Source organism: Streptomyces indicus, from assembly GCF_900100315.1.
In the GTDB taxonomy this organism is placed as follows: Bacteria; Actinomycetota; Actinomycetes; order Streptomycetales; family Streptomycetaceae; genus Streptomyces; species Streptomyces indicus.
In genome coordinates this window covers 1-55,318 of the sequence record NZ_FNFF01000001.1, presented here as the reverse complement: position 1 = coordinate 55,318, position 55,318 = coordinate 1, and the positions used below count along the sequence as shown (strand labels likewise).

At 71.3% G+C, this 55,318-nt stretch carries 56 protein-coding genes (1 of these 56 cut by a window edge); 30 read left to right on the top strand and 26 right to left on the bottom strand.

Going from position 1 to position 55,318, the window contains the following annotated elements; genetic code table 11:
• From BLT97_RS00270 to BLT97_RS00260, 3 genes are all read right to left on the bottom strand, one after another.
• Window positions 1-943, bottom strand: partial view of a metallophosphoesterase gene (locus BLT97_RS00270; protein WP_093606582.1) — the 5' portion only. Its footprint begins 275 nt before the window's first position; the window shows 943 of its 1,218 coding nt (coding positions 1-943); it begins with the start codon at window positions 941-943; the stop codon falls past the left edge of the window.
• Between the two features lie 136 nt (window positions 944-1,079).
• Complete coding sequence (locus BLT97_RS00265) at window positions 1,080-4,160, bottom strand: endo-alpha-N-acetylgalactosaminidase family protein (RefSeq protein WP_093606581.1); 3,081 nt, start codon at window positions 4,158-4,160, stop codon at window positions 1,080-1,082.
• 143 nt (window positions 4,161-4,303) lie between these two features.
• Entirely contained in the window at window positions 4,304-4,867 is a 564-nt protein-coding gene (locus tag BLT97_RS00260) for a GNAT family N-acetyltransferase (RefSeq protein WP_093606580.1), read from the bottom strand.
• 122 nt (window positions 4,868-4,989) lie between these two features.
• On the opposite strand from BLT97_RS00260, the gene BLT97_RS00255 reads away from it, so the two are divergent.
• Window positions 4,990-5,454, top strand: a complete 465-nt coding sequence (locus BLT97_RS00255) for a cupin domain-containing protein (protein WP_093606579.1) — start codon at window positions 4,990-4,992, stop codon at window positions 5,452-5,454.
• A 159-nt stretch (window positions 5,455-5,613) separates the two neighbouring features.
• Window positions 5,614-5,877 (top strand): GlsB/YeaQ/YmgE family stress response membrane protein, encoded by a 264-nt coding sequence (locus BLT97_RS00250; RefSeq protein WP_093606578.1) that lies wholly within the window; start codon window positions 5,614-5,616, stop codon window positions 5,875-5,877.
• 77 nt (window positions 5,878-5,954) lie between these two features.
• On the opposite strand, the gene BLT97_RS00245 is transcribed toward BLT97_RS00250, so the two are convergent.
• Window positions 5,955-7,280 carry an APC family permease gene (locus BLT97_RS00245; RefSeq protein ID WP_093606577.1) on the bottom strand — a complete coding sequence of 442 codons (1,326 nt, stop codon included), beginning with the start codon at window positions 7,278-7,280 and terminating at the stop codon, window positions 5,955-5,957.
• Between the two features lie 153 nt (window positions 7,281-7,433).
• Between BLT97_RS00245 and BLT97_RS00240 the strand changes: the two genes are divergently transcribed.
• Window positions 7,434-7,607 carry a CsbD family protein gene (locus BLT97_RS00240; protein ID WP_093606576.1) on the top strand — a complete coding sequence of 58 codons (174 nt, stop codon included), beginning with the start codon at window positions 7,434-7,436 and terminating at the stop codon, window positions 7,605-7,607.
• 332 nt (window positions 7,608-7,939) lie between these two features.
• On the opposite strand, the gene BLT97_RS00235 is transcribed toward BLT97_RS00240, so the two are convergent.
• Window positions 7,940-9,118: a PP2C family protein-serine/threonine phosphatase gene (locus BLT97_RS00235; RefSeq protein WP_093606575.1), complete on the bottom strand. Its 1,179-nt coding sequence runs from the start codon at window positions 9,116-9,118 to the stop codon at window positions 7,940-7,942.
• A 57-nt stretch (window positions 9,119-9,175) separates the two neighbouring features.
• Here BLT97_RS00235 and BLT97_RS00230 point away from each other — a divergent pair, with 57 nt between their 5' ends.
• Complete coding sequence (locus BLT97_RS00230; RefSeq protein ID WP_093606574.1) at window positions 9,176-9,712, top strand: MarR family winged helix-turn-helix transcriptional regulator; 537 nt, start codon at window positions 9,176-9,178, stop codon at window positions 9,710-9,712.
• A gap of 14 nt (window positions 9,713-9,726) precedes the next feature.
• On the opposite strand, the gene BLT97_RS00225 is transcribed toward BLT97_RS00230, so the two are convergent.
• The 3 genes from BLT97_RS00225 to BLT97_RS00215 all read right to left on the bottom strand — a co-directional run bounded on the left by BLT97_RS00225 (window position 9,727) and on the right by BLT97_RS00215 (window position 11,624).
• Window positions 9,727-10,116 carry an STAS domain-containing protein gene (locus tag BLT97_RS00225; protein ID WP_093606573.1) on the bottom strand — a complete coding sequence of 130 codons (390 nt, stop codon included), beginning with the start codon at window positions 10,114-10,116 and terminating at the stop codon, window positions 9,727-9,729.
• A 126-nt stretch (window positions 10,117-10,242) separates the two neighbouring features.
• Window positions 10,243-11,022 (bottom strand): GntR family transcriptional regulator, encoded by a 780-nt coding sequence (locus BLT97_RS00220; RefSeq protein ID WP_176953580.1) that lies wholly within the window; start codon window positions 11,020-11,022, stop codon window positions 10,243-10,245.
• 155 nt (window positions 11,023-11,177) lie between these two features.
• Window positions 11,178-11,624, bottom strand: a complete 447-nt coding sequence (locus BLT97_RS00215) for an Lrp/AsnC family transcriptional regulator (protein WP_093606571.1) — start codon at window positions 11,622-11,624, stop codon at window positions 11,178-11,180.
• 253 nt (window positions 11,625-11,877) lie between these two features.
• Between BLT97_RS00215 and BLT97_RS00210 the strand changes: the two genes are divergently transcribed.
• From BLT97_RS00210 to BLT97_RS00190, 5 genes are all read left to right on the top strand, one after another.
• Window positions 11,878-15,312 carry an indolepyruvate ferredoxin oxidoreductase family protein gene (locus BLT97_RS00210; protein ID WP_093606570.1) on the top strand — a complete coding sequence of 1,145 codons (3,435 nt, stop codon included), beginning with the start codon at window positions 11,878-11,880 and terminating at the stop codon, window positions 15,310-15,312.
• Between the two features lie 237 nt (window positions 15,313-15,549).
• On the top strand, window positions 15,550-16,701 hold the full coding sequence (locus tag BLT97_RS00205) for a hypothetical protein (RefSeq protein WP_093606569.1): 1,152 nt from the start codon (window positions 15,550-15,552) through the stop codon (window positions 16,699-16,701).
• Between the two features lie 139 nt (window positions 16,702-16,840).
• Complete coding sequence (locus BLT97_RS00200; RefSeq protein WP_093606568.1) at window positions 16,841-17,221, top strand: DoxX family protein; 381 nt, start codon at window positions 16,841-16,843, stop codon at window positions 17,219-17,221.
• Window positions 17,218-17,682, top strand: a complete 465-nt coding sequence (locus BLT97_RS00195; RefSeq protein WP_093606567.1) for a peroxiredoxin — start codon at window positions 17,218-17,220, stop codon at window positions 17,680-17,682. Before BLT97_RS00200 ends, BLT97_RS00195 begins: the two co-directional genes overlap by 4 nt.
• Window positions 17,683-17,828: 146 nt before the next feature.
• On the top strand, window positions 17,829-19,055 hold the full coding sequence (locus BLT97_RS00190) for a phospholipase D-like domain-containing protein (RefSeq protein WP_093606566.1): 1,227 nt from the start codon (window positions 17,829-17,831) through the stop codon (window positions 19,053-19,055).
• Window positions 19,056-19,119: 64 nt separating this feature from the next.
• On the opposite strand, the gene BLT97_RS00185 is transcribed toward BLT97_RS00190, so the two are convergent.
• Window positions 19,120-19,377 (bottom strand): DUF5133 domain-containing protein, encoded by a 258-nt coding sequence (locus BLT97_RS00185; protein ID WP_093606565.1) that lies wholly within the window; start codon window positions 19,375-19,377, stop codon window positions 19,120-19,122.
• Between the two features lie 218 nt (window positions 19,378-19,595).
• Between BLT97_RS00185 and ligD the strand changes: the two genes are divergently transcribed.
• On the top strand, window positions 19,596-20,519 hold the full coding sequence (ligD, locus tag BLT97_RS00180) for a non-homologous end-joining DNA ligase (protein ID WP_093606564.1): 924 nt from the start codon (window positions 19,596-19,598) through the stop codon (window positions 20,517-20,519).
• Between the two features lie 2 nt (window positions 20,520-20,521).
• On the opposite strand, the gene BLT97_RS00175 is transcribed toward ligD, so the two are convergent.
• Window positions 20,522-21,085 (bottom strand): type 1 glutamine amidotransferase domain-containing protein, encoded by a 564-nt coding sequence (locus tag BLT97_RS00175; protein WP_093606563.1) that lies wholly within the window; start codon window positions 21,083-21,085, stop codon window positions 20,522-20,524.
• Window positions 21,086-21,341: 256 nt separating this feature from the next.
• Here BLT97_RS00175 and BLT97_RS00170 point away from each other — a divergent pair, with 256 nt between their 5' ends.
• The 5 genes from BLT97_RS00170 (at window position 21,342) to BLT97_RS00150 (ending at window position 25,723) form a co-directional block, all read left to right on the top strand.
• Window positions 21,342-21,659 carry a hypothetical protein gene (locus BLT97_RS00170; protein WP_093606562.1) on the top strand — a complete coding sequence of 106 codons (318 nt, stop codon included), beginning with the start codon at window positions 21,342-21,344 and terminating at the stop codon, window positions 21,657-21,659.
• A gap of 128 nt (window positions 21,660-21,787) precedes the next feature.
• Window positions 21,788-22,924: a cupin domain-containing protein gene (locus tag BLT97_RS00165; protein WP_093607660.1), complete on the top strand. Its 1,137-nt coding sequence runs from the start codon at window positions 21,788-21,790 to the stop codon at window positions 22,922-22,924.
• Between the two features lie 10 nt (window positions 22,925-22,934).
• Window positions 22,935-23,864, top strand: a complete 930-nt coding sequence (locus BLT97_RS00160; protein WP_093607661.1) for a ferredoxin family protein — start codon at window positions 22,935-22,937, stop codon at window positions 23,862-23,864.
• 103 nt (window positions 23,865-23,967) lie between these two features.
• On the top strand, window positions 23,968-24,957 hold the full coding sequence (locus BLT97_RS00155) for a DUF3500 domain-containing protein (RefSeq protein ID WP_093606561.1): 990 nt from the start codon (window positions 23,968-23,970) through the stop codon (window positions 24,955-24,957).
• A gap of 109 nt (window positions 24,958-25,066) precedes the next feature.
• Entirely contained in the window at window positions 25,067-25,723 is a 657-nt protein-coding gene (locus BLT97_RS00150) for a DUF6629 family protein (protein WP_093606560.1), read from the top strand.
• 13 nt (window positions 25,724-25,736) lie between these two features.
• Here the strand turns inward: BLT97_RS00150 and BLT97_RS00145 are convergent, their stop codons facing one another.
• Window positions 25,737-26,756 carry an LCP family protein gene (locus BLT97_RS00145; RefSeq protein ID WP_425442623.1) on the bottom strand — a complete coding sequence of 340 codons (1,020 nt, stop codon included), beginning with the start codon at window positions 26,754-26,756 and terminating at the stop codon, window positions 25,737-25,739.
• Between the two features lie 583 nt (window positions 26,757-27,339).
• Between BLT97_RS00145 and BLT97_RS00140 the strand changes: the two genes are divergently transcribed.
• Entirely contained in the window at window positions 27,340-28,806 is a 1,467-nt protein-coding gene (locus tag BLT97_RS00140) for a glycoside hydrolase family 16 protein (protein WP_093606558.1), read from the top strand.
• 121 nt (window positions 28,807-28,927) lie between these two features.
• Here the strand turns inward: BLT97_RS00140 and BLT97_RS37690 are convergent, their stop codons facing one another.
• Entirely contained in the window at window positions 28,928-29,071 is a 144-nt protein-coding gene (locus BLT97_RS37690; protein WP_176953578.1) for a hypothetical protein, read from the bottom strand.
• Between the two features lie 226 nt (window positions 29,072-29,297).
• Here BLT97_RS37690 and BLT97_RS00135 point away from each other — a divergent pair, with 226 nt between their 5' ends.
• Window positions 29,298-29,606 (top strand): hypothetical protein, encoded by a 309-nt coding sequence (locus BLT97_RS00135; RefSeq protein ID WP_093606557.1) that lies wholly within the window; start codon window positions 29,298-29,300, stop codon window positions 29,604-29,606.
• A gap of 95 nt (window positions 29,607-29,701) precedes the next feature.
• On the opposite strand, the gene BLT97_RS00130 is transcribed toward BLT97_RS00135, so the two are convergent.
• Window positions 29,702-29,857: a DUF6131 family protein gene (locus tag BLT97_RS00130; RefSeq protein WP_093606556.1), complete on the bottom strand. Its 156-nt coding sequence runs from the start codon at window positions 29,855-29,857 to the stop codon at window positions 29,702-29,704.
• 155 nt (window positions 29,858-30,012) lie between these two features.
• On the opposite strand from BLT97_RS00130, the gene BLT97_RS00125 reads away from it, so the two are divergent.
• Window positions 30,013-30,360, top strand: a complete 348-nt coding sequence (locus BLT97_RS00125) for a hypothetical protein (protein WP_093606555.1) — start codon at window positions 30,013-30,015, stop codon at window positions 30,358-30,360.
• Between the two features lie 54 nt (window positions 30,361-30,414).
• Here BLT97_RS00125 and BLT97_RS00120 read toward each other — a convergent pair whose 3' ends face one another.
• Together BLT97_RS00120 and BLT97_RS00115 are read right to left on the bottom strand one after the other, a co-directional pair.
• Window positions 30,415-31,632, bottom strand: a complete 1,218-nt coding sequence (locus tag BLT97_RS00120) for a PP2C family protein-serine/threonine phosphatase (RefSeq protein ID WP_093606554.1) — start codon at window positions 31,630-31,632, stop codon at window positions 30,415-30,417.
• On the bottom strand, window positions 31,629-33,212 hold the full coding sequence (locus tag BLT97_RS00115) for a sensor histidine kinase (RefSeq protein ID WP_093606553.1): 1,584 nt from the start codon (window positions 33,210-33,212) through the stop codon (window positions 31,629-31,631). The genes BLT97_RS00120 and BLT97_RS00115 overlap by 4 nt, the downstream gene beginning before the upstream one ends.
• 111 nt (window positions 33,213-33,323) lie before the next feature.
• Here BLT97_RS00115 and BLT97_RS37470 point away from each other — a divergent pair, with 111 nt between their 5' ends.
• The 3 genes from BLT97_RS37470 to BLT97_RS00100 all read left to right on the top strand — a co-directional run bounded on the left by BLT97_RS37470 (window position 33,324) and on the right by BLT97_RS00100 (window position 34,656).
• Window positions 33,324-33,689, top strand: coding sequence for a hypothetical protein (locus BLT97_RS37470; protein ID WP_143041295.1), 366 nt, complete (start codon window positions 33,324-33,326; stop codon window positions 33,687-33,689).
• The gene (locus tag BLT97_RS00105) at window positions 33,686-34,114 is read left to right on the top strand and encodes a response regulator (protein ID WP_093606551.1); all 429 of its coding nucleotides are present in this window, start codon (window positions 33,686-33,688) and stop codon (window positions 34,112-34,114) included. The genes BLT97_RS37470 and BLT97_RS00105 overlap by 4 nt, the downstream gene beginning before the upstream one ends.
• A 77-nt stretch (window positions 34,115-34,191) precedes the next feature.
• Window positions 34,192-34,656, top strand: coding sequence for an ATP-binding protein (locus BLT97_RS00100; protein ID WP_093606550.1), 465 nt, complete (start codon window positions 34,192-34,194; stop codon window positions 34,654-34,656).
• A gap of 170 nt (window positions 34,657-34,826) precedes the next feature.
• Here the strand turns inward: BLT97_RS00100 and BLT97_RS00095 are convergent, their stop codons facing one another.
• The 4 genes from BLT97_RS00095 to BLT97_RS00085 form a co-directional block, all read right to left on the bottom strand.
• Window positions 34,827-35,225: a putative quinol monooxygenase gene (locus BLT97_RS00095; RefSeq protein ID WP_093606549.1), complete on the bottom strand. Its 399-nt coding sequence runs from the start codon at window positions 35,223-35,225 to the stop codon at window positions 34,827-34,829.
• A gap of 147 nt (window positions 35,226-35,372) precedes the next feature.
• Window positions 35,373-35,546 carry a hypothetical protein gene (locus BLT97_RS37685; protein ID WP_176953577.1) on the bottom strand — a complete coding sequence of 58 codons (174 nt, stop codon included), beginning with the start codon at window positions 35,544-35,546 and terminating at the stop codon, window positions 35,373-35,375.
• Window positions 35,547-35,679: 133 nt separating this feature from the next.
• Window positions 35,680-36,087: a hypothetical protein gene (locus BLT97_RS00090; protein ID WP_093606548.1), complete on the bottom strand. Its 408-nt coding sequence runs from the start codon at window positions 36,085-36,087 to the stop codon at window positions 35,680-35,682.
• A gap of 241 nt (window positions 36,088-36,328) precedes the next feature.
• Complete coding sequence (locus BLT97_RS00085) at window positions 36,329-36,661, bottom strand: helix-turn-helix transcriptional regulator (protein WP_093606547.1); 333 nt, start codon at window positions 36,659-36,661, stop codon at window positions 36,329-36,331.
• 171 nt (window positions 36,662-36,832) lie between these two features.
• On the opposite strand from BLT97_RS00085, the gene BLT97_RS00080 reads away from it, so the two are divergent.
• Window positions 36,833-37,702 (top strand): SigB/SigF/SigG family RNA polymerase sigma factor, encoded by an 870-nt coding sequence (locus BLT97_RS00080; protein WP_093606546.1) that lies wholly within the window; start codon window positions 36,833-36,835, stop codon window positions 37,700-37,702.
• Window positions 37,703-37,759: 57 nt separating this feature from the next.
• Here the strand turns inward: BLT97_RS00080 and BLT97_RS00075 are convergent, their stop codons facing one another.
• The 3 genes from BLT97_RS00075 to BLT97_RS00065 form a co-directional block, all read right to left on the bottom strand.
• A complete protein-coding gene (locus BLT97_RS00075) occupies window positions 37,760-38,857 on the bottom strand; it encodes a hypothetical protein (protein ID WP_093606545.1) in 1,098 nt (365 codons plus the stop codon).
• A gap of 113 nt (window positions 38,858-38,970) precedes the next feature.
• Window positions 38,971-39,477 (bottom strand): hemerythrin domain-containing protein, encoded by a 507-nt coding sequence (locus BLT97_RS00070; protein ID WP_281251107.1) that lies wholly within the window; start codon window positions 39,475-39,477, stop codon window positions 38,971-38,973.
• 143 nt (window positions 39,478-39,620) lie between these two features.
• Window positions 39,621-39,848: a DUF5133 domain-containing protein gene (locus tag BLT97_RS00065; protein ID WP_245769071.1), complete on the bottom strand. Its 228-nt coding sequence runs from the start codon at window positions 39,846-39,848 to the stop codon at window positions 39,621-39,623.
• Window positions 39,849-40,231: 383 nt separating this feature from the next.
• On the opposite strand from BLT97_RS00065, the gene BLT97_RS00060 reads away from it, so the two are divergent.
• From BLT97_RS00060 to BLT97_RS00050, 3 genes are all read left to right on the top strand, one after another.
• Entirely contained in the window at window positions 40,232-41,422 is a 1,191-nt protein-coding gene (locus BLT97_RS00060) for a GAF domain-containing protein (protein WP_176953576.1), read from the top strand.
• 540 nt (window positions 41,423-41,962) lie between these two features.
• The gene (locus BLT97_RS00055) at window positions 41,963-44,764 is read left to right on the top strand and encodes a PQQ-dependent sugar dehydrogenase (RefSeq protein ID WP_425442622.1); all 2,802 of its coding nucleotides are present in this window, start codon (window positions 41,963-41,965) and stop codon (window positions 44,762-44,764) included.
• 21 nt (window positions 44,765-44,785) lie between these two features.
• Window positions 44,786-46,558 (top strand): ThuA domain-containing protein, encoded by a 1,773-nt coding sequence (locus BLT97_RS00050; RefSeq protein ID WP_093606541.1) that lies wholly within the window; start codon window positions 44,786-44,788, stop codon window positions 46,556-46,558.
• A 116-nt stretch (window positions 46,559-46,674) separates the two neighbouring features.
• Here the strand turns inward: BLT97_RS00050 and BLT97_RS00045 are convergent, their stop codons facing one another.
• Entirely contained in the window at window positions 46,675-48,063 is a 1,389-nt protein-coding gene (locus BLT97_RS00045; protein WP_093606540.1) for a helix-turn-helix domain-containing protein, read from the bottom strand.
• Between the two features lie 240 nt (window positions 48,064-48,303).
• Between BLT97_RS00045 and BLT97_RS00040 the strand changes: the two genes are divergently transcribed.
• From BLT97_RS00040 to BLT97_RS00025, 4 genes are all read left to right on the top strand, one after another.
• A complete protein-coding gene (locus BLT97_RS00040) occupies window positions 48,304-48,987 on the top strand; it encodes a hypothetical protein (RefSeq protein ID WP_093606539.1) in 684 nt (227 codons plus the stop codon).
• A gap of 412 nt (window positions 48,988-49,399) precedes the next feature.
• Window positions 49,400-49,822, top strand: coding sequence for a CBS domain-containing protein (locus tag BLT97_RS00035; RefSeq protein WP_245769070.1), 423 nt, complete (start codon window positions 49,400-49,402; stop codon window positions 49,820-49,822).
• Between the two features lie 127 nt (window positions 49,823-49,949).
• Entirely contained in the window at window positions 49,950-50,216 is a 267-nt protein-coding gene (locus BLT97_RS00030) for a DUF6479 family protein (protein ID WP_143041294.1), read from the top strand.
• Between the two features lie 186 nt (window positions 50,217-50,402).
• Complete coding sequence (locus BLT97_RS00025) at window positions 50,403-50,636, top strand: hypothetical protein (RefSeq protein ID WP_093606537.1); 234 nt, start codon at window positions 50,403-50,405, stop codon at window positions 50,634-50,636.
• 54 nt (window positions 50,637-50,690) lie between these two features.
• Here BLT97_RS00025 and BLT97_RS00020 read toward each other — a convergent pair whose 3' ends face one another.
• Entirely contained in the window at window positions 50,691-51,719 is a 1,029-nt protein-coding gene (locus tag BLT97_RS00020) for a PHP domain-containing protein (RefSeq protein WP_093606536.1), read from the bottom strand.
• Window positions 51,720-52,074: 355 nt separating this feature from the next.
• Between BLT97_RS00020 and BLT97_RS00015 the strand changes: the two genes are divergently transcribed.
• The gene (locus tag BLT97_RS00015) at window positions 52,075-53,646 is read left to right on the top strand and encodes a serine/threonine protein kinase (protein ID WP_176953575.1); all 1,572 of its coding nucleotides are present in this window, start codon (window positions 52,075-52,077) and stop codon (window positions 53,644-53,646) included.
• Between the two features lie 73 nt (window positions 53,647-53,719).
• On the opposite strand, the gene BLT97_RS00010 is transcribed toward BLT97_RS00015, so the two are convergent.
• Both BLT97_RS00010 and BLT97_RS00005 read right to left on the bottom strand, forming a co-directional pair.
• Entirely contained in the window at window positions 53,720-54,862 is a 1,143-nt protein-coding gene (locus BLT97_RS00010) for a hypothetical protein (protein ID WP_176953574.1), read from the bottom strand.
• A gap of 158 nt (window positions 54,863-55,020) precedes the next feature.
• Window positions 55,021-55,318, bottom strand: a 298-nt coding sequence (locus tag BLT97_RS00005; protein WP_176953573.1) for a CGNR zinc finger domain-containing protein, incomplete at its 5' end; no start/stop codon positions are given.

Genomic DNA, 55,318 nt, shown 5'->3' with positions numbered 1-55,318 from the left:
GCACCGGGTGGGCGGGGTCGGCCCCGTCGAGCGCCCGCTGGAGCGATGCCCGATGGCCGGGCAGGCCGGAGGATTCGGCGGTGACATCGTCCACGCCGGCCACCACGAGGGTGTCGCCGCCCCGTTCGACGAGCACATGGCGGTTGCGCAGCGGCTCCCAGCCCAGCTCGTCCATGAGGTCGACCCAGCCCTGGGCCTCGCTGTAGTACTCGTGGTTGCCGGTGACGTAGACCCGTCCGTGCGTGGCGCGCACCGTGCCGAGGGGCGCGGCCTGGGCGCGGCGGCGCTCGGCCGTGCCGTCCGCGATGTCGCCGGTGTGGCAGACCAGATCCGCCTCCAGCGTGTTCACCGTGTCGCAGACGCGCGCCGACCAGCGGGCGCGGTCGAGCGGTCCGTAGTGCGTGTCGGTGATCAGGGCGACCCGGGTGCCGTCCAACCCGGCGCCGAGACGGGGGAGTTGCACCTCGACGCGGCGCACCCGCGGCACCCGGCGCGCCTCGGCGTACCCCCAGGCCAGCAGTGCGGCGGTGACCCCGAGGACCGCCCAGGTGACGATCCGGGCCCGGCCTTCGCCGTCGGCGACGCCGGCCACGGTCAAGGCGAGCCGCAGCAGCACCCCGAGCAGCACCGACCAGGTGAACAGAACCCAGATCCCGCCCAGCAGCGAGTCACCCACGATCGCCGCCGCGTCCTGCTGCCGGCGGCCGTGCCCGCGCACCATCGCGAACGGCATGCCGACCAGGCCGAGCGCGAACAGGAAGGTGCCGGTCAGCGTGACGGGGAGCGGCCAGTGCTGTCCCGCGTGCAGGAGCAGCCAGCACGGCACGGCCCACAGGAGCACCGGCGCGATCAGGGGGAGGTAGCGCATCAGCCGGTGCAGGCCGCCGGGCCGGGGCGGGTCCGCCGCGCTGCCGGCGGCGCGGGTGTCGCTGGTCTCGGTCACGCTTCCCCATTCCACAGGCCGGGCTCGATGCCGTCGCGGGCACTGTAACCGGTCGCCTCCGGCGGGAGCGGGCCGCTCGGAGGAGAGGGGCGGGCGAGCAGGCCCGTACGCCCGGCACCCCTCCTCCGGATCGGAGCTACACCTCCCGCACCTCGAACGAGTCCAGCACGAACTCCGCCACCCCGTCCTCCCCGACCTTCCGCAGCCCCACCCACGCCTCACCGGCGTCCGGTGCCGTGAACTCGTAGGCCAGAACGGTGGGTTCGACGGCGACCGGCAGCGGCTGACGGGACAGCTCGCGGGACTCGGGGGAGTCGACGCCCGTGATCCAGGCGTACTGCCCGGCCTTCTCGTTCTCGTACCGGAACGACACCCGGTAGCTCCGGCCGGGCGTGAATCGCACGGTGTGCTGGACCGTGCGGTACACCAACCCGCCGTTCTCGCCACGGGACTTCAGGGACTCCGAACCGTCGATGACGTCGTCGATCGCCTTCCCGTTCCAGCCGCGCTGCGTGTACGGGGCGTGCCGCTGCGCGATATGGGTGCGCGGGTCGTTCGCGCCCCCCGCGTCGCCCTTGACGAACGGGCCCCAGCCCTGCGGCACCGACTCGAAGTCCTCGTACACGAGCGTCCCGGACTTCGCGGAGCGCCGGGCGGAGACGATCCGGACGTTGTCGAAACGGACCCGCGCCCGTCCCGCCGCGGCCCGCAGCGTCAGGTCGACCGGACCACCGCCCTCGGGCACGGTGAAGTAGGTGAACATGCGCTGGAAGCGGGTGCCGTGCTTGCGGTCGGCCGCCACGTAGTTGCCTGCGGTGGAGGTGGCCGTCCAGTTCGCCGCGACCACCCCGTCGCCGGTCCGCACCTCCAGCGATGCCTTGCGCGTCTCGCCGGCCTTCGCGCCGACCTCGACCTGCACGGACGCCGCGTACGTGCCGGGTGCCAGCCGGGAGACGCGCTGGCCGACTGCGGCGGCGCCTCCCGGGCCGATCACCAGCTCGTAGTCGCCCAGCTCGCTCAGCTCCACCGAAGCGGGCCCGGACACCGTCCAGCCCTTCAGGGAACCGGAGTTGAAGCCCGGATCGTGCAGCGGCGTGTGCTGCCCCCAGTCGGGGTCGCCCGCTGCCGGTACTCGGCTGCGGTAGACCACGTAGGGGCGGCCGGCGGTGGCCTTGAGCGTCACCTTCCCGCCGCGCACGGCGACGTCGGAGACATGCACCCGGCCCTGGTCGGTGAGTTCGTAGACGGCCACCGACCTGGCGCCCGCCCAGCCGCGCGGCAGCTGCCAGGTGCTGGTGCCGCCCTTGGGCGCGTAGTGGTACAGCTTCCGCGGGTCCGTGGCCTCACGGGGCTCCCACGGCAGCAGATAGTTCCCGTCGTCGTAGACGATCCGTCCGTCCGTGGTGATCACCCGCCGGCCCGTCGCGTCCGAGACGGTGGTGCCGGTCGGGCCGAAGAAGCCGATCTCGTGCGCGGACCAGGACTTGATCGGATATGCCTGGAGGTACTTCGCCGGCAGGGATTCAGTCCAGATGAGCTCGTAGAAGGTGTTCCAGTCCGTCTTGCCGACCCACCCCTCGAAGTTCCCGGTGCGCGGAATGCCCAGCAGGGTGGGCCACTTGTCGGCGAAAACGTCCTTGTGGTGGTTGTGGATGAACCGGATGAGCTGCGAGTTGATGCCGCGTGAGGTGTCGGGGCCGTAGTCGGTCTCGGTGGCCCAGTGCGCCCAGACGGCGGACCGCTCCAGGCCGTGGCCCCACTCGGTCGTCACGATCCAGCCCTGCTCGCGCAGGGCGCGCTGGAGCCGGTCGGAGTTCCAGCCGGACTCGCGGAACACGTCGATGTAGAGGGTGTTGAGGGCCGGATCCGTCTCGGCGCGCAGGTCCGCGAAGCGCTTGATGATGTCCCCGGACACGAGGTCGCGGCGGGAGTCGATGCGGTAGCTCTGGTCGAGCCAGTCCCACTGCTCGTTCGTCTTGTCGACGAGGGTCTCCGAGAAGGCGTTGGCGACCGGGTAGGACTCGGTGGCGTTCACATGCACACCGAAGTCGCTGCCCCACTTCCTGCCCTCGCGTACCAGGGTGTTGAGGTCGCGGAGGCCGCCCGCGCGCATGTTGTGGTTGCCCGCGTAGTCGGGGTGGGCCGAGTCGTGGCCCTCCGACTGGTAGCCCTTGAGCAGCGTGTACTGGCGCAGCCCGTCCGTGGCGAGCGAGATCCGCTTGACGTGGTCGAGGGTGAGCAGGAAGGGATTGGTGGCCTGCGAGGCGAAGTTGAACGGGATGTGCGGGACGACTCTCAGGTGCTGCTCGCGGGCGCCGATCGGCACGTCCATGAGGTCGCGGTAGGCGATGGCGGCGTCCTGCCAGTCCACCTTGCCGTCGCCGTTGCGGTCGCCGGTGATGATGACCGTGGCCCGGGGGAGCGGCTCGGTGGCGTCGACGGGCGAGGTCGCGGCCCGGTGGGTCCACTGCCCGGCCGCCAGGCGCGCCTCCACGCCCGCCGGGGTCTTCACCGTCGTACGCCACAGCCGGCCGTTCTCCCACGTCGTGCCCGCGGCCGAATCGGGCTTGTCGTACACGGTGTTGGTCTCGATCGCGCCGGCGAGCCCGTCGTGGGCGACGACGGCATAGGCGCAGCCGGTCGCGGCCTCGGCGGGGGTCTGCGGGGTGACCGCGACCAGGGTGTCCCCGCTCTTGGCCTTGTCCAGCTGGATCCGGGCGGCGAGCAGTGCGGCGCCCGGCTGGTCGCTGCGTACGGACAGGAACGCGAGGGAGGGGATCTGGAGCGTCCCCACGCGCAGCGCGGCGGTGTCGGCGATCTCGGTGATGCGCCAGTGCACCCGGCGCCCCTCGACGGCGATCTCGGCGCGGATCCGCGTGCCTCCGTCGAGGACGAGGGTGTACGTGATGCGGTCGTCCGCGTGCTGTGAACTCACCTCGGGAGTATGGGTGTTGCCGTCGACGAGCAGGGTGGTGACCGGGTCGGTCTGGCCGTGCAGGACGGCTCCGGAGGTGCGGTCGGTGTAGCGGATGATGCGCGGGAATCCGGTGTCGACCTGCACCTCGAGCTCGGCGGACCGGAGCGTCGCCTCCGCCGCGGCGTGCGGTTCCGCTCCGGCGGATCCCGGCAGGCCCAGCGTGAGAGCGGCCCCGGCGGCGGCCCCCGTGACGACGACCGCTCGGCGGCTCGGGCCCTGGATGTTCTGCGACGGCTGCACTGCGCACCCCTTCTCGGGACGGAACCAGTGGCCGTCACGATGGTGCGTACGCGGCGGGCGGGCCCATGGACAAAGGCGGGGCCGATGTTGGACTTACCGCCCGGCGGCCCCGACTCCGGTCACCCAGGCAGCCCCGCCACCGGTCACCCCGCCCGCCACTGCTCCGCGGTGATCTCGTACCGCACACCGCCCTGGTCGGCGCCCTCGACCATCAGCATGTCCTCGGGCGTGGGCAGTGCGCGCGCGAACGTCATGCCGAGCTTCTCCATGATGCTGCGGGAGCGGTGGTTCAACGCCATCGTCTCGGCCCACACCCGGCGCAGGCCCAGCTCGCCGAACGCCTTGTCGAGCAGGCCGCGCGAGCCCTCGGTCCCGTAGCCCCTGCCCCAGGCCGACTGCCGCAGCCGGTAGCCGAGTTCGGCTTCGTCGAGCGGCCCGTCGGGCTCCGGGCGCAGCAGGAACCAGCCGATGAACGCACCGCCCTCCTTCTCGTACGCGGCGAACACGCCGAACCGGCCGGCCCACTTCTCGTAACCGGCACGGATCCGGGGCAGGTGCTGCTCGCGCACGGTCTCCGGCGCGGTCGGCCGGCCACCGGACAGGAACCGCATCACCGCGGGGTCGCTGTCCAGCTCGATCAGCAGGCCGGCGTCGTCGGCGGTGAACGGGCGCAGGGCCAGGCGTTCGGTCTCGAGATACGTGTCCACGAGCCGATCATGGCCGAAGGAGTGGGGCGGCACGAACGATTTATCCGCGACCGCGGGCCGGTGGACCCGCGCAGCTCCGTACCCTGGTCGGCCCAGGACGCCCACCGCACCCGGAGGTCACCGTGAAGGACTGGACGGCCGCACTCGGCCTGGAACCGCACGGCGAGGGCGGCTACTTCCGGCGCATCTACACCTCGCCGCACAGCATGCAGACCGAGCACGGTCCCCGCCCCTCGGCCACCTCGATCCACTACCTGCTCGACGAGAAACAACCGAGCGGCCACCTGCACCGCAACCGCAGCGACATCCTCCACTTCCTCATCGACGGCGGGCCTCTGGAGTACGTCACGGTCGACCCGGACGGCGAACTCCACCGCACGGTGCTGGGCGCGGAGGCGGAACGCTTCCTCCTGGTGCCCGGAATGTGGTGGAAGGCGTCACGGCTGACCGGCGGGGCGACGCACGGGCTCGTGGCCGAGGTGGTCACGCCGGGATTCGACTACGCGGACCACGAGTTCGCGACGCGGGACCTGCTCGATGAACTGCCGCATATCGCGCAGGAGTTGGCCGGGTTCGTACGCGCCTGACGCCGGTGCGGACGAAGCCCGTCGGTGCGGGGTGATCCACACGGGGCGGAAGTCCCTGATCCTCGGGACTTTCGGCAGGTGAGCGGTGCGCCGGCGGCGGGCAGCGGATGTTCGGGCACCCGACCGGGCTGCCGTACGGACAACGGACAAGGACATCTCGTGGGCATCATCGCCTGGGTTCTGATCGGCCTGATCGCCGGAGCCATCGCCAAGGCTCTCACCCCCGGCAAGGATCCCGGTGGCTGCCTCGTGACGATGCTCATCGGCATCGTCGGCGGTCTGCTGGGCGGCTGGCTGGGCAAGGCGGTCTTCGGCGTCGAGTCGATCAACGGCTTCTTCCACCTCTCGACCTGGATCGCCGCGGTCGTCGGATCGGTGATCGTGCTGCTCCTGTACCGCGTGGTCACCGGACGCTCGCGCTGACGCAGTGCTGCGTCGCCAGGCAGGGCCCGTTCCTTCGGCCGGAAGGAACGGGCCCTGCGCGTCACTCGAGCGGGCCGTCAACGGCTGCGCCGCGCACGTACGGCGGCGACCGCGCCCAGCACCGCGCCGACGGCCACGATGAGGAGCCCGCGGATCCAGACGTCCTTCTCGATCTGCGTGGCGAGCAGGACGCAGGAGGCGGCGCCCAGGACCGGGACGGCGGTCGGCGCCCGGAAGTGGGGCTGCGCGACGGGGTCGCGGCGCAGGACGAGGAGCGAGACGTTGACGAGGAAGAAGACCACCAGCAGGAGCAGCACCAGCGTGGCCGCGAGCGTGTCCACCTCGCCGGTCAGGGCCAGGAGCAGCGAGAGGGTGGTCGTGGAGGCGATGGCCGCCCAGGGCGTGCGTCTGCCGGGCAGGACCTTGGTGAGGAAGCCCGGCAGAAGTCCGTCCCGTGCCATGCCGTAGGCCAGACGGGACGACATGATGCCCGTGAGCAGCGCGCCGTTGGCCACGGCCACCAGCGCGATGGCGCTGAAGAGTTCCGTGGGCACCCCGCCCGCTTCCTTCACGACCTCCAGGAGCGGGCCGGAGGACTCGGCCAGCTTCGCTGTCGGCACCGCCGCCGCTGCCGCCGCCCCGACCAGCGCGTACACCGCCCCCGCCGTGAGCAGGGCGCCGAAGAGCGCCCTGGGGTACGAGCGATGCGGGTCGAGCGTCTCCTCGGCGACGTTGACGGAGGTCTCGAAGCCGACGAAGGAGTAGTAGGCGAGCACCGCCCCGGCGAACAGGGCGGACGCGGGTCCCGCCTGCTCGGTCCCGAGGTCGGTGAGCCGGCCGAGGTCGCCGTCGCCGCGCAGCACGATCCAGGCGCCCAGGCCGATGACAAGCAGCAGCCCGCCGACTTCGACGAGTGTGGCGACCACATTGGCCCGGGTGGACTCGCTGATGCCGCGGGCGTTGAGGGCCGCCAGAGCCACCAGGAAGACGACGAGGACCAGCACGATCGGCAAGCTGACGAACTCGGTCAGGTAGTCCCCGCCGAATCCCCGCGCCAGCGCGGCCACCGAGACGATGCCGGCGGCGAGCATGCAGAAGCCTGTGAGGAATCCGGTGAACGGGCCGAAGGCCACCGTCGCGTAGTGGGAGGAGCCGCCGGCGCGCGGATACTTGGTGGCCAGCTCGGCGTAGGCCGCGGCGGTCAGCAGGGCCAGACACAGGGCGGCCACCAGCGGCGCCCACACGGCACCGCCGGAGTCGGCCGCCACCTGCCCGACCAGCACGTAGACCCCGGCGCCGAGTACGTCGCCGAGGATGAAGAAATAGAGCAGCGGCGTGGTCAGCGCCTTCTTGAGCGGTGGTGCGGGCCGATCCGTGCCGGCCCGGTCAGCGGAAGTCGTCACCCGGCACCGTGTACCCCGGGAACCGTCGAGCAGGCAGTGCGTCCTGAGGCTTCTGTGGCAGTTGTGGTGTGAGGGGCGGGTTTACGCACTCCTTGAGCGGTCAGTCGGACGGTGTGCACATGATCCTCGAACCTGACGGAGCCGTGAGCGGGAATGTCTGGTGACCAGAAGGCCAAGGCCAAGACGGAGCAGGCCAAGGGCGCGGTGAAGGAAGCGGCCGGCCGCGCGACGGGCAACGAGCGGCTGGAGGCCGAGGGCGCCGCCGAGAAGAAGACGGGGCACGCCCGCGAGGCCAAGGAGAAGATCAAGGACGTGGGCAAGCGCTGAGCGGCGCGGACCGCACCAGGCCGGTGGGCGGCCCCGGACAGGGGCCGCCCACCGGCCTTTTCCGCGCCTGGTCCCTGCCTGGGGCCAGGGTGCGGTGGGGTGAGCCGGGAACGGTTCGACTCGACGCAGGAGGGACCGGACAAGGATCGTCCCCGAGGCGTTGAACGCCCCGGGGACGGTGTCACCCCAACTCCGGGCGTTCCGCATCGCCGGCCGTGACCAGGGGTCGGGCAGGCGAGGCGGGAGGACGCCCACGGGCCTCGGGTGCCCCGGATATGTCCCGCTATGCGCGGCATGGCGCTCCCCGGCAGTGATGGCCTCGACCGGTGGCCTCAGGTCGCGTCCGGGCGGCCGTGCCAGTCCATGCAGACCACCATGGCGTCGTCGTCGGGCTCGACGGAGTCCCGGTAGCTGACGACCTGCTCCAGTACGGATCGAGGTACCTGGGTGGGCGGCAGCAGGCGGGTGTTGAGCAGGGCGCGCTGCAGGGCACGGCGGCTGTAGCGCTCGCCCAGCGGCGAGAGGGCGTCGTACACGCCGTCGCTGACGAAGAGCAGCCGGTCCCCGGGCAGCACCGGGGGCAGCGACTGCGGGGTGTAGACGGTCTCCTCGAACATGCCCAGGGGCAACTGGGCCTCCAGGAGGAGGGGTTCCACCTCGCCCTGCCGCAGCCGCCAGATCTTCGGCGAACCGGCGTCGAGCGCTTCGATGTGGCCGGTCGCCAGGTCGAAGCGGAGCATCAAGGCGGCGATATGCGCGCGGCCCTGGTACGCGCCGAAGACGGCCTGGTCCGCCAGGGCCGCTTGACCCGCGAGGTCGAGGCCGGCCCGGCGGGCGTTGCGCAGGGCGTTGACCGTGAGGTTGGTGAGCAGGGCGGCCTCGATGCCCTCACCCATGCCGTTGGCCAGGGTCAGCGTCAGATGATCGGCCGAGGTCGACCAGTCGAAGTTGTCGCCGTGGATGGCGTACGCGGGCTCCAGCTGGGCCCCGAGCTCGTACTCGGGCCGCGCGCAGGAGCGGCCGGGCAGCAGTTGCCACTGGATCTCGGCGGCGAGGGTCAGCCGACTGGCTCTTCGCGCCTGGAGATACAGATCGGTGTCGCGGTCGGCCACCACGATTTCCCGGCCGAGGACCTCGGCCAGTTCCCGCAGTTCGGTCACGACGGACGCATCGGCGGCGGCGCGCGCGAGCACGACGGACAGCACGCCGATACGGTCGCCGCGTACCGTCACCGGCAAGTGGGCCGTCACCTGGCCGGCGTCCGGGCCGTCCACGGGGATCACCTCCTGGGCGCCGAACGCGCGCCCCGCAGGCGAGTTGAACACCGAAAGAGGCTCATCCGTGTAGGGGAGCCGGGTGACCGGTTGAAGTATGGTCATGGCGTAATCGGCCATCAGCAGGTCGACCGACTGTGCCGCGTAGCACTCCTGCAGAGCGCTGCGGAGCGCATCGAGCAGAGCGTGGGGCGCGGCCGCGCGCAGGGCGCGCTCCACGACGGTGAACCGGTCCATTGATCGAATCCGCCTTGCTGGTGAAGTGACGATGACGAAGCGAGGGAGGTGGGTTTCATGCAACAGCGTCAAGGAAGGCTGCTGCACGGTGTCACGGACGACGGCACCGCAGCCGGAACACCCGCCGCGGGCCCGCACGTCGCCCGTGCGGCACGAGAAGTCATCGAACTCCTTGAGGTGTTGTGGGAGGCGGGCCGTGACGCCGCCCCCACGGCGCCGGTGTCCAGCTCCCAACTGCGGGTGATGTACATCTTGGACCGTGACGAGGGCATCAACCTGCGCACCCTGAGCGATGAGCTGGGCGCCGCGCCCTCGTCGGTCAGTCGGCTGTGCGACCGGCTGCATGCGCTCGGCTATCTCGAGCGGGTGCCGAGTCGGTCGAGCCGTCGCGAGGTGTGTCTGAGCCTGTCCAAGCGCGGCAGCGGCTACCTGCGGGATCTGCGGGCGCGACGCGAGGAGAACCTGCAGCGGACGCTGGCCGCCATGCATCCCGCCGCGTTGGAGGCCATGGGGCTCGGCCTTGCGGCCTTCCGCGACGCCGCGCACCCGCCCGCGGACGGGGCTTCGGACGCGGACGCGGAGCATTCGGCCTGAGCGCCGGGTCTGTCTCAGCCGTCCGGCAGGGGCTGTGCGTCAGGGACCTGCGAACGGCCTGCCGCGAGGGCGGCCGTCACGTCGGGGAAGGACGAGCGGACGACATCGGTGCCGGCGATGTCGAACAGGCGGGCCAGTTGCGCGGGCAGCGGTCCGGCAAGACGCGGGCCGAGCGTGATACGCGCCCATAACACCAGGTTGAGGACGCTGGAGTCGGCGAATCCCACCTGCGACAGATCGAGGACGAGATCGGGTGCGGCCGCCGCGGCCGTTCTGAGCGTGTCCCGTACCGCCGGTACGGCGTCGATGTCGAGTTCGCCGTGGAGCGTGACCACCGCGGTGCCTGCCTCGATGCGCCAAGTGGCGGCAGCACGCCTGCCTTTCCACCCGGCAAAAGTTGTCATGGGGTGATAGTTGCACGGAAACGCCTGTGCAGGAAGCGGAGCACCACTCTTCCGGTCAGGTGTACCCGCCGCAGGTGCGTGGATGACCTCGGAAGACGTCCTCAATCGAAGCGTTGGTTTCCGGCTTCATCGCGTCGGGGTCGCGTAGCGATGCGCGCTGTGGGCGGGAGCGGTGTACTCGAGTGTGATCTCGCTCCAGGCCACGGGGACGGTGAAGTCCGTGAGCGCCAGCAGGAGTTGGTGCTGGGTGTGGCACCAGCGGCGGACGCTGAGGCCGGTGGGTGCGGTTCTGTTCCCCGGTGCGGGCCGCCTGACGGTCACGGACTCGCGCAGGACCGGCTGGATGCCCTGGCGCCTGAACCACAGGGGCAGGGCGCTCAGATCCGGATTGCCGACGGGCACGCGACGCAGGTACCGGTGGAGCTCCGGGATCTTCCGCACCGCCGCGGGTGTGAAGTAGGTGATGGCACTCCGGGTCTGGCTCGCGTCGGCGCCCAGGGGTGAGGTGGTGCTGTGCCGGTACTGCAGAACGGAGGTGCCCGGCGCGGTTCCGAGCGCGGCGGCCAGCGAGGGATCCACGGTGGCGGTGAACAAGGTGCCGCGTACGAGGGTGTGTTCCTGCGCGGGCAGGAAGGGCGACAGGGCGGTGTCGTCCGCTTCGCGCGGCGCGGCCGGGGCCTGCGGCCGGTCCGCGCTGACGTAGGTGCCCCGGCGGCCGGTGGTCACGAAGCCCTGGCTGCGCAGGAGTTCGAGGGCCGCGCGGATGGTCTGGCGTGCCACGCCGAAGTGCTCGGAGAGTTCACGCTCCGGCGGCAGCCGGCTGCTGTCCGGGAGGCGGCCGGAGGTGATCTCCGCTGCCAGGTCATCGGCGATACGGCGGTAGGTCGGTGCGGGATCGGGCGTCAACGGGCACCTCCACGACTGCGGAAAGCGGACGGCACGAACATAGAATGGTCTACACCAATGATGCAACGGTGTGGAGCCGTCGGAGCACAGTCCGTCGCGATCCGGTCCAAGTGCGCGGCAGTGGCGGGGGATTGGGAGCGGGTGGCATCGTGTGTTCAGTCGTCCCGGGTCCACGAGCCGAGCACCATCAGCGTCCTCGTGCCGATGACCTTGCCGGAACCGCGCAACCGGTCGATGACCTCCTGCAGATGCGCGATGTCCCGCACCCGCATGTGCACGAGGGCGTCCAGGTCGCCCGCGATGGTGAACACCGCCTGGACCTCGGGGGCCCGCGAGGCGCTCGCCAGGATGTCCCCGACGCTGGTCGTCCCGGCGAAGCGCAGTTCGGTGAACGCCTCGATGCCCCGGCCGAGTTTCGCGTGGTCGACCTGCACCGTGAAGCCCTTGATGACCCCCGACTCGCGCATGCGGTCGACGCGGCGCTTGACCGCGGCCACGGAGAGGCCGACCTCGGGGGCCATCTCCGAGAAGGTGCGTCGGCCGTCGGCCTGGAGGAGGCGCAGCAACTGGTGGTCGGTGTCGTCCAGTTCGTGACTCGCCATCAGCGGCCTCCGTCTCGCGTCCCGGCTTCTCGTTCTCGCGCGTCCCGATCAGGGCAGGGAGGTGGTCGCGCGGGGCTGCCGCAACCCTGCGGGCCTTCCTCTTCCGCGCAATGAAATCAAGCAACAGCCGTGATTTCCACGGGTTGTTTGCGTCTTGCCCGCGACAGTACGGCCAGGTCTTGCGTGCCACGCGGGCGAGTTGTGTGCTGGGAGTGTCCGCGCTCCCCGCCCTTCCCTCGCCGTGGAGGAATCCGTGAGTGTTCTCGGCCGCACCCCGTCGCTCGACGACAAGTACACGGCCTCCGAAGGCCGCGCCTTGATGTCCGGGGTGCAGGCCCTGGTGCGCCTCACGCTCGAACAGCGCCGCTTGGACCGCCGACGGGGCCTGGACACCCGGGTGTTCGTCTCCGGCTACCAGGGCTCGCCGCTGGGCGGCGTGGACCTGGAGATGGGCCGGGCCTCCCGGTATCTCGACGAGGAGGGAGTGGTCTTCCGGGCCGGACTGAACGAGGAGCTTGCGGCCACCGCGGTGGGCGGCACACAGCATCTCGGGCGGCTGCCGGGCGGACGGCACGAGGGGGTCACCGGGTTCTGGTACGGCAAGAACCCGGGTCTGGACCGTGCCGCCGACGCCATCCGGCACGCCACCACCGCGGGCACCGAGCCGCTGGGCGGCGCCGTCGCCTGGATCGGCGACGACCCGGACTGCAAGTCCTCCACGCTGCCCAGCAGTTGCGAGGCCATGTGCCAGAGCCTCGCCCTGCCGCTGTTCGCGCCCGGCACGGTGCGCGAGGTGGTCGAGTACGGGCTGCACGCCGTCGCCCTGTCCAGGGCCGGGGGACTGTGGACCGGCCTCAGGATCATCGCCGACGTCGCGGACTCCTCGGCCACCGTCGATCTCGCCGAGCTGCACCGCGACATCCCCGTACCGCAGCGCAGGCCCCTGGGGGCGGCACCTGTGCTCGTCGGCCCCGCCGCACTGGACGCCGAGGAGGACCTGCTGACCCGTCGGCTGGCCATCGCCCGTGCCTACGCCCGCGAGCACGGCATCAACCGGATCGTCTCCTCCGCCCGGCACGCACGGCTCGGCGTCATCGCCGCGGGCACCTCCTTTCCCGTCGTACGGCGCGCCCTGAGCGATCTCGGCCTCGACGAGGCGGAGACGGAACGGCTCGGCCTGCGGCTCATCGCGCTCGGCATGCCCTACCCGCTCGACGCCGCGCACATCGCCGAACTCACCGAAGGACTCGACCGCGTCCTGGTCGTGGAGGACAAGACCGACTTCCTCGAAGGACACGTCAAACAAGCCCTGTACGGACGGGCCGGAGCCCCGCAGGTTCTCGGGCGCCGCGACGCGCAGGGGCGCACCCTGCTGCCGGTGCGCGGCACGCTCAAGGCGCAGGACGTCGCCCGAGCGCTCACCGCACTCGTCGGAGCCGAGCACCTGCCGCGTCCCGCGGCCACCGCGGCGACGAAGCCGCGGCCGTCCGCGCCCCGTCTGCTGCCGGTGGTCGCCGACCGCACCCCGTTCTTCTGTTCCGGCTGTCCGCACAACCGCTCCACCCGCACGGCCCAGGACACCCTCGTCGGCGTGGGCATCGGCTGCCACGCCATGGTCGCCCTGGACGACAGCGGCGCGCGCGGTAACCTCGTCGGCCTGACGCAGATGGGCGGCGAGGGGGCGCAGTGGTTCGGCCTCGCCCCGTTCACCGACGACCGGCACTTCGTGCAGAACCTCGGTGACGGCACCTTCCACCACTCCGGCTCCCTCGCGGTGCGCGCCGCCGTCGCGGCCGGCGTGACGATGACGTACAAGCTCCTGTACAACCAGGCCGTCGCGATGACCGGCGGACAGGACGTCGAAGGCGCCCTCTCCCTGCCCGCGCTCACCCGGCTCCTCGCGCTCGAAGGCGTACGGCGCATCGTGATCACCACGGACGAGCCGAAGAGCTACCGCGGGGTGCGGCTCGATCCGTGCGCGAGCGTGCGCCACCGCGACGAACTCGCCGCGGTGGAGGCCGACTTGGCTGCGGTCGATGGCGTGACGGTGCTGATCCATGACGACCGCTGCGCCGCCGAGGAACGCCGGATGCGCAAGCGCGGACTGCTGCCCGCACCGGCCGCCAAAGTGGTCGTCAACGAACGGGTCTGCGAAGGGTGCGGCGACTGCGCCGAGCAGTCGACGTGCCTGTCCGTGCAGCCCGTCACGACCGAGTTCGGCAGCAAGACCCGGATCCACCAGCCCTCCTGCAACTCCGACCTGAGCTGCCTCAAGGGCGACTGCCCCTCCTTCCTGCTCGTGGAGCCCGGCCCCGCGGCCGCGCCGTCCTCCGCCCGGGACATCCCCGAGCCCCCCGGCGGCCTGCCGGAACCCCCCGACCGCTTCGGCGGACGCGAGACGGTGGTGCGCATGCCCGGCATCGGCGGCACCGGCGTCGTCACCGTCTCCCAGATCCTTCAGATGGCCGCGCATCTGGACGGACTGCACGCGGCCGGACTCGACCAGACCGGCCTGGCGCAGAAGGGCGGGCCCGTCGTCAGTGACGTCCGCATCGGCAAGGACCCGGTCACGGGATCCGTACGGGCCTCCGGCGGCGGCATCGACGTCCTGCTCGGCTTCGACCTGCTCGGCGCGGCCGCCGAGGCAACCCTGGCGGTGTGCCGGCCCGAGCGGACCCTCGCCGTCGTCAACACGGCGGTCGTCCCCACCGCCGCCATGATCACCCGGCAGGTGGCCGTCCCCGGCAGCCCGCAGGACGCGCTCGTACGGATCGCCTCCGCGACCGGCGGGGAAACACCGTGGGCGCTGGACGCCCAAGGCCTGGCCGAGCAGCTCCTCGGCGACCACATGCCGGCCAACATGCTGCTGCTCGGCGCCGCCTACCAGCACGGCTGCCTGCCGGTCAGCGCACAGGCCGTGGAACGCGCGGTCGAACTCAACGGCGCCTCCGTGGCCAAGAACCTGGCCGCCTTCCGCTGGGGCCGCGCGGCCGTGCACGACCCCGAGGCGGTACGCCGGGCCACCGCCCCCGCGCAGCCCACCGCACCTTCCGTGAGCAGCACGCTGGAGGAGACCGTCGCCGTACGGACCGAGGACCTCACCGCGTATCAGAACAGCGCCTACGCCCGCCGCTACCGCCACGCGGTCGAGGCCGTCACCGCCCTCGCGACCGCACGCGCGGGGGAGCGGTCCGGACGGCGCATCGCCCGGGCGTTCGCGGTGTCCCTGCACCAGCTGATGGCGTACAAGGACGAGTACGAAGTGGCCCGCCTGCACCTCGACCCCTCCGAACAGGACCGTATCCGCGCCGAGTTCGGACCTGAAGCCCGGGTGTCGGTGCTGCTGCACCCGCCGGTGCTCCGCGCCCTCGGCATCGACCGCAAGCTCCGGCTGAAGCGCACCGCCGACCCGGCCTTCCGGCTGCTGCGAGCGGGCCGCCGCCTGCGCGGCACCCCGCTCGACCCCTTCGCGCACACCGAGGTGCGGCGCACCGAAAGGGCGCTCGTCACGGAGTACCAGCGGCTGATCCGCGAGGCCCTGGACCGGCTGACGGCGGACAACGCCGAGGAGGTCCTGCGGCTGGCCGAGCTGCCGCAGACCATCCGCGGATACGAGCACATCAAGATGGCGCGGGTGGCGGAGTACCGCGAGGGGGCCCGCGCGGCACTGGATGCTCTGGCGCGGTGAACCGGTGGTGGGGGTTCTCCTTCGGTGCCGGTGCCGGTGCCGGTGCCGGTGCCGGTGCAGAGGCCGGTGGCCGGTTCGGTCCGTGGCCGACTGATCCGGCCTGGTGGCGGGCCGAGGCCCCGGGAAGGCGGCACCGTACCCGACCGCCCCGCGCCCGGAGATCACCACCCACCTCTCGGTCTCCGCCCGGCCCCGCTCATACTGGAGCGAGCCCCTGCCCCCGCAGAGATCGACTTCATGGCCAAGCAGACGACTTCCCCGACCTTCGTCCCCGATACGGCATGGCTGGCGCGCGGCCGTCATCTTGGCCCGGATCCCGAGCTGGACGCCCGGCGCAACTTGATCGCGCTCAAGGCCGCCGGAGTCCTGGAGGACTTCGTCGAGCTCGAGCCCGAGGAGGCGGCGCGTTCCACCGTGCTGTATCCGCGGGACTCCGCCGCCGATCCCGGCTCCTCCGCCCGGCGCGTGTTCGAGGCGCGCTGGCGGGTGGCGGACGGTGTCGCGGTGCGGGCCCAGCTGACCACGTACGACGAAGAGGGGCGCCGGCACCAGCAGGGCGCCGTCACCTGGATCCTGGCGGCGGAGGCGGAAGGGCGCTGGGATACGGACTGGCCTTCGCCCGCCACGATGTTCTGGCCGGACGGCACCCACGTGGACTGGGACCACGACATGGTGCCGGGCCTGCGCCTCGGCACCACCAATTACCTGCCGGAGGACGACGACGAGCTGCGCGAGCGGCTCAGGGAGTGCGCGAGACGGAGCTGGTGCCTCCATCTCGTGGTGCACGAGGCGATGACCCCGGACGTACGCGGTCGCGAGCCGCTCCTGTCGTTCCTGCCGCCGAGCCTGCGCCACCAGGTGATCGAGCACCGCGCCACACCCCAGCAGGCGCAGATAGCCGACTTCGCCCTGCGCAAGGAGCGGGGTGTGCACCTGCCGCGCGGCGGCGCCGTGGTGCTGCCGGCCGGTGAGCCCGGTGACGCGTACGACGGCGAGCGCTTCACGCTCCACACGGTGTTCCTGGACGGCTCCGCGCCGGCCGACCTCATCGCCAGGATCGTCGAGCTCGCCGGTCTGCCGCGCCCCATGGCCCCGGAAGGCGAAGCCGCGCTGACCCGTCTGCGCCGGGGCCGGCACCTGTACACCCCCGACGAGGAGCTCGCTCACGCCCGGCGGATGGTCCATCACTACGCCGAGGCGCTGGAGGCCATGACGCAGTCGCGTGACCGTTACCGCGAGGCCACCGAAGCGCTCAAGGCGGCCCTGGCCGAGGCGACCGACGGCGACGGGCAGCCCCTCGCCCCCTCGCTCCTGCCCGCCAAGCCTGACGCTTCGCCCTTCAGCGCCCTCACCAAGGCGTTCGGCCGGCTTCGCGGACCGGGCAAGTGACGTCGATCGCGCCGCAAGTGACAGCGATCGCGTCGCAAGTGACATCGATCGCGTCGCACGTGACGTCGATCCCGTCGATCTCCCTCTCGCCCGCTGAACTTACCTTCCAGTAAGGTGACGGGATCGTCGGAGGAGGGGCATGGCACGGTCATCACGATCCCCGCTGTACCTGGCCGGGTTGCTCGCGGGGGCGGCGGTGGCGCACGGCGTCGCCCCACGGCAGTTCGACGCGATCGTGCCGCGGGCCCTTCCCGGCTCGCCGCGCACCTGGACCTACGGCAGCGCCGCGGTCGAACTCGCCCTCGCGGCCGGTCTCCTCGCACCGCGCACCCGCCGCACGGCTGCCCTGGCCACGGCGGGGTTCTTCGTCGCGGTCCTGCCGGCGAACGTGCAGATGGCCGTCGACTGGCAGCACCGATCCACAGCACTGAAAACAGCCGCGCTGCTGCGCCTCCCGGCGCAGGTCCCGCTGATCCGCTGGGCGCTCCACGTGGCGAAGAACCCGGAGGGCCGCTCATGAGCACGCGCGTCGAAGTCGGCGACAAGATCGAGGACTTCACCCTCGACGACGAGACGGGCACGCCCCGCACGCTGGGCGAGCTGCTCGCGGACGGGCCCGTGGTGCTGTTCTTCTACCCCGCCGCGCTCACCCCGGGCTGCACCGCCGAGGCCTGCCATTTCCGTGATCTGGCCGCCGAGTTCGCGGCGGTCGGCGCCCGGCCGGTGGGCGTCAGCTCGGACCCGGTGGAACGCCAGCAGGAGTTCGCCGAGCGGCACTCGCTCGGGATGCCCCTGCTGTCCGACCCCGACGGGAAGGTACGGACGAAGCTCGGTGTCGCGCGCGGCTTCTCGGTCCTGCCGACCAAGCGCGTCACCTTCGTCATCGACGTCGACCGCACCGTGCTCGAGGTCGTCCGCAGCGAGATCCGCATGGGCGTGCACGCCGACCGCGCCCTGGCGGCGCTGCGGGCGCGCGCCTGACGGACAGCACCCACCCCGCGCACCGGGCGGGTTTCGAATGCCCGTACGGGGACGGGGTACGTGCGGGAACGGCCGCACGGGTCCGCTGCGAACCCCGACCCGTACGGCCGGGGCGGCAGGGGCTCGGACCAGGACCAGGTGGGGACATGTCGACGGTCCACGACACCGGTGAGAACGCTGCCGGTCTGCGCGACAGCCGGATCGATCCCGCGCTGTTCGAGGAGCGGGCCGCACGTATACGGCGACGCCTGGAGCGCCTGCTCGGTATCGCCGCGACCGAGGGGAACGCGCTCGTCCCGCTGCGCAACGGCGACGAGATCTTCCCCGCGATGCTGGAGCGGATCCGGGGCGCCGAGCACACCGTCGACATGATGACGTTCGTGTACTGGAAGGGCGACATCGCCCGGCAGTTCGCGCAGGCGCTCTCCGAGCGGGCTCGGGCGGGTCTTCGCGTGCGGCTGCTCCTGGACGGGTTCGGCAGCCGGCTCATCGAGAAGCACCTGCTGGAGGAGATGGACCGGGCCGGCGTGCACGTCGCCTGGTTCCGCAGGCCCTTGTACCTGTCGCCGCTCAAGCAGAACCACCGCTGCCACCGGAAGGTGCTGGTGATCGACGAGACGGTGGCCTTCACCGGGGGAGTGGGGATCGCCGAGGAGTGGTGCGGCGACGCCCGCAACGAGCGCGAGTGGCGTGACACGCACGTCGCCGTACGTGGCCCGGCCGTCGACGGCATCGCGGCGGCCTTCGCGCAGACGTGGGCCGAGTGCCACGACGAACTCTTCGACGGACACGACCGGTTCATCCACCACGAGGCGCAGGGAGACGCGGTCGTCCAGGTGGTCCGCGGCTCGGCCGGCTTCGGCTGGCAGGACATGCAGACCCTGCTCCGAGTGGTGCTGGAATCCGCCGAGGAGCGCGTCCGCCTGGCCACGGCCTACTTCGCACCGGACCAGTACTTCGTCGACCTGCTCTGTGCGACCGCCCGCCGCGGGGTCGAGGTGGAGATCCTGCTGCCGGGCCCGTACACCGACAAGGGGGTGTGCCGCCTTTCGGGCCAGCACCACTACGAGGAGTTGCTCGCCTGTGGTGTCCGCATCCACCAGTACCAGCCGACGATGATGCACGCGAAGGTCGTCACCGTCGACCGGACCGCCGCCTTGATCGGCTCGACCAACTTCAACCGGCGCTCGCTCGACCACGACGAAGAGATCATGCTCGCCGTGCTCGACAGCGCGTTCACGGCCGAGCTGGACGCCGACTTCGCGCGCGATCTGGAGTCCAGCGTCCTGATCGAGGACGGCCGCTGGCGACGGCGGCCGGTCCTTCAGCGCGCAGCGGAGGCCGCGATGCTGCCCATCCGGCGTTTCCTGTGAACGACAGACCGCCGCGCGCTGCCCGGCACCTGCCGGGGGAAGGACCGGTGAACCTCGGGCGTCCTCAGGGGGTGGCCGCGTCGGCGGCCGGACCCCCGGAACGGTCGCCCGCCGCGGTGCCCTGCGCCGAGCGCTCCAGGACGCGGTCGGCCACCGCGAGCGCCTCGCGGATGTCCCGGGTGCCGGTGGCCACGCACAACGTGTAGGTCACGTCGTCGAGTTGCCACCGCAACTTCAGGTCCGGCCGCTCCGAGCAGCGCATCTGCAACTCCGCATAACGGCTCAGCAGCGATCTGACGAATCCCGGGTCGGGCATCAGCATGGGCAGCCCCCGTTCCTCTTGATGTTCGGTCGACGGCGGATCGAGCGAAACTCCGGATTCCCAGCTTTCGCAGGGACATGCATCACTCACCCGGGCCCGCCGACCGCTGCGTCGGGCGGGAGCGTGATGGCCGCGTGTCGCAGGCGATCGCCATGGGTACCCGGGCTGCGCGCTGCGCACGACGAGATTAGCGATCGGAACGTTGGAGGTGCTCTCCGATGCCGGAGACGCAGTCCCTCAGGGTCGGCCGACACACGCTGACGCTGCACCGCCAGGACAAGACCCTGCTGCCCGCGGGGGACACCGGTGAGCCGGTCACCAAAGGCGATCTCGTCGCGTACCACCGGGAGATCGCGCCGTTCATGCTGCCGCACCTGCGCGGTCGACCGCTGATGCTCGAACGCCTTCCCGACGGCCTCGACGGCTCCCGCATCATGCAGAAGAACGTCTCCAAGCACTTCCCCGACTGGATCCAGCGGGTCGAGGTGCCCAAGGAGGGCGGCAGCGTCGTGCACCCGGTGTGCGACGACACGGCGACGCTGATCTACCTGGTCGACCAGGCGGCCGTCACGCTGCACCGCTGGCAGTCCAGGGTCCCGGATTTCCGCTGCCCGGACCGGGTGGTGTTCGACCTCGACCCCTCCGGCGAGGGCGACTTCGAGGCGGTCCGCACGGCGGCCCGTCAGGTCCACGAACTCCTTGAACGGATCGGGCTCGCGTCCGGGGCGATGACCACAGGTTCGCGCGGCCTGCACGTCGTGGCCGTCCTCAAAGGCAGCCACACCTTCGACGAGGTGCACGACTTCGCCAAGGAGGCCGCCGACGCCCTCGCCACCGCCCACCCCGACCAACTCACCACCGCCCCGCGCAAGGCGGACCGGGGTGACCGCCTGTACCTCGACGTGCAGCGCAACGCCTACGCACAGACAGCCGTCACGCCCTACACGGTGCGCGCCAAGCCCGGCGCCCCCGTGGCCACGCCGATCGCCTGGGACCAGCTCGACGACCCCGGGCTCACGGCGCGGCGCTGGACCATCGCCGACGCCCTCGACCAGGCCCGCACCGAGCCCTGGGGCGATCTGGCCCGCCAGGGACGCTCGCTCGAACCGGCTCGCGCGGCGCTGCGGGGCCTCAAGACCTGACGTCAGCCGGTCTGGAGCGCCTCGTCGACCGCGTCGAGGAACGCGGGCAGGTCGTCGGGCTTGCGCGAGGTGATCAGCCTCCAGCCGTTCGCCTCGCAGACCTGCACCTCCTTGTCCACCCACGTGCCTCCGGCGTTGCGCACGTCCGTGGCCGTGGACGGGTACGAGGTGAGCGTCTTGCCCCGTACGACATCCGCCTCGACAGCCACCCACGGACCGTGGCAGATCGCGGCCACCGGGCGTCCGGAGGAGACGAAGGCCTTCAGCGCGTCGAGGGCCGCGTCCTGGAGGCGCAGGGTGTCCGCGTTGATGGTGCCGCCGGGGATCAGGAGCAGGTCGTAGTCGTCGGCGCGGACATCGGCCAGGGCGTGCGTCGCGGGCACGTGCTTGCCGGGGTCGCGGTCGCCGACCAGCGTGACGATGCTGTCCTTCTCGGTTGCCGCGATGTCCACCCGTACGCCCTTGTCGCGCAGGTGCTCGACCGGTGCCACGAGCTCGTCCTGTTCGACGCCGTAATTGGTCGTGATGACCAGGACGCGCCGGTCGCCGAGAGCTTCCGCAGCCATGGTTCTGCCTCCTGTTCGTCGGTGTCGGGCCGTTTGCCGGCCGTACGGACCCAGTAACCGGCAATACGGCCGTTAATCGCCGAATACGGGGCAAAAATCTTGCCCGGAAGCGCGAGGGGAAGGCCGCCGAAGCCACGGTGCTCCGGTTGCTGCCCGGAGCCGAGTGGGTGAGTTTGGTGAGGAAGGTGATGAAACGGGGGCGCACGGGTACTCGACGCTCCCGTCCCTTCCCGACCGTCGACTTCCAGGAGGAGACATGACGAACCCCGAGCAGGACCCGATGGGGACCGAAGGCCCCGCCGACGGCGGTGCCGCGGGCACGCCAGGCGTCCATGACGGGGGAGCCGACGGCGGAGCGGAGGGGCCCGCGGACGGTGGCGCCGCAGGGACTCCGGGCGTCCACGACGGCGGCGCCGACGGCGGGGCGGAAGGCCCGGCCGACGGTGGTGCCGCAGGCACGCCGGGTGTCCACGACGGGGGAGCCGACGGCGGCGCGGAGGGACCGGCCGACGGTGGCGCCGCGGGTACACCGGGCGTCCACGACGGCGGTGCCGACGGTGCGGCGGACCAGTAAGGACGCCGCGTTTGAGCACGCCTCCCCGTGAACAGCGGAGCACGCCTCCCCGTGAACAGCGGAGCACGCCTCCCCGTGAACAGCGGGACGCCGACGCCCAGCCGGGCGGCGGCGTCCCGCTCGGACGCCTGACGCGCCTGACCCGCGAGGAGTTCGCCCGCGACCACTGGTCGCGCGCGCCGCTGCTCACCCGCGCCGCCGACGACTTCGGCGACCTGTTCTCCGCCGACGCCGTCGACGAGCTCATCGCCCGCCGCGGTCTGCGGACCCCGTTCCTCCGCGTGGCCAAGGACGGAGCCACGCTTCCGGAAGCCTCGTTCACGTCCCCGGCGGGTGTCGGGGCATCGATCGGCGACCAGCTCGACGACACCGCCCTGTGGCGCAGCTTCGCGGACGGCGCCACCCTCGTCCTGCAAGCCCTGCACCGCACCTGGGAGCCGGTGGCGGACCTCGCCGCCCGCCTCGGCACCGAACTCGGACACCCCGTGCAGGCCAACGCCTACATCACACCGCCGCAGAACCGCGGGTTCGACGACCACTACGACGTCCACGACGTCTTCGTCCTCCAGATCGCGGGCACCAAGCGCTGGATGATCCACGAGCCCGTCCACCCCGACCCGCTGCGCGACCAGCCCTGGACCGACCACCGCGCGGCGGTCGCGCAGGCGGCCAAGGACGATCCGTACCTGGACACGGTGCTCGAACCGGGCGACGTCCTCTACCTGCCGCGCGGCTGGCTGCACGCGGCCCAGGCGCAGGGCGCCGTGTCGATCCACCTGACACTCGGCGTCCACACCTGGACGCGCCACGCGCTGGCCGAACAACTCGCCCAGTCCGCCCTGGCGTTGCTGCGCGAGGACCCCGAGATGCGCGCCTCCCTGCCACTCGGTGCCGAGGGCCCCGGCGCGGACCTCGACCTCGTCCGCCGACGCCTCGTCGCCGCCCTGACCGAGACCGATCCCGCACCGCTGTTCCACCGCGCCCGGCGCGCCCAGGCCCGCCCCGCCCCGCTGGGACCACTGGCCCAGCTCGCGGCCCTCAAAGGCCTCACCCCCGATACGCAGGTCCGGCTCCGCGAGGCCCTGGAGGCACGCCTGGACGGGCGGCGTCTGCGCACCCGGGCGGGGTGGCTCGACTTCCCCGAGGATGAGCTGCCGGCGGTGACCGTCCTGCTGGACGGCCGCCCGCACGCCGCGTACGAGCTCGGCCTCGGCCTCGCCGAACGGCTGCTGCGCGCGGGCGTAGCGGTGCCCGACGGATCGTGACGTGGGGGCGATGACCAAGTCCCCCGGGTTCTTCTGCGCCGAAGCCGCGAGGCAGCGGAAGGATCCGCTCGCGGGCACGGCACCATACGGCACGACCTGGATCCTCATCGAGTACCGGGGAGGCTGGCCGCCCAACGGCTTCGACGGCCTTCCGCTCGAACCCGGCACCCGGCAACGCGTGTTCTCCGCCGCCCAGGCGCTGCGGGCCCGCATCCTCCTGATCCGCCGCCACGGCCGGCACACCCCCGAAGGACCCCGGCGGTGGGCCGTGCTGCACCACGACAACGAGGGCGCCCACCGCCAGAGTTGGGGCACCTGGACGCACGACCGGGACCTCGGCGGCATCGTCGACGCCCTCGCCGCACCCGGTGACAGCGCCGCTCCGCCCGTCGTCCTCGTCTGCGCCCACGGCCTGCACGACGTGTGCTGTGCCGTGCGGGGACGGCCGGTGGCCCGGGCGTTGAGCGAGCGCTGGCCCGAACTGGTCTGGGAATGCACGCACATCGGGGGCGACAGGTTCGCCGCCAACGTCGTCGTCGCACCCGACGGCGTGTACTACGGCAACCTCGACGCCGCCTCCGCCGTCGCGGTCGTCGAGGAGCATCTGGCCGACCGCGTGCACGCCGAGCATCTGCGGGGCTACACGAACCTCTTCCCGCCGCAGCAGACCGCGGTCATCGCGCTGCTCGCCCGCTTCGGTCCGGCGGGACGGCACCACTACGCGGTCGAGCACACCTCGCGCGACGGCGACCACTGGCACGTCCGCCTGCGCGAGCGCACCCCGCGGGCGAGCGTCTACGACGTGGAGGTGCGCTCCCGTCGGACGCCGGCGCGCCAACTGACCTGCAAGGGAATCTCCATGAGCTCCACCGTCGTCTACGAGGCCGCCTCGGTCTCGGTGGACGGACAGCGCACGGAACGCGACGGCGACCGGTTCTGACGCCGGACGGCGAAGTAGCCTTCCCGACGAGGACGCATGACAGATCCCGGGAGCCCAGGGGAAGCAGCACAGCCCTCGGGGTGCACGGCGGCGAGGAGGAACGATGGGCGGGACCGGAGCGGAGTCGACAGCGGCCGAACTACGGGCGGCTGTACACGCGTTGCTGAAGGTGCTTGACCCGGAGCAGGTGCGGGAACTGCGGACGGCGCCGAGCCGCCTCGACGCGCCCGAGCTGCGGGAGTGGACGTATCTGCCGGGCTCGCGGCCCGGGTTGTCCACCGAAGCGCTGGACGGCGAACAGCGTGCGGCGGTCGACGGGGTCCTGGCCGCCGCGCACGGCACCCTCGGCGCGGAACTCGCCCTGGGCGCCATCGAAGTGGAGCGGCACCGCCGTGAACTCGTCGGCGCACCGGGCCCGGACCGGTACTGGCTGCGGCTCCTTGGAGATCCGGACACGGACGGTCCCTGGGGCTGGCGGATGAACGGCCACCACCTCGCCGTCCACGTCGTGGTGGCCGGCGAAGACGTACGGGTCACGCCCCACTTCATCGGCGCGGAGCCGGCCCGGATCGCCGAAGGCCCGCACGCGGGTCGCCGACTGCTCGGCCCGGAAGAGGACTTGGCCCGCGAACTGGTCACCGGCCTGGACCGCACGCGACGCACCTCGGCGATCTTCGCCACCGAACCGCCGGACGACATCCTCACCCGCGACGACCCGTTCGCCGACCCCGGCGTCCTTCCTCCCGGCCTCACCTACGACGCCATGACCACCCCGCAGCAGCAGCTCGTCGAACGCCTCGTGCACCGCTACCTCGACCGCGCCCCCGCCGCCTACGCACAGGCCTGCTGGTCCGAACTCCGCCGACGCGGCCTGGACGGGATCTCCTTCGCCTGGGCCGGAGGAACGGATCCCGGTGACCGGCACTACTACTGCGTACGGACACCCGAGTTCCTCATCGAGTACGACAACACCCAGGACGACGGCAACCACGCCCACTCGGTGTGGCGGCACCTGCGCCACGACTGGGGCATCGACCTGCTCAGGGCGCATTACACGGATCAGCACACTCCGCGGGATCCGGGCCAAGGCTAGGCACGGCCAGGCGGGCCAGGCCTGGGCACGGCCGGACAGGTCCCGGCACGATCCCTGTGCGGCCGCGCCCGCGGCGCGCGCCCCGAGCCCAGGACGTAGCGTGGCGCGTATGTGCTGGAGCGCCTCGGCCGATCTCGTCGCGGGCGGGATCATCACGACCGTCGGCGCGGCCTGCGTGATCCGGGCGGCCCGCCGGCGCCGCCGCGCGGTGCCACTGGCCGCGCTCCCGCTGCTCCTCGGGGCGCACCAAGTGATCGAGGCGGTCATCTGGAACGCCGGGGGCGGCAGCGGCCCCGCCACCACCGCCTGGGCGGTGATCGCCCTGCCCCTGCTGCCCCTGTGGGTTTCTCTCGGCGTGCTGTGCGCCGCTCCGGACCGGGCGCGCCGCCGTCTGCTGCTCCCCGTGGCGGCCGGGGTCCTCACCTCGACCGCCCTCGCCCACACCCTGGCCACGACACCGGTCGTGGCCGAGATCCGCGGCCACACGATGGGCTACGCCATCGGCCTTCCGTACGCGCCCCTGCTGCTGGGCGCCTACCTCCTGTCGACCGTCGGGGCGCTGCTGATGTCCGGAGACAAGGGCCTCGTCCTGCTCGGGCTCCTGGCCGGAATCGGGGCGGCACTGTGTGCGGTGGTGTGGCGGATGGAATTCATCTCGACGTGGTGCGCGTGGGCCGCGGTCTGCTCCTTGGTCCTCTACCGGTGGACCGGCACCGTACGGCCGTCGGCTGCCTCACCTCTCGTACGGCCGGCCGGCTTGCGATAGTCCCGCCCTGCCGTCACGCGCGTCCGCCCGAGGACAGGGGCGTCTTCCCCTGGTCGCCGACGGACGACGACGTGGCATCCGCCGGGACGGGCCGGTCGTGCCGCAGGGCCGTCCACACCTGGTCCGACGCCTTGTCCAGGGGCAGGACCCGCCCTGCGTCCCGCGCGTCGTACGTGACGGGCAGGGTGAGCATCCGGGTGCGCTCGGGGCTGATGCCGTCGAGGTCCTTCGCCAGACCGAGCAGCTTGCCTGCCGACGCCAGCTCGGAGTCCGTGCGGATGCTCTTGGTCGCGGTGTCGGCGAGCGCGTAGGACTGCGCCGGGTCGCCCAGCGGGTCGACGGCGTGCGCCCGGTGGATCAGTGCCTTGACGAACGCCTGCTGGAGCTGGATCCGGCCGAGATCGCTGCCGTCGCCCACGCCGTGCCGGGTGCGGACGAGCGCGAGGGACTGCTCACCGTCGAGCCGGTGCTTGCCCGCGGTGAGGGACAGGCCGCTGTTGTGGTCCTTGATGGCCGTGCGGGTGGTGAGGTCGACGCCGCCGAGCTCGTCGACGAGCTTCCGGAACCCCTTGAAGTCCACCTCGAGGTAGTGGTCCATGCGCAGGCCGGACATCTGCTCGACCGTCTTCACGGTGCAGGCAGGGCCGCCGACCGCGTACGAGGAGTTGAACATCGCCTGCCGTGCGCCGGGAGCGCTGCCCCCGCCGGACTTCGGACACGCGGGCCGCTCGACCAGGGTGTCGCGCGGGATGCTGACCACGGAGGCCTTCCGGTGGCTCTTGTCGACGTGCAGGACCATCGCCGTGTCGGCGCGCGCTCCGGCCACGCCGGATCCGTACGCGCCGTGCGTGCCCGCACGGGAGTCGGAGCCGAGCAGCAGGATGTTCTGCGCCCCGCCGCGCTGCGCGGCAGGCCGGTCCCCGCCGAGTGCGGCGTCGAGGTCCGTGGACGCGATGTTGCCGTCGAGGTGCTGCCATGCGTAGGCGAGGCCTCCGCCGGTGGCGAGCACGAGGCCCAAGGCGCCCCAGGCCACGTAACGCAGCTTCCTGCCGCGGGATTTGTGCCGCGATCGGCCGTGCGTCTTGCGGCCGGTGCCGGGCAGCGAAGGTCTGTCACGCGAGCCTGGTGCAGCGCCGTCCGGCTGCGCCGCGTGACGGTGAGGGCGGTGCTTCTGCGCCATGTGCTGACCTTTCTCCTCCGGCCGGTGCTCCCGGCTGTACGGGGAACATCAGCCAGCCCTAACGCCGGCGAGCGGACCGACGCAAAGGCGGCACGTACTACCCCGGGCAGCAGACGGCGTCGCGAAATCCGCCCCCTCGGCGCCCTCGCCCCTCTGCCCAGGGCCGGCGGCTCTACTAGCGTCCTTAGGGTGTGCGCCGGGTCATATGGGTGGGCTCACACTTCGGGCGACACCGGGGCACCTGGTCCCCGCCGCTCCGTAACTCCCTGAACAGACCGCGAACGCGCGGCGCACGCCCACGCCACACCCGCCCCCTGACGACCTCGTCGCCTTCAAAACTTGGCCGAGTCATGCCATAGACGGCACCGGATTCCTTGAATACAAGAACCGTGGGAGCGCTCTCACCCCCCACCGGCCCACGCCCCACGGAGGCGCCATGAGAACGAGCCGTACGACGTCCGCCGCCCATCCCCGGGCCCTGAGCCGCTGGAGAGCCGCGCTGATCGCGGCCCTCGCGGCGGTCGGGGTCGTCACCGTGATGCTGCCCGCCGACGCGCGCGGAGACGTGCCGCCGCCCCCGCCCGGCTGGACCTTGCAGTGGAGCGACGACTTCACCGGGCCGGGCAACACGCTGCCCTCGTCCGCGAACTGGCAGATCGACACCGGCCACAACTACCCCGGCGGACCCGCGAACTGGGGCACGGGCGAGATCCAGAACTACACCGCGAACCCGTCCAACCTCAGCCTCGACGGCGCGGGCAACCTCCGGATCACCCCACTCAAGGACAGCGCGGGCAACTGGACTTCGGGCCGCATCGAGACCCGCCGCGCCGACTTCAAGGCACCCGCGGGCGGCACGCTCGCCATCGAGGGCCGCATTCAGATGCCGAACGTCACCGGCAGGCAGGCCCTCGGCTACTGGCCGGCCTTCTGGGCGCTCGGCGCACCGTACCGCGGCAACTACTGGAACTGGCCGGCCATCGGCGAGTTCGACATCATGGAGAACGTCAACGGGATCAACTCCGTCTGGGGCGTGCTGCATTGCGGCGTGAACCCGGGCGGCCCCTGCAACGAGACCCAGGGCATCGGAGCGAGCCGGGCCTGCCCGGGCGCGAGCTGCCAGTCCGCCTTCCACACGTACCGCTTCGAATGGGACCGCAGCGTCAGCCCCAACGTGTTGCGCTGGTACGTCGACGGGCAGCTGTACCAGAGCGTCGACGAGAACCGGGTCGGCGCCGAGGCGTGGCAGAACATGACCAGCCACGCCGGCTACTTCATCCTGCTCAACGTGGCGATGGGCGGCGCCTTCCCCGACGGTGTCGCGGGCCACGCCACCCCGGTCGCGGAGACCGTGTCGGGCCGCCCGATGCTGGTGGACTACGTGGCGGTGTGGACCCGGGGCGGCGGCACGGACCCCGGCCCCGATCCCGGTGACCCGACCGCACTCCACCTGCGCAGCGGCGGCACGCTCGGCGCCGCCCAGCCGTCCGCCTCGACCGTCACGCTCGCCTCGGCGGGCGGCGTGAACCGTGACGGCACCCCGCACAACCCGCAGGTCTTCACGGCGACAGGCGTCAGCGGCGCGTACACGGGCGGCTCGACGCAGTTCGACCTCTTCGTCGACGCCGGTACGACCGTCGCCAACGGGCAGCAGATAAGGGTGAGTTACGACCGGACGGGCGACGGCAGCTGGGAACGCGCGGAGACGTACCACTACTTCGCCACCGACCCGGTGCCGGGCTACGAGCACTACACGCACACACGCGGTCTCCGCTCCGCCACCGGCACGCACGGCACGATGACCAACGGCACCGTGCGCGTCGAGGTGTGGAACGCGATAGGCAACGGGCCGAGCACGGTGGGCATCGGCAACCAGTCACAGCTGACCGTTCCCATCGGCTGAGACGCGGAGTGCGGCCGGCGCGTGGCGATCCTGCCGACGCGTCGACCGCACTCTCCGGTCTCGACTCCCGGGCCGCGGACGTTCATCGAGCCACGCCGCGGCCGGGGTAAGCGGTCCGCTCTCAGCGGCGGCGCAACCGGCCGAGGAGCGAGCGCGCCTGGGCGCGCTTGCGCGGGTCGCGGGCCGCGCGCTGCGCCGAGGCGATGGTGCGCCGCCCCTGCGGGGTGCGGCTGTACCGCTTGATGCGGTTGAGGATGCCGGGCATCTGGCCTCCAAGGTCTCGTCGGTGCGTCGCCCGCCCGAATACCCGCGATCCCCGGCCGGACACGCGTCGCGCCGGCGCCGCCGGGCGGGGTCCCGCCGCGACGAGCGGTGGACACCCTCTTGACCCGGCCCATGACCACCTGAGGAAATCGCAGGAGGCCCGGAGCGCACCCGGCGGGCTGCTTCCCTGCCGGCTGCGTGACAGCGCGACAGTGAAGGGGTGCGGCATGCGGATCGCAGCGGAAGAGGGCGACATCACCACCATCATCGGTGGAATCGCCCCGGACTGGGGCCCGTTCGGCAGCCTCGGCGCCGAGGCCCGCACGATGGTGCAGATCGTGATGGCGACCGCCATCCTGATCTGCCTGGCCATCGCCATCTGGGGCGCGGCCAAGCAACGGATCGGCGCCACCGCCCTGCGGGACACCTTCAGCGCCGAGCAGGGCAAGGGACTGATCGTGGCCGGCCTGACGGGCGTGTTCATCATCGGTTCGCTCGGCACGGTGTTCACGATCGTCTATGGCATGGCCGTCTGAACCGGGGCTGCGCGGAGGGAGCCTCCGCGCAGCCCGTCCGGTGCATGGCGTGCCGGTGGCCGGTGACCTGCCGGTGATCGATGTACGGGTACGGGTCAGAAGTAGTGCTTGCGTCCGCCGACCGCGCGGCCCGTCGCACCGAGGACCCACAGGATCGCGCCGACCACGATGAGGATGCCGCCGACGGTCGTCAGCAGGGACACGCCCACCAGCATGCCGATGAGCAGCAGAATGAGTCCGAGAACAATCATCACGTATCCGATCTTCCGAGTCTGTGGTGTGGCACGCGCGTGACCGCGTCCACGGCCGGTCACTTCTTCGCCCAGCGCTGACGGCGTCCGGCCGGTGTGACGCTCCACCCATGTGCCCCGGTCCGCAGGGCATATGCGTGCCGCGTCGACGGTCGATGGCCGCAAGCCGTCGCGAGGAGGCGGGACGGGCCGATGTCGGCGGACTTGTCGCGAAGCAGCCGTACATGCCCGTGAAGTCCGGGGGAAGGCGCCTCATAAGGGAGTTGACGTTCGAGGTCGATGTCCGCGGCGAGGACTTCCCGGTCCGCCCGCGGATCAGCGGAGGTGTTGCCACCATGGGTGCGAAGGTCCTGGAGCGATTTCCGGCGGGGGCTCCGCGTGGATCGTGGCCGGCGGAGGAGTGCGCGGCGGCCCACCGTGCCGCGGGCGAGCCCGCGTCGGTGGTCATGGACCTCGAGTCGGACGCCTTCCTCGTCGTGGTGCCCGCACACGACGAGGAGTAGCGTCCGCACGCCCGGCATCCGGGCAGACGGACCGGTGGCCGGAAGGGCCCGGTCTCAGGCCGGCACGTGGAGCGCGGACGCCTGACGCGGCACCGACGGCAGACCGGTCCAGTCCAGGCGCAGGACCGCCAGATCGTCCGTATGGCGCCCGTCGTTGCGCCGCCGGGCCTCGGCGATGATCCGGTCGAGATGCGCCGCCGGGTCGGTGTCCGGCGACCCGTCCATGAGGGGCAGCAGGCCTTCGAGGCCGAGCCGCTGCCCCTCGTCCCCGTCGTACCCCTCGACGAGTCCGTCCGTGTACAGAGTCAGCGCGCCCGCGGCCGGCAGAGGGATCTCGGTGGCGTACCACCGCCGCTGGCCGGGTCTGACGCCGAGCGCCAGACCGAGCCGGGCGGGCACCTCCCGGGTGCGCCCGTGCTCGGTCAGCAACGGGCCGTGGTGGCCCGCGAGATGCAGCGTGGCGGTGGCCGTGGCGCGGTCGAGGGTGAGCAGGGTGATGGTCGTGAAGAGGTCCTCCGTACTGCGCTCCGCCACGTGCATGCGTTCCATCAGAGCGAGGAGTTCCACACCGCGGTGGCCGCCCAGCGTGAGGGAGCGCCAGGCGATGCGCAGGCACACCCCCAGCGCGGCGGCGTCCGCACCGTGCCCGCTGACGTCGCCGATGATCGCGTGCACCCGGCCGTCTTCGGTCTCGACCACGTCGAGGAAGTCGCCGCCGAGCAGGGCCTGTTCGCGCCCGGGCAGGTAGCGGCTGGTCGCGGTGACGCCGGGGGAGCGGAGCATCGGATCCGGCAGCAGGCCGCGCTCGAGCCGCGCGTTCTCCGCGGCGCGCAGGCGGCCGGCCCGGAGGTCGGAGTTGGCGCGTTCGGCCTGCTTGCGCTGGACGGCGTAGCGGACCGCGCGCTGCAGCAGCTCGGGCTCCACCTTGCCCTTGACCAGATAGTCCTGGGCCCCCGCGGCGAGCGCCTCGACGCCGGCCTGGGATTCGGCCAGCCCGGTCAGGACGATCACCGCCGCGTCCGCCGACGACTTCAGTACGGCCTCGACGGCGTTGAGCCCTGAGGCGTCCGGCAGGTGCAGATCGAGCAGGACGCAGTCCGCGCCCTGCTCGGCGAGTTCGGCGCGTGCGTCGGCGAGGGTCCGGCGGTGCACGAGGCTGTGGTCGAGGTCGGTGTCGAGCAGCAGCTCCTCGACGAGAAGGGCATCACCGTCGTCGTCCTCGACGAGCAGGATCCGGCACTTCGACGATCCGGGCACAGGGATCACGGTCATGGCGATGTCGGTGCTCCGATCTCATCCGCGCGTACGGGGCCTTGATCAGGGAGGGTGAAACTGATGGCGGCGCCGTCCCCCTCGACCGGGTCGACGTGAATGGTGCCCCCGTGGAACTCGACGGCCTTCTTGCACATGGCCAGACCTATCCCGGTACCGGGATAGGCGTCACGGGTGTGCAGCCGCTGGAAGATGATGAACACCTTCTCGCGGAACTCCGGTGCGATCCCGATGCCGTTGTCGCGCACCGTGAAACGCCACTGCTCGCCCTCCTGGGCGACCGTCACCTTGATGTGCGGCGGCCGGTCGGGCGCGCGGAACTTCAGCGCGTTCGACAGCAGGTTCTGCCAGAGCAGACCGAGTTGGTGCGGACTGCCGGTGATGGTCGGCAGCGGGTCGTGCTCCACCCGCGCACCGGTCTCCTCCAGGGCGACACTGAGTGAGTCCAGCGCCCCCTTGAAGGACTCCTCCAGATCCACCTCGGACAGGTCGCTGTCCACGCGGCCCACGCGCGAGAAGGCCAGCAGGTCGTTGATGAGGATCTGCATCCGGTTGGCGCCGTCCACGGCGAACGCGATGTACTGGTCCGCGCGTTCGTCGAGCTTGTCCCCGTACCGTCGTTGCAGGAGCTGCGTGAAGCTGGAGATCTTGCGCAGCGGCTCCTGGAGGTCGTGCGAGGCCACGTACGCGAACTGCTCCAGCTCGGCGTTGGACCGCCGCAGGTCCGCCGCCTGCTGATCCAGCAACTGCCGGTCCTGCTCGCTCCGTTCGAGCTCCTCCACCAGACGCCGACGCATGGCGTCCACGTCCCGGGCCAGCTGTTGCAGGTCCGCGGGACCGCTCGCGGGCACGGCGCGGTCGAAACGGCCGCGGCTCACGTCCCGCGCGGCCTGCGCGATCCCGCCGAGCGGGTCGGTGACACCGCGGCGCAGCGCGGCGAAGACGATGAAGGCCACGGCCACGATGACCGCCGTGATGGCGGCGAACACCCAAGTGCGCAGCGTCTGCGCGGAATCGAGCTGCTCGCCCGCCCTCGCGCGGGCGGCGATCAGGTGCTCCTGCTGGTCGTCGAGCGCCTTCCGTACGGCGTCGAACAGGACTTTGCCGTCCGCGGCCCGCTCGGCCGCCGTGGCGACCGCGGCGGCCGGATCGGCGTCGGCGACCGGCCGGGCCACCTTCTGCTGCCAGGCCTCGATCCGCTCGCGTACGACGGCGAGATCCCGCTGTGCCGTGCCGGACTCGCGGGTCAGACCGTCCAGCGTCCGCAGGGCGGTCCGCTCCTCGTCGAGTCCTTGGGTGTAGGGGAGCAGGAACTCCCGCTCACCCGAGAGCCCGTAACCGCGTACCCCCGTCTCCTGGTTGACGAGCGCGGCCTCCAGGCGGACGGCGTTGAACAGGGCGGGGGAGCGCACCTCCACCACTTCGTCCGTCAGGTCGCCGGAGCGCTGCAGAGCCCACAGGCCCGCGCCCCCGAGCAGCAGCAGGACCACCGACGTGATCGTGACGCCGACCCGCAGCCAGCGCCGCGTGGTCCACCGGGATATGCCGGACCTCGTATCCGGCGCGGCGCCAATTGGCATACGACCTGGGCTCCTTCACGCTGATCCGGACGCTGGGGGCGCGCGGCGTCGACACTGTACGGCACCGGACAACAGTTGTTGTCACCGCGGCAGGTGCCCTACGGTGACCGCATGCCGCCGCCTGCGCACGAGCACCGTCCGAGCGACGAGGAACTCGCCCGTCTCGCGGTCGAAGCCCTCGACGTCCTGGCGGACGAGCTGGCGGCAAGGCTGACGTATTCTCCGGACCGGGACTGCCACACAGAGGTGCACCCACAGGCGCTGCGTCGCCTGCGGATCCTCTCCCACCTGCAGAAGGCCGTGAAGGAGCTCCAGTACGGGGCCGCCCGCGACGCGGCCACGGCAGGGGCCGGTTACCCGCAGATCGGCGCGGCGGCGCAGCTCAGCCGTCAGGGCGCTCGCCGCCGATGGCCCGGCCTGCCCACCGGACCCGCCCGCCCGCACCCCCTTCTCGCCCCACGGAGCAACGAATCATGATCACCACCCCCCGCGCGTACGACGTCCTGCTCGTCGAGGACGACGCGGCCGACGCCATGCTCATCCAGGACACCCTGGCCGAGCGCGGCACCCGCAATCTCACCCAGGTCGAGGACGGCGTCGCGGCGCTCGAGTACCTCCGCGACCCGGCGAACCCGAAGCCCGACCTGATCGTCCTGGACCTCAACATGCCCCGGATGAACGGCCGGGAGCTGCTGAGCATCCTCAAGGACGACCCCGACCTGCGGGCCGTTCCCGTGGTGATCCTGACCACGTCCTCCGCTCCGGACGACGTCACGGACGCCTATCAGAAGCACGCGAACGCGTACGTCACCAAGCCGGTGAATCTCGAGGACTTCGAAGCGGCGGTCCAGAGCATCGACGCGTTCTACCTCGACACCGTCACCAAGCTCCCGAAGGCATGAGGCGCACAATGGTGTGACTGAGGCGGAGGTCCCGGGGTAAGTGGACCGCAGCACCTTGGAGCGCGGGCAGGAGCGGTATGAAGAGGTACGTACCCGAAGAGGTGGAGCACGTGTCGCAGGACGCCGGCGTCTCGGTGTCCGGTGCCTTCGAGAGCAGCGAAGGCATCGCGGTGGCCCGGGACCTCGCGCGCACCTTCCTGATGGATGTGCAGGCGGTGCACGGCCTGCCGGTGTCGTCGCGGGCGATGGGCACCGTGCAGCTGGTGGTCAGTGAACTGGTCACCAATGCGCGGAAATACGCCCCCGGACCCTGCCTGCTCACGCTGGAGCTGGACGGTGGTGCGGTCGAGGTGAGCGTGTGGGACAGCAACCCGACCCCACCGGAGATCTTCGGACCGGACCCGACCCGTATCGGTCAGCACGGTCTGGAGATCGTCATGTCGGTCAGCCAGAGCTTCGCGATCCACCGCGAACCCGTCGGCAAGCGCATCACCACCTCGATCACACTCGCCGACGACCTCGGCGGCCTGGGAGCCGGCTGAGGGTCCTCCGCCCAGCAGAGGTGTAAGGGCTGGTCAGTGGGGGACCCAATGGGCAGGCCGAGTGCAGCCGCACCCCGGGGGGCTGCCCCGTCCAGGCTTCCCTGGTTCGAACCGTGAGCGAGGGAGGCCGCCGCGGTACGCGTCGAAACGGCCGCCACCCGCGGCAGCAGCTACAGCGGACCGTGCGGCAGCTTCCCCATGTGCTGGTGGAGGAACACGACCTTCGGCGGAGCGGCCAGGTACTGCTCGCGCTCCCTCAGCATGCGCCGCGTATGCGGCTGCCGTTCGTGTTCCACGAAGGCGTCCCGATCCGCGTACAACTCGTAGAAGACGCGGGTCAGCGGCTGCTCCTCGGGCGTGTGCACGGTGTAGACGAGCGTGCCCGTCTCGTCCCCGATGCCGATGAGGGCCTCCGCGACGAGCTGGTCGAAGGCCTCAGCGGCGGCGTGGGAGCGGAGCTCGAACACCACATACAGCGCGTACGGTGTGCGCCGCTCGCGCTCGGCCTGCTCGCCCAAGTCGACGCTCAGCTGGAGCGCCTCCCGCCGCGTGATCTCCTGTTCGGACATCGCTCTCCCCGAGCCCCGGTGGGGGCGGTACGGCGGCGCCCCGGCCCGCGAATCCGCAGGCCGGGGCACCACGCTGCATGTCGGCGGGGCAGTCGCTCCCCATGGCGGTGGGGCAGGCGTTCCCCGCATGTCCGGCAGTTCTCGGGCTCAGCGCTTGAAGGTGTCCTTGCCCTTCTCCTTGCCCGCGCGGGCCTTGCCCCGGGTCTCCAGGGCGGCGCCCTTGGCCGCGGTCTTGTCGTCGCCGAGGGCGTGGGCGCCCTTCTTCACGAGCTTGCCCGCGATCTGCTCCGCCTTCGCCTTGGCCTTTTCTCCGGCACTCATGTGCAGTCCCTTCGTTGCCTGGTGAGCGGACTGTGTCCCGACTGCCCGAGACCCTCTGGGCCAAACACGGGCCCGCGCCGGACCAGGACCGCGCTGTACCAGGACCTCGCCCACGTGCCGAAGGGCGCCGAGGCTAGTGCGCCCCGGCCACCACACGCCCTCCCGCCGGCCTCAACTGCCGCACCAGGAACTCCTCCGTGTCCGGCGTGAAGAAGCCGGAGATGCCCCGCATCAGCTGCAGGGCCGTGGTCACCCGGCCGGGCAGCGGGCCCGGAACGGACGGGACGTCGAGGCCCACCCCGCTCCCCGCGACCTGGAGGGCGAGCTGCGCCTGGCCGGTCTCGCCCGCGTGCAGATGCGCGATCGCGCGGCGCACACCGCTCGCGGCCCGTTCGGCGAGCGCGAGCAGCGAGGTGATCGCCGACGTGTCGGTGCTGTCGGCCCGGTGCGCCTGTTCCCCCGCGGCGAGCCGCAGATGGGCCCCCGCCTGGTCGAGGATCTTGACGATCGCGCACAGCCGCCCGGTGTCGAAAGACGCCATGGCATGACTCCTTCACGTAAGAGCCCGGATCTGAAGAGCCTGGTTCTGCGACGCTCCGCTCGAAGGCACGGATTCGCGCGCTTGAGTCTTATCCCGGGCGGGAGCGGCCTGAACCCCTTGGAGGGGGCGCACACCCTGCGCAGAGGCGCCCGGCCGCAGCGAGCGTGCGCCCGTCCGCGCCGCAGCCGCCGACGGAGCAGTCGGGGAGCGCGCGCAGGAGGGCGGACGGCGGAGGGTGGAGTCAGGCAACCGGCAGGGCCGGAGTCGTGCGGCCGGCATCGTCCCGCGCGAGCACCGCGAGGAGCGAGGCCACGCTCACGTCCGCTTCGGCCGGGTGCCGCAGGATCTTCGAGGGATCGACCGCGTAGACATTGCTGCGCCCCTGCCGGGTGTGCGAGAGGTAACCGGCGTCTTCCAGGTCCGTGATGATGCGCTGCACGGCGCGCTCGGTCAGGCGGCAGTGTGCGGCGAGATCACGCATGCGGATCTGCCGGTTCTCGGCGACGGCCGCCAGGACACGGGCGTGGTTGGTCAAGAACGTCCAGCCGGTGTGGGACGCGGTCTGCTCCTCCATGGGCCCCATCTTAGAACCCGCACTCCGGCGTGAAACACGAAATGAATTTCTGGTATTCATTGACGTGATTCCAAGTTCGTATCAAGCTGGGGGTACGCGCCGGCGTGGGCCCGGACCGGACAGGTCCGGTGCGACACGCGGCGGCAAGGCCCACCTCACAGGGGGATCCTCATGAACGACGTGACGACGCCCGAGCGCACCGGTCCTGCCGTACGGCCGGTCCGGGACCAGCTGCTCGCGCGTGCCTGTGCGGACCCCGCCTCCGTCGCTCCTCGCGACGCGCGGGACGTGGGCAGGGTCCTGTTCGACCGGCTCACCCGCCTCGACGAAGGCACCCACGAGTACCAGTACGTGCGCAATGTGCTGATCGAGATCAACCTCTCCCTCGTCCGCTACGCCGCCTCGCGCTTCAAGCACCGCGGCCAGGACGAGATGGAGGACATCGTCCAGGTCGGCACCATCGGCCTCATCAAGGCCATCGACCGGTTCGAGCTCTCCCGCGAGGTGGAGTTCAGCACCTTCGCCGTCCCGTACATCGTCGGCGAGATCAAGCGCTTCTTCCGCGACACCACGTGGGCCGTGCACGTCCCGCGCCGCCTTCAGGAGGCCCGCGCCGAGCTGTCCAAGGCCACCGAGGAACTGCAGTCCCGCCTGGGCCGGCCGCCCACGACGGCCGAACTCGCCGCGCTGATGCAGCTCGAGCCGGCGGAGGTCGCCGAGGCCCAGAAGGCCGCCAACGGGTACAGCACCTCGTCGCTCGACGCACCGGTGACGGGCCGCGCCGACGAGGCGGATGCCCACCTCGCCGACTTCCTCGGCGTGGAGGAGACCGCGTACGAACTCATCGACAACTACCGGTCGTTGGCCCCGCTGATCTCCGGTCTCGAAGCCCGGGACCGCAGGATCATCCATCTCCGCTTCGTCGAGGAGCGCACCCAGCAGGAGATCGCCGACGACCTCGGTGTGTCCCAGATGCATGTCTCGCGGCTGATCGCCCGCATCCTCGCCAGGCTCCGCGCCGGGCTGATGTCCACCACGTAGCGCCCGAAGTCGAGCCCACGCAGCATCCGGCGTTCAAGCCCGCGTAGCGCCCGATCTTCAGCCTGCAGGCGCTGCCGCGTGCGCGGCGGTCGTCGCTCTGCCTCCGGGATGGCGGTGGCGCCAGGTCCAGAACACCGCGCTGGAGACCAGCGCCCAGGCGGCGAGGACGAGATAGGGGAACACGTGCTGGTGGCCGCCGAAGTACACGGCTGTGTGCTGCGCGTTGACCGAGGCGCCCGGCGGCAGCCACTGGCCGAGGATCCCCAGGGGCGAGGGCAGCAGCGGCCAGGAGACCGCGCCGCCCGACGAGGGGTTGCCGAGCAGCACCATGAGGCCCCAGGTCGGCAGCATCGCCCACCGGCCGAAGAGGGTGTTGAACATCGTGAAGACCATGCCCGACGCGAACATCGTCAGGGCGAGGATCAGCCACGAGTGCACAAACGGCAGGTCCACCGCGTCAAGGAGCCAGTCCACGACGGCCGCGATGGCGAATCCGCCCAGGAGGGCGTAGCCGGCGGTGAAAGCGATGCGTTCGGTGGGGTTGAGGTCGCGAGCGTGGACGCTGAGCTGGATCGCTCCGACGAAGCCGATGATCACTGCCGCGAGCGAGATGTAGAAGATCGCCAGGCCGCGCGGATCCCCGGGCTGCATCGGCTTGATGTCCTGGACAGTGACAGGGACGCCGACCTGTTCGCCGACGGCGGGTGCGGCCTGCTGCAGCAGTTGGGCCACCGACGCGCCGGAAGCGCCGGCGACGTCGAGCGTCACGCGGCCCTGGTCCGCGTGCTGCAGGACGGCGAACACCCGCTGCTCGTCCACGGCAGCCCGGGCCGCACCCTCGTCGGCGTAGGACTTGAGCTCCAGCGACGCGTTCAGCGCCTGCTCCATGCCGGCGACGAACTGCGCGCTCCGGCCGGAGTCCCAGGAGCCGACGACCGCGGTGGGGATGTGCCGCGGCGTGGGGTTGGCCATGGAGTACGTGTAGCTGCCCGCGAACAGACCGGCGGCCGTGGCGAGGATGAACAGCAGCACGGTGGCGGGCAGGAACGGACCCTCTTTGAAGCGCCGCCACCGTTCGGCGGGGGAGGGAGCCCGGCCGTGGGCTCCGTGCGCGTGGGGGAGCGGGGACGGTGTGCTGTCTGTGCTGCCTGCCATGAAGCCACCGTAAGACACCGATATGCCGCTTTTGCGCGCCGGTGGTCCTGTCGCACCACCGCCCCTGGGCAGACGTCGGCCTCAATTCCGAACCGCGAACGGTTCGGCACGCATCAGGTGTCGGGGCCGTCGGCCACGACGCGCCGCACGTTCTCGATCTCGCCGCACCCCGCGTCCAGATGCCGCGCGCGGGCCTCGACGAAGGCAGCGCCGAGCTCCGCGAGCCGCTCGCCCGGGACGTTCTCCCGGGCTCCGTTGAGAATCGTCCGCTCCTCCTCGTCGAGGTGGTGCGTGATCGCCTCGGAGAGCTTCTCCAGCTTCTCGTCCCAGTCCTCCGAGCCGACCACGGGCACCTCGAGCAGGGCCAGAAGTGCTTCGTTGCCCTCGGCGTGCTCCTTCACCCCGTGCTGCACTTCTTCGTTGTCGATGTCACGGAAGCGCTTGAGCGCGGGATAGACCTCGGCCTCCTCCGCTTCACCGTGCGCGATCAGCAGATCGGCGAATTCCCGCAGCGCCTTGCCGCGGTCCTCCTCGACGTTGCGCATGCGGTGGAACAGCTCTTCCATCCGCCGGTGATCGTCGAGGATCAGTTCTACGACGCTCTGCTTGTCGGTGGCCACGCGGTCCCCTCGGTTCTGTCGGTTCTGTCGGGCTGTACAGACAGCCTTGATCAGCCTGGCAGCCCGCGGCGCTGCGGCATCGGTGCCACGCGGATGACGGAGATCAGGCGCGAGGGGACGCCGTGCCAGGGCTGCCGCACGGATCAGGCCGCCTGTGCGGGGCGACTCGCGGTCTTGGCCGCCGCCTGCTCCAGGACGAGGTCGGCCGCGGCCAAGGCTTCCCGGATCGTCTGGGTCCCGGTGCTGATGCACAACGTGTAGACCACGTCGTCCAGTTGGCCTTGCACCTCCGGGTCCGGCTTCTCCGCGGCGCGCATCTGCAGATCGGCGTAACGGCTCAGGAGGGTGCGGACGAACTTGGGGTCGGGCATGAGCACGGCGGGCTCCTCGCTGTGTGACGGACGGAACTGCCGCCACATTTGCCCCGGACCCGCCTGCTCACACAAAGAAATTCAGCGGACCGTGCCCCTCCGTGCGCGCGGCCCCGGCCCGTCGCGTGTGCGGTGAGGCCGCACATCCAGGCTCTCACCGGTTCCGTGTACGGGCCCGCGCCACGCGAGTTGAGGCGCCGCGGCCATGCGCTGCGACGGCAAGGGTTTGCTGCGCAGGTCTTCGACGTGCAAGATTCACTTCGAGGTCAAGAAGCGGCCGCCACCCGACGAAGGGGAGCGTTCGCATGCCCACCGATCTCACCACGCAGTTTCTGCGCCTGCACACCGTGTCTGACGTCTCTTCAGATGCGGCTCATTCGTCCATGTCGGTTCACATGGTGTGCCTGTCCGGCCTGCTCGATGCCGCCGCGGCCACGTCTTTGGCCGACAAGCTCATGGACGCGGTCGCCGCCGCGGGCGGGGCCAAGCGCGGATTGGTGCTCGACCTGTCGGATCTGCAGCTGGTCAGCGCCGCCGGTACGCGGGCCGTGGCGCTGCTCGCCCGCCTCCTGGGCGGTCCGGTGCATGCGGTCATCCCGCAGTCCCACGTACGGCGGCTCCTTGAGGCTCCCCCGCCTCCGGGGCTCACCGTGTTCCCCACGCTCGCTGCCGCGCTGGCCGGCATGGATACGGCGGCGCTGCCCGGCTCGCCCGCGGTGCACCGCAGACCCGACGGCCTCGTTCCCTCCGAAAGACGGGACCTGCGCACCGAGGTGTTCGGACTGCGGGCGAGATCGCGCTCCGCGGCACTGATCGGCGTCGCCCAGGGCATCCTCGTCGAGCGCTACGGCCTTGCCGCACCCGCCGACGCCTTCAAACTCCTGAAGGCGTCGTCCCAGCACTGCAATGTTCCGCTGCGCGTGCTGGCATCGGCCGTCGTCACCGAGCCGGAGCCGACCGGAACGGGCACGTGGGACGCCGATCGGGCGCCTGCCGCGCAGCCGGAACTGGAGCTGCTGGACGGACCGGCGCTGGACCTGGCGAATCACAGTGCGCTGCTGCGCGCCGTCGCGAGCGAGGCGCTCACTCTGTCCGGAGCCGACGCGGTGGAGATCCACCTTGCCGATCAGGCCCGCTCCAACTCCCTTTTCCTCGAAGGGCAGTCGGGTCTGGACGCCACGTACCGCGACTGCGTGGCCCAGGTGAGCGGACCGCCGGCGCTCTGCGGTCTGGTCCGGTTGCGCAACGGGCCGGTGCTCCTTCCCGACATCGCCGAGGACCCGACGTTCGCCCGGACGTCCCAGGGGAAACTGGCACGCCTCGCGGGAACCCGCGCCATGCTCGCGGTACCCGTCCGCGACGAGGGCGGGGTGTGCGTCGGCGTCATCACCGTGCACCGGCGCCGGTCTGTCGCCTGGCCCGTCAGGACGCAGCGTGACGCCTTGGAGACGCTGGCCTCGGATCTGGGCAGATGGCGGGCTTGGTACGGGCGTACGGTCGTCGTCCGGGCGCTGGAACACCTGCGTACGCACGCTTCGGGCGCGGCCGGTCCGGCTGCGCGGCCCGGTGCCTGAATTCGCACGGGCCGAGAATCCTCCCGGGCCGGAGCCGAAGCCGCGGAGACCGACCGACAGCTCCGTTCGCCGGCTTGCGCACCGGCAGCCACCGTGAACGCCGGTCGGCGGGGACGCTGCCTGCCTTCCCCCGGAACCGCCCCGGCATCCTGAGGCCCTCCGTGGCCCGGCGGCAGCCTGAGGCCCCTCCGCGGCCGGTGGACCGCCGCCGGTCATTGCACCCGCACACGGCCGGTCGTCCCGACGGCAGGCGACCGGCCCGCGCGGGAACTCCCAATGGATCTCATCCCTTTGTCCTGGCCGTGGGAAAAGTAGCGAGCACGCATGCGGAAGGGCTTCCCGGATCGGACCAAGGCCGCTAGCTTCCTGAAATGGACCGGTCAACCCGTCGGTGGGTGCCGGTCCGTCGAGGCGCGACGGCGCGCGCCCAGCTCTCCCTTGCCCGTCCTGTTCAGGCATTTCACCCCCCAACGGGAGGCACCCGTGCGCACACGCACGTCCAGATCCACGAGAGCACCGAGACCCGCCCGACTCCGCCGCTTGCTGGCGCTGCTCGTCCCCGCACTGCTCGCGGCCGGCGCCCTCAGCCCGGTGGCGGCGGCCGCCGAGGACGAACTGGCCGCCGCCGCGGAGGAGTTCCAGCAGGTCACCCTGGCCAAGGGAGTCGCCGAAACCGGCGAGCCCATGACCATGGCCGTGCTGCCGGACCGCTCGGTCCTGCACACCTCGCGCGACGGCACGCTGCGGCTGACCGACGCGGCAGGCACCACCAAGGTCGCCGGCAAGCTCGACGTGTATAGCCACGACGAAGAAGGGCTGCAAGGCGTCGGTGTCGACCCGGGATTCGCGTCGAACCGGTACGTATTCCTGTACTACGCACCGAAGTTGACCACCCCCGCGGGCGATGCCCCGGCCGAGGGTGCCGCCGCCGACTTCGCACCGTTCGACGGCGTGAACCGGCTGTCGCGCTTCGTCCTCAAGCAGGACGGCACCCTCGACCTGGCCAGCGAGAAGAAGATCCTCGACGTGCCCGCCTCGCGCGGCATCTGCTGCCACGTCGGAGGCGACATCGACTTCGACAAGGCCGGCAACCTCTACCTGTCGACGGGCGACGACACCAACCCGTTCGCCTCCGACGGCTACACCCCGATCGACGAGCGCGCCAACCGCAACCCCGCCTACGACGCCCAGCGCAGCTCCGGCAACACCAACGACCTGCGCGGCAAGATCCTGCGCATCAAGGTCAACGCGGACGGCACCTACTCCACACCGACCGGCAACCTGTTCGCGCCGGGCACCGCGAAGACCCGCCCTGAGATCTACGCGATGGGCTTCCGCAACCCGTTCCGCATGAGCGTCGACAAGACCACCGGCATCGTCTACGTGGGCGACTACGGCCCCGACGCCGGCACCGCCAGCGCCACCCGGGGCCCCGCGGGACAGGTGGAGTTCGCGCGCGTCACGAAGGCCGGCAACTACGGCTGGCCGTACTGCACCGGCAAGAACGACGCCTATGTGGACTACAACTTCGCCACCGGCACCTCCGGCGCGAAGTTCGACTGCGCCGCACCGAAGAACAACTCCCCGCGCAACACCGGCCTCACCGATCTGCCGCCCGCGCAGGCAGCCTGGATCCCGTACGACGGAGGCTCGGTACCGGAGTTCGGCTCCGGCTCGGAATCGCCGATGGGCGGACCCGTCTACCGCTACGACGCCGCCTCGACCTCGGACGTGAAGTTCCCCGAGTCCTACGACGGGGACTTCTTCGCCGGTGAGTTCGGCCGGCGCTGGATCAAGCGCGTCGAGCAGGCGGCCGACGGGACGGTGCAGTCCATCAACGCCTTCCCCTGGACCGGCACCCAGGTGATGGACATGGCCTTCGGGCCGGACGGCGCGCTGTACGTCCTCGACTACGGCACCGGCTACTTCAACGGCGACGCCAACTCGGCCCTGTACCGCATCGAGCACGTCACCGGCGGTCACGCCCCGGTCGCGCAGGCCAAGGCGAACGTGACCTCGGGCAAGGCGCCGCTCGCGGTGGCCTTCTCCTCGGCCGGTACGTCCGATGCCGACGGCGACGCGCTGACGTACGCGTGGACCTTCGGCGACGGCGGAACCTCCACGGCCGCCAACCCCTCCCACACGTACACCGCGAACGGCCAGTACACGGCGACGCTCAAGGTGACGGACTCGACCGGCAAGTCGGCGACCGCGTCCGTGCAGATCACCGTGGGCAACACCGCGCCCTCCGTCCGCGTCGACCTCCCCCTGGACGGGGCGATCTACGACTTCGGCGCGGCGATCCCGTTCAAGGTGACGGTGACCGACCCCGAGGACGGGACGATCGACTGCTCGAAGGTCAAGGTCACCTTCATCGTCGGCCACGACAGCCACGGCCATCCGCAGACCTTGGCCACCGGCTGCTCGGGCACCCTTCAGACCTTGGCGGACGGCGAGCACGACCCGAACGCGAACATATTCGGGGTCATCGACGCCGAGTACACCGACAAGGGAGCGAACGGCCAGCCCGCGCTGACCACCCATGACCAGCACGTGGTCCAGCCCAGCCACCGCCAGGGCGAGCACTACGGGTCGTCCTCGGGCGTGCAGGTCGTCAGCCACACCCCGGCGCACGGCGGGAAGACCGTCGGCTACATCGACAACGGCGACTGGATCTCCTTCACGCCGTACGCCCTGACCAACGCCACGAAGTTCACGGCACGGGTCTCGTCCGGCGGCGCCGGCGGCACCATCGAGGTCCGCGCGGGCTCGGCCACGGGCACCCTGCTCGGTACCGCGACCGTGCCGGTGACCGGCGGCTGGGAGACCTTCCAGGACGTCACCGCCAACCTGAGCAACCAGCCTGCCGGTTCGACCACGCTCTACCTCGTCTTCAAGGGCGGCACCGGCTCGCTCTTCGACGTGGACGAGTTCTCCTTCACCACCGGCACACCCACCGCCCGCACCGGCCTCGTGAAAGGCGTGAACAGCAAGTGCCTCGATGTGCGAGGCGCCGCGACCGCGGATGGGACGCAGGTGCAGATCTACACCTGCAACACCTCGGCGGCGCAGCAGTGGACCGTGGCCGTGGACCAGACCCTGCGGGCGTTGGGCAAGTGCCTGGATGTGTCCGGTGGTGCGAGCGCGGACGGTACGAAGATCCAGTTGTGGACGTGCAACGGCTCGGGTGCGCAGAAGTGGGCTCCGCAGGCGGACGGCACGGTCCGCAATCCGCAGTCCGCGAAGTGCCTTGATGCGTCGGGCGGTACGTGGAGCGACAGCACGGTGGTCCATCTGTGGACCTGCCACACCGGCCCCAACCAGAAATGGACCCTGCCGTAACGGAAGGAGGTGCACCGCATCATGCGAACGAGACGCTTCACACGCTCACGCGCCAGAGCCCTGCTCGGCCTGTGCGCGGGCGCGGCCCTGCTGCTGAGCCCGCAGGCCATGGCGCAGCCCACCGCACCGAAGGCCCCGCCCACCGCGCAGCAGACCCGCATCGCCGCCGACCCTGCGTACAAGATCCTCGTCTTCTCCAAGACGGCGGGCTTCCGGCACTCCTCCATCGACGAGGGACTCACGGCCCTGCGCACCCTCGGCGCGGCGAACAACTTCACCGTGGACGCGACCGAGAACGCCGCGGCCTTCACCTCGGGCAACCTCGCCCAGTACAAGGCGGTCGTCTTCCTGTCGACGACCGGCGACGTTCTGGACGGCGCTCAACAGACCGCGTTCGAGGGCTACATCAAGGCCGGGGGCGGGTACGTGGGCATCCACGCGGCCGCCGACACCGAGTACGACTGGCCCTTCTACAACGGTCTGGCCGGGGCGCTGTTCCAGTCCCATCCCGCGATCCAGTCGGCCACGGTCAAGGTCGAGGACCGCGCGCACGACGCCACCGCCCATCTGCCGGCGACCTGGCAGCGCACCGACGAGTGGTACAACTACCGCTCCAACCCCCGCAGTTCGGCCCATGTCCTGGCGGCGCTCGACGAGTCCAGCTACTCCGGCGGCTCCATGGCGGGCGACCATCCGATCGCCTGGTGCAAGGACTACCAGGGCGGACGCGCCTTCTACACCGGAGGCGGCCACACCGAAGGGTCGTACACGGAAACGGCGTTCACCCGGCACCTGCTCGGCGGCATCCGCTGGGCGGCCGGGATGACGGAGGCGGACTGCCGTCCGGAGACCGGCTACGCCTCCCTGTTCAACGGCTCCTCCACCACCGGCTGGAAGCAGGCGGGCCCCGGCGGCTTCACCCTTGCCGACGGGACGCTCACCTCGTACGACGGCCTCGGCATGCTGTGGTACCAGGCGAAGGAGTTCACCGGGGACTACTCGCTCAAGCTCGACTGGCGGATGGCCGGCGACGACAACTCCGGTGTGTTCCTGGGCTTCCCGGCCTCCGACGACCCCTGGTCGGCGGTGAACAACGGCTACGAGATCCAGATCGACGCGACGGACACCGCCGACCGCACCACGGGTTCGGTGTACGGCTTCAAGTCGGCCGACCTCGCCGCCCGCGACGCGGCCCTGAACCCGCCGGGGGAGTGGAACACGTACGAACTCCGCGTCACCGGTGAACGCCTGGAGATCTTCCTCAACGGCCGGAAGATCAACGACTTCACCAACACGGACCCCGCACGCAGCCTGAAACAGGGCCACATCGGACTCCAGAACCATGGCAGCGGAGACGAGGTTTCCTTCCGCAACGTCCGCATCAAACAGACGGGCACCCCCGATCCGACACCCCGCACGGGACCGGTCAAGGGCGTGAACGGCAAGTGCCTCGATGTGCGGGGCGCGGCGAGTGCGGACGGGACGCAGGTGCAGATCTACACCTGCAACACCTCGGCGGCGCAGCAGTGGACCGTGGCCGTGGACCAGACCCTGCGGGCGTTGGGCAAGTGCCTGGATGTGTCCGGTGGTGCGAGCGCGGACGGTACGAAGATCCAGTTGTGGACGTGCAACGGCTCGGGTGCGCAGAAGTGGGCTCCGCAGGCGGACGGCACGGTCCGCAATCCGCAGTCCGCGAAGTGCCTTGATGCGTCGGGCGGTACGTGGAACGACAGCACGGTGGTCCATCTGTGGACCTGCCACACCGGCCCCAACCAGAAATGGACCCTGCCGTAGGCAGATGGCATGAAGGGCGGCACGAACCACGCGTGCGGGCCACGGAGGCATCCGGTCTCCGTGGCCCGCACTGCTGCGCCGCGCGCCACGCGTCGGACGCGGCCGGGGAATCCTGCCTACGTGAGGTCCTCCCAGCGGCGGTCGAGGGTGTTGTAGGTGTAGCGGGGAAGACCGCTGATCGCAGTGGTACGGAAGGGGCGGCCGTGGTCGTCGATGCGGACGGTGCCCGTGCGGCCCTGGGACGACCACTCGAGCTCGAGGTACCACCTGCAGTCGCACGAGCCGGTCGCGGCCGAGACCAGGAGCACCTCGGGGTCCTTCGCTGAGACGCGGTAGGGCAGGCGCGCGGCGGGGATCGGCGTGCCGGAGTCGTTCCCGGCGACCGGACGGACGATCGGCCTGTCCTTGTCCAGATCGACGGCGAACGACCGCGGAGTGAGCGCACCGCCGCAGCCCGCATCCATGGCGTACGCGTGCCCCTGGGCGGGCGCAGCACGGCCGATGACGCGGACGCGCAGCGCCTCGAGGACGACGGCCGTGGTGTCCCGCCCCTGGACCGTAAGGCGCAGCAGCGTCTCGCCGCCGTGCAACGCACTCTGCGACGCCGCCCAGGACCCGGCGTCCTGCGGCACCGGGGGAGGGGGCACCTCGCCCGGCGGCTTGGCGATCACATAGTCGTGACCACAACCGAACTTCCAGGCATGGGAGTTGACGGCCCAAGAGATCGGCAGGGCGCTGTTCCCCTGACCGCGAGGCGGCTCGGACTTCGACCCGGACTTCGGCCCGGACGGGCTGGAGGCGTCGTCCGGCTGCTGAGTGGGGGTGCTGGAGCCGGAAGCCGACGGGGGAACGGGACTGGCGTCGCTCGGACTCGGCGAGGGGCCTTGATTCCCGGGTACGCGGCTCTGCGCCGTACCGGAGACCCGATCGGGACCGCTGCCCGAGGGCTGCCCCCGATCCGGAAACGCGGAGAACGCCCCGAGCGTCGCGAGCACCGCACCGGCGGAGACGAGCCCCGCCATGAGACGTCCACGGCGGTACCAGGGGCGACGGTCGGGAGCGGGCGAGACGAGGGGTGCGGCAGACGCCACCGGCGCGTCGGCGGCGGGACCGTCCACTCGGGTTTCCGCTTCCGCTTCCCTCGGGGCGACAGGTGCCGCGGGCACGGAAGCAGCGCTCCCAACTGCCTTCGCCGGACGCGGACGTTGGCGGGCTTCCACGGCCAGGAGCCACAGACGGTGCAGCTCCAGGCGTTGCTCCGCACTCGCACCGCACAAGGACGCGAACCGCTCCACGGGGGCGAAGTCGACCGGCACCGTCTCGCCCGCGCAATAGCGGTGCAACGTAGAGGTGTTCATGCCCAGACGCCGGGCCAACGAGCCGTAGCTGCGGTCCGTGCCCTCCTTCAACGCCTCGAGCAGCGCCGCGAACCGGGCCACATCGTCCGTCGCCGCCTCGGTCCCGTCGTCGCGGCCTGCACCGCTGCCACCGCCCTGTGCGGACACAGATTCCCCGTTCCTCGTACGACGCCACCGCGTCCCGGGCCCGGGACGGCATCCCAGGCACCCACATACCTGCACGTCAAAGGGCCTGGGATGGTTCCACCTTGCCCGATCGGCTGTCGGCTGTTGCGGCTGGCCGCTGTGACCGCTGATGCTCTTGGTGTCGCACCGAACAGGCGCCGGCCGACCAGCCGGCCTCGCTGCGCACTTCACATCCATGCACGTCTCCACGGGGGAACACCCATGTCCAAGCGCATCCGCACCGGCGCCTACGCCGCACTCGCCGTCGCCGCCCTCACGGCCGGCGCGACCCTCGCCGCACCCGCTGCCGGCGCCACGCCGAAGGAGGCAGCGGCGAAGGCGGCCGCTGCGAAGGCCGCCGTCACGAAGGCCGCCGTCACGAAGGCCGCTTCGCCCGCGTTCCTGTCTCCGTCCCAGCTCCCGCCGCACCCGTCCTCGACCTGGACCGCCGGGCCGGTCACCGAAGGATTTCCGGAGCAGCTCGGCACCTGCGTGAGCACCGAGGGCGTGCCCTCCTACGCCTACCGGCACCGGGAGTTCCGTACCGACCTCGACACAGGCGCCGTGCAGCTGACCGTCGTCGCGGACACGTCCGCACACGCCGCGGCCCTGGCCAAGCACTACGACGACCTGATCCGCACCTGCCCCGGCCGCATCGAGCAAGGCTCGCCCGAGGTGCAGGCCCAGGGCCGCGACTACGGGAAGCTGGCCGTCGAGGAAGGGGCACGCGTACGAGGCGTGCACACCGAGACCTCCTGGGGCGCCATCGACATCTCCCTCTACTCGGTCGGGCGGGACGGCAGGACCGTGACCGTCGTGCAGTGGGGACAGATGGGCGACTTCGCCGACGCGCCCGTGGCCGCCTTCAGGAAGACCACGACGGCGGCCGTGAACAAGCTGTACTGACCGACTGACCGACTGACCGACTGACCGACTGACCGACTGACCGACTGACCGACGGCCGGCCCACGACCGCAGTGAACGGGGGCCTGGCGGGGCTGTCCTTCCGCCCCGGGGGAGCGGAAGGACAGCCCCGTCGCGGGCGCTTGCTGGGGCCGAATCCGGCAACAACCGGGGCCTCGCACGGACATGCTCCTGCTGCGTCCGGGTAGGCGCCGAGGCGAGGGAGGGGAAGGCGGATGCACCTGGGGAGGTCATGCGCCTTCCCCTCCTGTTGTCGTGGGCGACCGGACTCCAAGGCTCCCGAGGAATCCGGCCCCTCCCTGTTTCGCAGGTCATGCAGATGGTCACCCGACTCGCAGCCCCGGCTCCGGGGCTGCCGCCCTTGTCCCACCCTCAGAGAGGAACGGTGATCCGCATGCCCGCCACGAAGGCCCGGGACATCATGACCGCAGGCGCCGAATGCGTGCAGGCCCACGACAACGCCCTGGACGCTGCCCGCAAGATGACGGACCTGGGTGTGGGCGCCCTGCCGATCTGCGGGGTGAACAACCGGCTGGTCGGAGTGGTGACCGACCGTGACATCGTCGTGAGCGTCCTCGGCAAGGGCCTCGACCCGGCGGAAGTGGAGATGGGCACCCTGGCCCAGGGCGAAGCCGTGACCATCGGCGCGGACGACGGCGCGGACGAGATCTTCTCCACCATGACCCGGCACAAGGTCCGGCGCCTTCCGGTGATCGACGGCACGGACCTGGTGGGCATGGTCGCGCTCGCGGACGTCGCCCGTGCCCTGGACGCCCCGACGTCAGGCCGCCTGATCGAGGCCCTGTCGACCGACTGAGCCCGCCCGAGCCGCCGAGCCGTACGGTCGCAGCCGTGCGCTTCGCTGACGCGACCGCAGCGACCGCGCTGAATGAGCCGGGCGAACAAATCGTGCTGGGCAGGCGCTGAGGGGGTACATGTCGATCATGCAGACTCACACCGACCTCACCGACCTCACCGTCCTCGCCGCCTCCAGCACGGCCTCGCTCTGGTTGATCATCGTGGGCGTCATCCTGGTCCTGATGCTGCTCGGCATGTTCCTCATGGGGCAGCGCCGCGCAGCCCGGCGCAGGCGCAGCCAGCCGGGTACCACATCCGGCCGCAGCCCCGGCTCCACCGACCGCCAGGCACAGCGCGGCGAGGGATGGCAGACCCCGGACGACGACCCGGAGCAGGGCAACCCGCGCCCTTGACCGCTCAGGATTGATGCGGCCGTCCCGGGACAAGCGAAAGTGACGGGAGAACAGTCACCGACGCGACCGGGAGGACCTCATGCACCCTCGCCGCAACCATGCGCAGGTCACGCGCGTACACCCCGCCGCGAGCCACATCGCCATGGGCCTGTTCGGAGGCCTGGGCGCCTGTATGGGTGCGGAGCGGTGAACGGAGGCATCCCGCCGCTGCGGGACCGCCACCTGGCAGCGGGCTTCGTTCTCGTGATGTACACATTCATCGGCGCGTTCGCGAGCGCGCTGTTTGCGGTGGGGCTGACGGGCAGCGGCGGCTGGACGGCTGCGGCAGCTTTCGCGGGTGGCGCACTCGGCACCGCCTTCGGCGCGTGGCAGCTGCGCCGCACCCCCGAGGCGGAGCGCGCTGACGACGCCCCCAAGTAGCCCTCGCGACAGCCGCGCGCTACCGGAGGAGCCGAAAACAGCACCCCGGACGCGTCAGGATCCGGAGCGTGCCCGGCTTGCACGCGTCCACGCGAGCAGATCGTCCATCGCCCAGGTGTTCACGACACGCTCGGCGGGAACCCCGCACTCCTCCGCGCGGGCACAGCCGATGATCTGCCAGTCCAGCTGGCCGGGCGCATGGGCGTCGGTGTCCACGGCGAACAGCACCCCGGCATCGACCGCCTGGCGCAGCAGCCGCCGCGGCGGGTCGAGCCGCTCGGGCCTGCTGTTGATCTCCACCGCCGTCCCCGCTTCCGCGCACGCGGCGAACACCGCATCCGCGTCGAACTGCGACTCCGGCCGGCCGCGCCCCGTGACGAGCCGCCCCGTACAGTGCCCGAGGACGTCCGCCCGCGGATCGCCGACCGCGCGGACCATCCGCCGGGTCATCGCGGCCGCGTCCATCCGCAGCTTCGAATGGACCGACACGACCACCACATCGAGCCGGTCGAGCAGCTCGGGCTCCTGATCCAGCGAACCGTCCTCGAGGATGTCGCATTCGATCCCGGTCAGCAGCCGGAACGGCGCCCAGCCTTCGTTCAGCTGCGCGACCACGTCCAACTGCTCACGCAGCCGCTGCGGCGACAGGCCGCGCGCGATGGTCAACCGCGGCGAGTGGTCGGTGAGCACGGCCCACTCGTGCCCGATCTCCCGCGCGGCCCGGCCCATCTCCTCGATGCTGCTGCCCCCGTCCGACCAGTCGGAGTGCAGATGACAGTCACCGCGCAGCAGCGCCCGCAGCTCGCTGCCGCCCTCGGCGATCGGCGCACCGGCTTCGCCCTCCAGCCGCTCGAGATAGCGGGGCACCTGGCCGCCCAGCGCCTCCCGGATCACCGCGGCGGTCTTGGGCCCGATGCCTTTCAGCGACTCCAGCGACCCATCGGCGGCACGCCGCTCGACCTCACCCTCGCCGAGCCCGCGCACGACAGAGGCCGCCGTACGAAACGCCCGCACCCGGTACGTGGGCGCCCGCCCCCGCTCCAGCAGAAACGCGATCCGCTCCAGCGCCTCGACGGGCTCCATCGTCACCTCCGGGTCCCTTCCGGTCTCCGCTGGTCTCCTCCGGTCCGCTGCGCCTGCGCCTGGCCGGTTCACCTCGTCCGCGTACGTTCCAGCGTCACTCAGAAACGAGCTCGATGCGCGGTGAAGGCAATCAACCGGGAGCGGCACGACCACCCGGCGGACACCAGGACCAGCCTCTGCGTGACGAGGCGACCTACGTACACCGGCATCGGTCCCGGCCGGAGCGGCGCGGTGCTCCCGAGCATCGACGTGATGAAGCCTCCGAACCATGGGGGTCGGCCATCGATGGCAGTATCAACGAGGCGTGTGCACAGCCGAGTTGAGGTCCGGACCCGACCGTGTCAGGAGGAGCCGAGTGAGCTGGAGCGGGCTGCGCGCGGGGGACCCGCGGCGCATCGGCGGGTGGACGCTGGTGGGCCGGCTGGGCGCGGGCGGCATGGGCGTCGTCTACCTGGCGCACGCCGCCGACGGCGCGCCGGTCGCCCTCAAGCGACTACGGGAGGACCTGGCCGACGACGCCGAGTTCCGGGCGCGGTTCCGGCGTGAGGCAGCGGCGCTGCTGCGCGTCCAGGGCGCCTGCACGGCCCGCGTGCTGGCCGTCGACGTCGACGCCAGCAGGCCGTTCGCCGTCATGGAGTACGTCCCCGGCCCCACCCTCGCGGAGCATGTCGCCGAGTACGGGCCGCTGCGCGGCGACATGGCGCACGGCTTCGCCCTCGGCCTCGCGGAGGCACTCGCGGCGATCCACGGCGCCGGCGTGGTGCATCGGGACCTCAAGCCCGGCAACGTACTGCTCTCGGACCAGGGCCCGAAGGTCATCGACTTCGGTATCGCGCAGGCAGCCGACGCGACCGCGCTGACCCGTACCGGCGTGGCGGTCGGCACCGTCGGCTACATGGCACCTGAGCAGCTCAGCGGCCAGGCAGGCCCGCCTGCCGACGTGTTCGCGTGGGCGCTGACGGTTGCCTTCGCCACCACCGGACGTCCGCCCTTCGGGACGGGACCGGTCGCGGCGCTGCTGCACCGGATAGAGCACGAGGAACCCGATCTCGACGGAGTTCCGGCGCATCTCCGAGCGCTTCTGACCTCGGCGCTGTCACCGTCGCCCGAGCAGCGGCCCAGCGCGGAGGAACTCCTCGCCGCACTCGCCGGCAGCGGTGGCGGCGGGACGCGCGTCGACGCCGACGAGGTCAGTACCGTGCTGGCCACGGCGTGGCAGATGCCCGAACCTTCCCCTTCCCCTTCCCCTTCCCCGCCCCCGCTGCCGAGGCCGCGTCGCCCCTGGATTGCGGCGTGGACTTCTCTCGCGGTGCTCCTCGCGGCGATGGTGGGGCTCCTGTGGGCCGTCCTGCCCGATCGCGGCCACTCCTCGGAATCCGGCGGCACCGCGTCCGGGTCTGCTCCCACAGCCACCGCTACGTCTGCACCTGAGTCGCCCGCGACGCCGCCTTCGTCACCCCCGGAGACCTCGGCACAGCCGACCACGCAGGACGCGACCCCCTCCAGCACGACCCCGGCTCAAGCGCAGCCCACGCCTTTCTCGTCCACGGGCGCGCTCAGGAACAGCCACAGCGGACTGTGCGTGGACACCAACGGTCCGCAGCGTCCCGGACTCAACCTGCAACTCCGCTCCTGCGGCAACTTCAGCGGCCAGCAATGGAGCTACGACGGCACGGGCCAGCACTTCACCAACACCCCCAGCGACCTGTGTCTCGACACGGACGGCAAGCCCGCCGCCGGTGTCCGGGCCGTCCTCAACCCCTGTGGCCACTACAGCGGCCAACTCTGGCGCCACGACAGCGAGAACGGCCGGTTCGTCAACACCGAGAGCGGACTCTGCCTGGACACGAACGGCCCTCCGGCCGTCTACGTCGACCTGGTCCTTAGGCCATGCGGCCACTTCACCGGTCAGTACTGGCAGATGTGAGCGGCGCGCTGCCGGCGGCCGGATGGCCGGACACGGGCGGACAGGACCATGAAGAAGCTCGGCCTTCTCGCGATCAGCGGCTGCGCGGCGTACGGCCCGCGGCGGCATCCGAACGCGCGGTCCGGCGAGTCGCGCCGTCCGCCGAAGTCCTTTCGGTGCGCGCCGTACGGCGCCACGCCCACGCGAGCAGCGCGACGACGATGGTCAGCACGAGAGCGTTGGACATGTACTTCACGGCGTAGTCGGCCTCGCCCCACGGCTCGACCGTGAAGGCCAGGACGGCCCGGGCGAGCAACGCGGCGCCGCCCACCGTCAGCACGTGCACGCGATGCCACGCCCGGCGTCCGGACCAGCGCAGCAGCAGCCCGCCGAGCAGGGACAGAAGCACCAGATCCACCGTCACACCGAGCCACGTCGCCGGCAGCAGCGTGTGAAGGAGGAGCACCGTCAAGGCGGCGCCTGCGACGAGCCACGGGGGCGGGACACGGCCCGCCACGACGACACCGCGGCGCGGCAGCGCGAAGGCCGCCACGGTGAGACCGACGACGACCACTGCGGTGCCGATCAACTGCCCAGGAGCCGCCGTGAACGGCGTGGCACTGCCGGGGTTGAAGTGGAAAACCGCCGCGGCCGCCAGATACAGCAGCACCAGCACGGCGATCCCGGTGCGCCCCAGCCACGGCCGGCCGGCCTGCCGCGGTGCGCAGGCCTCGATCACGGCGATGGGCGCGGCGAAGCTCCAGATCACGTGCCCGCCGACGAAGTTGAGCAGCTGGGCGGCGCTCAGCCCGAGGAACGGGACGAGGGTGGCCTGCCGCTCCTGCGTCCAGGAGGGATCGTCGATGTACGCGGGGTTGAACAGGCCCTGGTCGATCAGCCCGGCCTGGATGAGACCGAACGCCGTACCGAGCAGCAGGATGGTCGGCCAGCCGCGCCCCGTTCGACGGGCGGCCTCGCGGATCAGCACGGCGACCGTGCCGTACAGGCAGGCGATCAGCGGCAGTACGGACAGCATCCCCGCCTGATGGCCGCTCCCCGCGTCGTACCCGATCAGGAACTCCGCAGCCAGCGGGGACAGGACCAGCACACCGGCCACCGGCAGCAGCCGGTGGCGCAGCCGCACCGCGCGTACCGCTGCCTCTCCTGACCGGTGCTCGCCGCGGCGAGCCGTGTCGAGCTGCTGCCCACCAGTCTTTGAATGTGTTCCGGCGTTCATGCTCAGGACGCTACGGACCGCCCCGACGCGCGGGCATCGGCCACCTGTCGATGACCACCTGACTTTCGTCTATGGACCTCGCCCTGCCGATGAGCAGCTGTGGCCTGGAGGGATGGGGCTGATACCGCCGGTTGACCGACACTCTGTCCTGGCCCGGGTTAACTCGTGGCGATGCGTGCCTTCTTGACCTTGTTGCCGCAGGTGTTCATGGAGCACCAGCGGCGGTTGTTCGCGCGGCTGCTGTCCAGGAACAACCCTGCACACCCCGGGCCTTCGCACTTCTTGACCCGTCCGCGGTCGGGACCCCCAAGGACCCGGATCGCATCGGTGGCCAGTACGCCCAGCGCGTCCCGGACAGGTGCGGCCTTGGTCAGGCACCATTCGGCGCGTTCGTCTCCCAGCGCAGGCTTCGCATGTCCGGCGGCTGCCGCCGCGTTGAGTGCCCGGGCATCGGCG

Coding starts and splice junctions, on each gene's coding strand:
- BLT97_RS00240 (WP_093606576.1), top strand. CDS start 7,434: ATGTCTGGTGACCAGAAGGCCAAGGCCAAGACGGAGCAGGCCAAGGGC.
- BLT97_RS00235 (WP_093606575.1), bottom strand. CDS start 9,118: ATGGACCGGTTCACCGTCGTGGAGCGCGCCCTGCGCGCGGCCGCGCCC.
- BLT97_RS00230 (WP_093606574.1), top strand. CDS start 9,176: ATGCAACAGCGTCAAGGAAGGCTGCTGCACGGTGTCACGGACGACGGC.
- BLT97_RS00225 (WP_093606573.1), bottom strand. CDS start 10,116: ATGACAACTTTTGCCGGGTGGAAAGGCAGGCGTGCTGCCGCCACTTGG.
- BLT97_RS00215 (WP_093606571.1), bottom strand. CDS start 11,624: ATGGCGAGTCACGAACTGGACGACACCGACCACCAGTTGCTGCGCCTC.
- BLT97_RS00205 (WP_093606569.1), top strand. CDS start 15,550: ATGGCCAAGCAGACGACTTCCCCGACCTTCGTCCCCGATACGGCATGG.
- BLT97_RS00200 (WP_093606568.1), top strand. CDS start 16,841: ATGGCACGGTCATCACGATCCCCGCTGTACCTGGCCGGGTTGCTCGCG.
- BLT97_RS00195 (WP_093606567.1), top strand. CDS start 17,218: ATGAGCACGCGCGTCGAAGTCGGCGACAAGATCGAGGACTTCACCCTC.
- BLT97_RS00190 (WP_093606566.1), top strand. CDS start 17,829: ATGTCGACGGTCCACGACACCGGTGAGAACGCTGCCGGTCTGCGCGAC.
- BLT97_RS00185 (WP_093606565.1), bottom strand. CDS start 19,377: ATGCTGATGCCCGACCCGGGATTCGTCAGATCGCTGCTGAGCCGTTAT.
- ligD (WP_093606564.1), top strand. CDS start 19,596: ATGCCGGAGACGCAGTCCCTCAGGGTCGGCCGACACACGCTGACGCTG.
- BLT97_RS00175 (WP_093606563.1), bottom strand. CDS start 21,085: ATGGCTGCGGAAGCTCTCGGCGACCGGCGCGTCCTGGTCATCACGACC.
- BLT97_RS00170 (WP_093606562.1), top strand. CDS start 21,342: ATGACGAACCCCGAGCAGGACCCGATGGGGACCGAAGGCCCCGCCGAC.
- BLT97_RS00160 (WP_093607661.1), top strand. CDS start 22,935: ATGACCAAGTCCCCCGGGTTCTTCTGCGCCGAAGCCGCGAGGCAGCGG.
- BLT97_RS00155 (WP_093606561.1), top strand. CDS start 23,968: ATGGGCGGGACCGGAGCGGAGTCGACAGCGGCCGAACTACGGGCGGCT.
- BLT97_RS00150 (WP_093606560.1), top strand. CDS start 25,067: ATGTGCTGGAGCGCCTCGGCCGATCTCGTCGCGGGCGGGATCATCACG.
- BLT97_RS00140 (WP_093606558.1), top strand. CDS start 27,340: ATGAGAACGAGCCGTACGACGTCCGCCGCCCATCCCCGGGCCCTGAGC.
- BLT97_RS37690 (WP_176953578.1), bottom strand. CDS start 29,071: ATGCCCGGCATCCTCAACCGCATCAAGCGGTACAGCCGCACCCCGCAG.
- BLT97_RS00135 (WP_093606557.1), top strand. CDS start 29,298: ATGCGGATCGCAGCGGAAGAGGGCGACATCACCACCATCATCGGTGGA.
- BLT97_RS00130 (WP_093606556.1), bottom strand. CDS start 29,857: ATGATTGTTCTCGGACTCATTCTGCTGCTCATCGGCATGCTGGTGGGC.
- BLT97_RS00125 (WP_093606555.1), top strand. CDS start 30,013: ATGGCCGCAAGCCGTCGCGAGGAGGCGGGACGGGCCGATGTCGGCGGA.
- BLT97_RS00120 (WP_093606554.1), bottom strand. CDS start 31,632: ATGACCGTGATCCCTGTGCCCGGATCGTCGAAGTGCCGGATCCTGCTC.
- BLT97_RS00115 (WP_093606553.1), bottom strand. CDS start 33,212: ATGCCAATTGGCGCCGCGCCGGATACGAGGTCCGGCATATCCCGGTGG.
- BLT97_RS37470 (WP_143041295.1), top strand. CDS start 33,324: ATGCCGCCGCCTGCGCACGAGCACCGTCCGAGCGACGAGGAACTCGCC.
- BLT97_RS00105 (WP_093606551.1), top strand. CDS start 33,686: ATGATCACCACCCCCCGCGCGTACGACGTCCTGCTCGTCGAGGACGAC.
- BLT97_RS00100 (WP_093606550.1), top strand. CDS start 34,192: ATGAAGAGGTACGTACCCGAAGAGGTGGAGCACGTGTCGCAGGACGCC.
- BLT97_RS00095 (WP_093606549.1), bottom strand. CDS start 35,225: ATGTCCGAACAGGAGATCACGCGGCGGGAGGCGCTCCAGCTGAGCGTC.
- BLT97_RS37685 (WP_176953577.1), bottom strand. CDS start 35,546: ATGAGTGCCGGAGAAAAGGCCAAGGCGAAGGCGGAGCAGATCGCGGGC.
- BLT97_RS00090 (WP_093606548.1), bottom strand. CDS start 36,087: ATGGCGTCTTTCGACACCGGGCGGCTGTGCGCGATCGTCAAGATCCTC.
- BLT97_RS00085 (WP_093606547.1), bottom strand. CDS start 36,661: ATGGAGGAGCAGACCGCGTCCCACACCGGCTGGACGTTCTTGACCAAC.
- BLT97_RS00080 (WP_093606546.1), top strand. CDS start 36,833: ATGAACGACGTGACGACGCCCGAGCGCACCGGTCCTGCCGTACGGCCG.
- BLT97_RS00075 (WP_093606545.1), bottom strand. CDS start 38,857: ATGGCAGGCAGCACAGACAGCACACCGTCCCCGCTCCCCCACGCGCAC.
- BLT97_RS00065 (WP_245769071.1), bottom strand. CDS start 39,848: ATGCCCGACCCCAAGTTCGTCCGCACCCTCCTGAGCCGTTACGCCGAT.
- BLT97_RS00060 (WP_176953576.1), top strand. CDS start 40,232: ATGTCGGTTCACATGGTGTGCCTGTCCGGCCTGCTCGATGCCGCCGCG.
- BLT97_RS00050 (WP_093606541.1), top strand. CDS start 44,786: ATGCGAACGAGACGCTTCACACGCTCACGCGCCAGAGCCCTGCTCGGC.
- BLT97_RS00040 (WP_093606539.1), top strand. CDS start 48,304: ATGTCCAAGCGCATCCGCACCGGCGCCTACGCCGCACTCGCCGTCGCC.
- BLT97_RS00035 (WP_245769070.1), top strand. CDS start 49,400: ATGCCCGCCACGAAGGCCCGGGACATCATGACCGCAGGCGCCGAATGC.
- BLT97_RS00030 (WP_143041294.1), top strand. CDS start 49,950: ATGCAGACTCACACCGACCTCACCGACCTCACCGTCCTCGCCGCCTCC.
- BLT97_RS00020 (WP_093606536.1), bottom strand. CDS start 51,719: ATGGAGCCCGTCGAGGCGCTGGAGCGGATCGCGTTTCTGCTGGAGCGG.
- BLT97_RS00010 (WP_176953574.1), bottom strand. CDS start 54,862: ATGAACGCCGGAACACATTCAAAGACTGGTGGGCAGCAGCTCGACACG.